The following is a 53124-nucleotide window of genomic DNA, read 5'->3' as shown; positions in this document are numbered from 1 at the left end:
CAGCCGGTCCACCGAGCGGAACACCTGCCAGCCGTCGGCGAGGGTCACGATCGTGAGGAGCAGCTCGGCGGCGGCCGCGTCGTCGAGGGCGGGAAGGGTCCTGCGCAGCTGAGCGACCTTGCGCCGGTGCGCCTCGGAGCGCGCCTCGAACGCGACCGGGGTCTCGCGCTCGAGGCCCTCCCACGCGAGCAGGCGCGAGAGCTGAGGATGCGCGGCGTGGTAGTCGAAGACGGCCTCGACGTATCGCAGCACCGCCTCGGCGCCCTCGCCCTCGATCGGGACGGCGTGGATGACCGCGAGCAGCTCGCTCTCGAGCGCCGCGCCGAAGAGCGCCTCCTTGTCGCCGAAGTGCGCGTAGATGCGCTCCTTGTTCACCCCGGCGGCACGTGCGATCCGGTCCACGCGCGCCCCGGCGAGACCGTGCGCGCTGAACTCGTCGACGGCCGCCTCGAGCAGGCGTCGCCGCGTCTCCTCCGGGGTGTAGGCCATCCGCCCATCCTATTCCCAACCGAACAGTTGCCTTCGGCGTCGGAACGTGGTTCACTGTTCCCAACCAGTCAGTTGGAAAGTGAGATGCCATGCCCGCGCCCACCCCGCCTTCCGTCCACGTCCGCGCCGTCATCACGTGGCTCGCGATCTTCCCGCTCGTCACGATCGGCCTCTACGCCATCGCGCCGTTCAGCGAGACCTGGCCGCCCGTCCTCCGCTCGCTCGCACTCACGGTCGTCGTCGTGCCGCTCGCGGTGTACCTCGTCGTCCCGCAGCTGATGCGCGCCTGGATGACACTCAGCGCGCGCCGCGCTGCGACGGCGGACCCAGCCGCCCAAGCCGCACCGGCCGCACCGGCCACCGCTCCCGCGACGTCCCCCGAGGTCGTCAGCCGCGGATGAGCCGGAGCGTCGCGCGCTCGAGCGCGACCTGCCGTGCGTCGGCGTCGGCATGGCGCCGACGCACGGCCGCCGCGATCGTGCGCCCCTCGTCGAACGCCGAGACGACGCGCGGATCGACGTACGAGGTCCGCGCCATCGTCGGGGTGTTGCCGAGGAACTCGGCGACATCGCGCATGGTCGCGGTCACCGCGCGGCGGCGCTTCGTCGCGCTCGCGCCCTCGTCGAGGTCGAGCCCGCGCTCGGCGAGGCGCGCGGCCGCGAGCACCGTCGCGTGCCATGTGCGGAAGTCCTTCGCGGTCGCGTCGGCCCCCGTCGAGGCGCGCACGTAGTCGTTGACGACCGCGGGCGTGAGGCGCCGCCATCCGCCCGCCTCCCGGTATGCCAGGAGCGCGGGCTCGCCGTCGCGTCGCCGCCTCATGCTCTCGATCGCCGCGACGACGGGGGCATCCGCGATCTCGATGCGGTGCGCGACGCCCGACTTGCCCATGAAGCGGAAGACGAGGGCGTCGCCGGTCCGCCGCACATGCGCGCGCTCGAGGGTCGTGAGCCCGAAGCTGCCGTGCCGGTCGGCGTACACGTCGTCGCCGATGCGGAAGCAGCCGAGGTCGAGCAGCCGCACGGCGGTCGCGCACGCGCGCTCGAGCGGCATGCCGTCGAGCCCGAGCTCGCCGAGGATGGCCGGGCGCGCACGGCCCAGCGCGACGCCGAAGTCGAGCACGCGGTCGAACTTCTGGGCATCGCGGCGCGCACGCCACTGCGGGTGGTACAGGTACTGCCGGCGCCCCGCGTCGTCGGTGCCGACGGCCTGCAGGTGCCCGTTGGGGTGGGGCGTGATCCAGACGTCGCGCCATGCGGGCGGGATGGCCAGCGCGCGGATGCGGGCGACCTCCTCCGCGGGCAGCCGCTCGCCGTCGGCATCGAGGTAGACGAATCCGCGGCCGGAGCGGCGCCGCGTCCAGCCCCGCTCCTGGGGAGAGGTGCGTCGGAGCCGGGGCATGCGGTCGAGTCTGCCCGACGGCATCCGCCGCCCGTCAGGCCTTGACAGTGCCTCCGGAGAGGGTCGCGGATGTTGGGCTTTCCAACGTCGTAGCCCTACGCTCGACACTCGACGCCCTTTCTGCCTCCCGGGAGCCACGATGAAGTTCTTCCCTGCCCGCGCGGTGCGCGTGACCGCCGGCCCGTTCGCCGACGCGCTGCGCGTCGACCTCGACTACGTGCTCTCGCTCGACGCCGACCGGCTGCTCGCGCCCTTCCTGCGCGAGGCGGGCCTCGAGCCGCGTGACCGCTCGTACGGCAACTGGGAGGATGCGGGGCTCGACGGGCACACCGCGGGGCACTGGATCTCGGCCCTCGCCCACCTGCACGCGGCGACGGGCCATCCCGAGGCCCTTCGCCGACTCCGCTACGCCGTGGGCGAGCTCGCACGTGCGCAGGAGGCGCGCGGCACGGGGTGGGTCGGCGGCGTGCCCGGCGGCGAGCAGCTCTTCGCGGGGCTCCGCGACGGCGGCGTGGCGGCGGCCCGGGCGCTCGCATCGAGCGGGCACTGGGTGCCCTGGTACAACCTCCACAAGACGTTCCAGGGGCTCATCGACGCACACGTCGTCGGCGGCGACGAGCGCGCGCTCGACATCGCCGTCCGTCTGGCGGACTGGTGGCTCGACATCGCCGACGGCATCGACGACGCGGCCTTCGAGGCCATGCTCGACACCGAGTTCGGCGGCATGAACGAGGCCTTCGCGGAGCTCGCGGCGCTCACCGGACGCGACGACCTCGCGACGATGGCCCGTCGCTTCGCGCACCGCGCCATCCTCGACCCCCTCCGCGAGGGGCGAGACGATCTGACCGGGCGCCACGCGAACACGCAGATCCCGAAGGCCGTGGGCTACGCGGTCGCCGGCGAGCGCGCGGCGGCCGCCGCGTTCTGGCGCACGGTCGTCGAGCGGCGCACGGTCGCGATCGGCGGCAACAGCGTGCGCGAGCACTTCCACGCGCCAGACGACTTCGCGCCGATGATCGAGGACCGCGAGGGTCCAGAGACCTGCAACACCTACAACATGCTGAAGCTCACGCGCGCCCTCGCCGAGGCCGAGCTCGATCCCGCCCACCTCGACTTCGCCGAGCGCGCGCTCTTCAACCACGTGCTCTCGGCGCAGCATCCCGAGCGCGGCGGGTTCGTCTACTTCACGCCGATGCGCCCCCGCCACTACCGCGTCTACTCGCAGCCCGACCAGTGCTTCTGGTGCTGCGTCGGCACGGGCATGGAGATGCAGGCCCGGTACGGCGAGTGGATCTTCGGACAGGAGGGCGACGCGCTCGCCGTCAACCTCTTCGCACCCGCCGACCTCGACGCATCCGAGTTCGGCGTCCGGCTGCGCATGACGACGGACTTCCCCGCCGACGAGCAGGTGCGGATCGCGGTGGAGGCGGACGGCGCGCGCGCGTTCGCACTGCGCCTGCGCGTGCCGGGCTGGAGCGACGGACTCCGCGACCTCCGCGTGAACGGCGACGACGCGGAGGCGACCGCGGAGGACGGCGCCGTGCGGATCACGCGGACCTGGGCGGACGGCGACGAGATCGTCTTCCGCGTGCCCCTCGCCCTGCGTGCGGAGCGCCTGCCCGACGGGTCGCCGTGGCAGGCCTACCTCGCGGGGCCCGTCGTCCTCGCCGCGCGCGCGGGGGAGGACGGGCTCGACGGGCTCGTCGCCGACGACAGCCGGATGGGCCACATCGCGTCGGGCCCGCTGCTCCCGTTCGCCGACCTGCCGCTCGTCGCGGAGGGCGCCGACGCGGTCGCCCAGGTCGGCCCGCTGCGCTTCCGGCTCGAGACGGACGACCCGGCGGGCGCCGTCGACCTCGAGCCGTTCGCGGGCATCCACGACAGCCGGTACACCGTCTACTGGCCGGTCGCCGAGGGCCCCGGCCGCAGGGACGAGCTCCTCGCCCAGGACGGCCGTCTCGCGATCGACGCGGCGACCGTCGACGCCGTGGCGTTCGGCGAGCAGCAGCCCGAGTCCGACCACGCCTTCTCGGGCGACGGCTCGACCGTCGGCGTCGAGGGCGACGCGCACTGGCGCGAGCTCGGAACCGGCCTCTCGATCGAGCTCCGCGACCCCGCGTGGCAGTCGCGTCGCCTGCGCCTCGAGCTGCGGCCATCCGCCGAGGCGACGGCCATCGCGGTGCGCGTCGGCGAGCAGCTCGCCGTCGAGGAGCGCCTCGCGCCCGGCGCGACCTCGCTCGAGGTCGTCATGGCGCCGCCGTCGCCCGGCACGCGGATCACTCTCTCGCCCGTCGACGGTGCTCCCGCCCCGGGCGTGGTCTCAGCGCGCCTCCTGCGCTGAGCACGGGTCCTACTCGGCCAGCGCCGCGCTCCAGACGGGGGCGGCGGGGTGCCGCGCCGCGAGCGCGTCGACGAGGGCCGACCGGAACGCGCGCACCGCGGGATGCCCCGCGCGACCCGAGCGGACGGCGGTGTAGAGCACGCGGTGCGGCTCGCCGGGCAGGCTCACGAGCTGTGTGCCGGCGAGGTGCGGCTCGCCGAGCAGCGCGGGAAGGAACCCGACGGCCTGCCCCATCCGGACGACGTGCGCGTGCAGAAGCGGGTCCGTGCTCTCGAAGCGCACGACGGGCTCGAAGCCGGCGCCGCGGCACTGCGCCCTGCCCCAGGCGCCGGTCGGGGTGTCGGCCGGATCGAGCACCCATGGCGCGTCTCGGAGCTCCGCGAGGCGACGCGGCCTCCGCGAGAGCCGTCCTTCCGCCGGCAGGGCGAGGCCGAGCGGGTCGACGAGGAGCTCGGCGCGGTCGACGCCGTCGCGGACGACCTCGGGGATGCCGGGGTACTCCTCGCCGATGATGACGTCGAACTCGTGCGAGAGCAGCGCGTCGTAGGCCGGGCCGTGGTCGCGCTGGGCGATGGCGACATCGAGTTCGGGATGGCGCTCGGCGAGCAGCTCGAGCGCCGCCGGCGCGAGCGCGAGCACGATGCTCTGGAACGAGGCCACGCGCAGCCGCCCCCGCAGCGTGCTCTGCGCGGCGGCCAGCTCGGCCTCGGCCTCCTCGAGCCGCGCGAAGACGGCATCCGCATGCGCCACGAGGGCGAGCGCATCGCCGGTCAGCCGCACACCGCGCCCGACGCGCTCGAGCAGCTGCACGCCCGTCTCCCGCTCGAGCTGAGCGAGCTGCTGCGACACCGCCGACGGCGTGTACGCGAGCGCCCGCGCCGTCTCGGCGATCGTTCCGCGGCGACTGAGCTCGCTGAGGAGGCGGAGGCGCGCGACATTCAACACATCAGCTCACCTTACGCTTCGTGCTAAGAAACGGTTGCTGGATTGACCAGCGGCCTCCGGCGAGACTGGAGGCATGCTCACCCGGATCCGCCCTCGGGGGATGGCCGCCTCGGTCGCCCTCGTCATCGGCTCGTGCACGTCGCTGCAGTTCGGCGCGGCGCTCGCCGTGCAGCTCTTCCCCGAGCTGGGGACGTGGGGCGTGACGGCGCTGCGCCTCTCGATCGCGGCGCTCGTCCTGTGCGCGGCGGTGCGCCCGCGCGTGCGCACCTGGACCCGCGAGCAATGGGGATGGGTGGCCGCGTACGGCCTCTCCCTCGCGGCCATGAACGGCTCCTTCTACGCCTCCCTCGAGCGGATCCCCCTGGGCACCGCGGTCGCGATCGAGTTCCTCGGTCCGCTCGTGCTCGCGGCCGTGCTCACGCGACGCGCCCTCGATTTCGCGTGGGTCGGCGTCGCCCTCGTCGGCATGGCCCTCCTGGGCGTCGACAGCGCCATCGGCATCCCCCTGGATGGACCAGGCGTGGTGTTCGCGCTCGTGGCCGCCGCGTTCTGGGCCCTCTACATCCGCACGAGCGCGCGCGTCGGCCAGCTCGTCCCGGGGATGGGCGGGCTCGCGGTCGCGCTCGTGATCGCCTCGACCGCGCTGCTGCCCTTCGGCGTGCCGGCGGCGGTCGAGGTCGTCGCGGAGCCGCACCTCCTCGTGCTCGCCGTCGGGACGGCGCTCCTCGCCTCGGTCATCCCGTACGCGCTCGAGCTCATGGCGCTGCGGCGGCTTCCGCAGCGCGTGTTCGGAGTGCTCCTGAGCCTCGAGCCCGTCATCGCGACGGCGGCCGGATGGCTGCTCCTCGCTCAGGCGATGAGCCCGCTGCGGATCGCCGCGATCGCGCTCGTCGTCGCCGCGAGCGTCGGCACCGCCCTCGCGGCGCGGGCGAGCGAGGACGTGCCCGGATCCGCCCTCACCGGGGCGATCCCGGTCATCCGCGACTGACCGCGGCCTCCGCCGTCGTGACGCGACGCGACGGCCAGGCGGCGAGCAGGCGCTCCCGCTCCTCCGCTGTGATCGGCACGACCGAGCCGTGCCGGAAGCGCGGTGGAACCGCGTGCGCGCTCGGCGTCCACGTGCCATCCGCGAGGTCTGCGCTCTCGAAGACGCGGTAGCCCGTGCCGCCGCCGTAGGGCGGCCAGTCGATGAAGAGCAGCCACGAGCGCTCGTCGAGCGATCGGACGATGATCGGCCCCTCGCCGTGCGAGATGACGTCGCTGCCGATCCCCTCGGCGAGCAGCTCCCACGCCGAGCCGATGCGCCCCTCGGTCGGGCGCAGCACGTCGTCGCCGCGCTCGGCGAACACGTGCATGGTGCCGGGCTCCTCGTCCTTCGTGAAGCGGTACCAGTGTGCGCCGTCGCGCGCGAGGGTCGAGTCGATCGTCCCGTACCCGGGCCCCCGGCGCACGTCGATCCACACGCGCGGCTCCGAGAAGGTCGCGAAGTCGGCCGTCTGCGCGATCATCATCCGGTTGTAGCTGTCGGCGGCCCGGCGCTCGCCGCCCTCGGGGTAGAGGTTCGAGGCCCAGTAGACGAGGTAGGCGCCGTGCTCCGCGCTCCAGACGGCCTCCGGGGCCCACACGTTGCCGGCCTCGGGGCCCATCACCGCGACCGCACGCGGGCCTGTCCAGGTCACGAGGTCATCCGACTCCCAGACGAGGATGTCGGTGCTGCCGTTCTCCTGCCCCGCACCGAAGCCGCCGGCCCCGTGCACCTTGAGGTCGGTCGCGAGGATCACGAACCCGCCGTCCTCCTTGCGGAGCAGGAACGGGTCGCGCACGCCCTGCGTGCCGAGCTCCGACGTGAGCACGGGCGCGCCGTCCGCCAGCAGGTCCCAGTCGCTCAGAGAGGCGCCGTCGCTCACCGCGAAGTGGACCTGCTCGGCCGCGTCGTCGTCTTCGCCCGTGAAGTGGACGAAGAGGTACGAGGAGAATTTACAACGTTGCACAAGTGCACGATACCAAGGGACGGCCACCGTCGCGACCCCGGACTCGGCCCTACGCGCCGAGGAAGCTCGCGGGGTCGAACTCGTCGATCGGGATGACGCGAAGGCGCGGGAGCTGCGCGTCGAACACCGCGGCGTCGTACTCGAGGTCGAATCGCTGCAGGCCGGGCAGGGTCGCATACCCCGCATTGCGGAACTCGTTGAACGCGACGATCCCGACGCGCCGATCGCCGCCGATGAGCGCAGCGACGTCGTCGAGGAAGTCCCCGTCGTGGCTCACGAGCATCACGTCGTCGTCGCGGTCAGCCAGGGCCCGCAGGGTGCGCTGGATCGCGATGTCGACGACCTTCTCGTCGGGGGCCCCTGCGAGGAGCACGACCTCGTAGTCCATCGCCTTGAGCGCCTGGACGAAGCTCTGCGGGATGACGGACGAGGCGTTGATGAAGAACACGCCGCGTGCGCGCTGGTTCCACTGCCGCGCCGCGAACGAGACGAGCCGGTCCCACCGAGGCCGCTCATCCGGCTGCGGCCGTCGCCCGATGATCGACGTCCCCAGCGTCGCGTCGATGTTCTCGCCGTCGACGAGCACCCAGGTCACGTCTTCACCGCTCACGCGCATGCGCGCCTCCCCATCCGGCGCCGTCGAGGTGGCGGGGCCTCGTCCGATCCTACGAGGGCGCGGGGCGGCTCAGCCGCAGAGGGTCGTGAGCGCGCCCTTGGCCTGCTCGACGGCCTCGACCGTCTCGGGCGCCGTGAGATCGCTCACCTGCGACAGCTGCTCGGCGTTCGCGCGGATGAGCTCCCCCGGCTGGCCGCCCACGTCATCCGCGAGCCTCTCGAGGGTCGCGACGAGGTCGTCGCGCGCGACGTCGGCCTGCTCAGCGGTCACGTCGCCCTGCTCGAGGATCGCCTGGTACTGCGCGTAGGCGGCATCGGCGGTCGTGCAGATCTCGTCGACCGGGACGCCGAGGGCGTCGCCGGCGATGTCGGCGGCCTGTGCGCAGCCGGCGAGCAGGCCCACGGCGAGGAGCGGGAGGATGGCGAGTCGGCGCATGCGACGACGGTAGCCGCTCGACCTTGGACGCCCATGCATGCCGCATCTGCGGCAGAATCGACCCAGACCATCCGCATCTGCGAATCGAGAAGCGCATGCCCGACATCCGCGTCCGCGACGCCGCCCACCTGCTCGGCGTGAGCGACGACACCGTCCGACGCTGGATCGCCGCGGGCGCGCTCGCGGCGCACCGCGACGCCGCGGGTCGCCGGGTCATCGACGGAGCCGAGCTCGCCGCATTCGCGCGGTCGCATGCCGACGCCCCCGATGATCCGCTCTCCGGGGGCCGCTCCGCCCGCAACCGCTTCACGGGACTCGTCACGGCCGTCACGAGCGACACCGTCATGAGCCAGGTCGAGCTGCAGTGCGGGCCGCACCGCGTCGTGTCGCTCATGAGCACGGAGGCGGTGCGCGAGCTCGGCCTCGAGCCGGGATCGATCGCGGTGGCCGTCGTCAAGGCCACGACCGTCCTCGTGGAGACGCCGTGAGACGGCGGGCGCGCGCAGCCGTCGCGGGTGCGGTCGCGCTCGCGCTGTCCGGCTGCGCTGCGCCGCCGACCGTGGGTCAGGAGCTTCACGTGTTCGCCGCGGCGTCGCTCACCGAGGTCTTCACCGAGATCGCGGCCGCGTTCGAGGAGGCGCATCCTGGCGTCTCGGTCAGCCTGAGCTTCGACGGGTCGGCGGGTCTCGCGACGCAGATCGCCGAGGGAGCGCCCGCCGCGGTCTTCGCCTCGGCCGACGCGGCGACCATGGAATCCGTCGCGCAGCACGCCGCCGACGAGCCGGCGGTGTTCGCGCGGAACGCCCTCGAGATCGCCGTGCCCGCGGGCAATCCGGCCGACATCCGGGGATTCGCGGATCTCGCGCGCGACGACGTGGTCGTCGTGGTGTGCGCGGTCGTCGTCCCGTGCGGGCGCGCGACGGCCGAGGTCGAGCGGGCGCTCGACGTCGCGGTCGACCCTGCGAGCGAGGAGAACGCCGTGACGGATGTGCTCGGCAAGGTGACCTCGGGCGAGGCGGATGCGGGCGTCGTCTACGCCACCGACGTCCGCCGTGCGGGCGACGCGGTCGAGGGTGTGCCGGTCGACGCGCCCGATGCCGCCGTGAACGACTACCCCATCGCGGCGCTCGACGGCGCACCCGACCCGGCGCTCGCTCGCGCGTTCGTCGACTTCGTCCTCGACGACCCCGCGCAGCACATCCTCGCCGACGCGGGCTTCCTCCCGGCGGACTAGCGGATGGTCGAGCACGAGGAGAGAGCTGCGGCGGCCCGCGCCCCGCGACCGCCCGAGGTCGCCGCGGCGCGGCCATCCGCTGGGTCGTCGCGGCCATCCGCTCGGGCGGGGCGGGCATCCGCTCGGGCGGGGCGGGCATCCGCTCGGGCGTCGCGGCCGATCGCCACCGACCTGCCGCGCTGGCTGTGGATTCCGGCCGCGCTGGGGCTCGCGCTCATCCTCGTGCCCCTCGCCGCCCTCGTGCTGCGCGCGGAGTGGGGCGACTTCTGGCACCTGCTGACCGGGGCGGCCGCGCGCGACGCCCTCGCGCTGAGCCTGCGGACGGCCCTCGTCTCGACCGCGCTGTGCCTGCTCATCGGCGTGCCGATGGCGGCCGTGTTCGCGCGGGGGCGCTTCCCCGGGCTGAAGGCGCTGCGCGCGCTCGCACTCGTGCCGCTCGTGCTGCCGCCGGTCGTCGGAGGCATCGCGCTGCTGTACGCGTTCGGGCGCCGCGGGCTCGTCGGGCAGGCGCTCACGCCGTTCGGGATCCAGATCCCGTTCACCGAGATGGCGGTCGTCATGGCCCAGACCTTCGTCGCCCTGCCGTTCCTCGTGATGAGCGTGGAGGGGGCGCTGCGCTCCGCCGGCACGCGCTACGCCGCGGTCGCGGCGACGCTGGGGGCATCGCCGGGGCAGGTGCTGTGGCGCGTGACGCTCCCGCTCATCGCGCCGGGCATCCTCTCGGGGGCCATCCTCTCCTTCTCCCGTGCGCTCGGGGAGTTCGGCGCGACCCTCGCCTTCGCCGGGAGCCTGCAGGGCGTCACCCGCACGCTTCCCCTCGAGGTGTATCTCGTCCGGGAGAGCGACAGCGCCTCGGCCGTGGCGCTGTCGCTCGTGCTCATCGTGCTCGCCATCTGCGGCGTCGTGCTGGCGTACCGTCCGCGGAGGGGGCAGCCGTGACCGACGAGGATTCCAGCGGGTTCGCCCCGAAACACGGCGAACCGACACCGAGTCGCCCCGAAACGCGGCACCCCCCGCACAGCCTCGCCCCGAAACACGGCGAACCGACGCCGGGCCGCCCCGAAACGCGGCAGAGCCCGGATGACGCCGCTCGCTTCCTCGAGGTGCACGCACGGGTAACGGGCCGCGGGGTCGCCGTCGACCTCGACGTCGCGCGCGGGGAGACCGTCGCGATCGTGGGGCCGAACGGCGCGGGCAAGTCGACCGCGCTCGAGCTCGTCGCGGGGCTCATCCGCCCCGACGCGGGCGCCGTCGTGCTCGAAGGGGCGCCCCTGGCGGACGGAAGCCGCTGGGTTCCGCCGCATCGACGCGGCATCGCCCTCATGACGCAGCAGACCCTGCTCTTCCCGCACCTCACCGTTCGGGACAACGTCGCGTTCGGTCCGCGCGCGTCGGGCCTGTCGCGGTCCGCCGCGCGCGACGCCGCGGAGCGCTGGCTTCTCGAGACCGGCGTGCGGCACCTCGCCGAGCGCCGCGCATCCGACCTCTCCGGAGGCCAGGCGCAGCGGGTCGCCCTGGCCCGGGCCCTCGCGGCCGAGCCGGCCGTCCTCCTGCTCGACGAGCCCACGACCGCGCTCGACGCGACGGCCCGGCCCGAGCTGCGGGCGGTCCTCGCGCGCGTCCTCGCCGGGCGCACGGCCATCCTCGTCAGTCACGACCCCGACGACGTCGCGGCCCTCGCGCACCGCACCATCCGGATGGCCGAGGGCCGCGTCGTCGGCTGACGTGCGCCGGCGCGCGCCGGTCAGGCACCACGTGGCCTGCGCGTCGACCCGCACCCGCACACACCGGCCGCCACCTGCCGGTCCGACGTCGACCCCGCCACCCTGAAAGCAGGAGGATCACGCTTTCCCAGGACGGTTCTGCCGTATCCGTCCTGGGAAAGCGTGATCCTCCTGGCGACGGGCCGCCCGGCAGGGCCGCCGGGCAGCACGACGGCCCGCCCGGCAGGCCCGACAGGCCGCACGACCGGCCGCCCCTACGGGACGATGTGGCCCGCCGCGCGGGTGAGCTCGTACCACTCGGCGCGCGTGAGCGGGATGTCGCTGCCCTGCGCGGCCGCCGCGACCCTGGCCGGCGTCGTCGTGCCGAGGACGACCTGGATGCCCGCGGGGTGGCGGGTGATCCACGCCGTCGCGATCGCGATCGGCTCGACGCCGTACTGCGCGGCGAGGCGGTCGATCACGGCGTTCAGCTCGGAGTGCGCCTCCGAGCCGAGGAACACGCCGGTGAAGAAGCCGGCCTGGAAGGGCGACCACGCCTGCAGCGTGATGCCGTTGATGCGGCTGTACTCGACGAGCCCTCCGCCGTCGAGCACCTGCGACTGCTCGACGCCGAGCATGTTGGCCGCGATGCCCTGCGTGATGATCGGCGCATGCGTGATCGAAAGCTGCACCTGGTTGGCGACGATGGGCTGGCGCACGGCCGTCTTGAGCAGGTCGATCTGACGCGGCGTGTGGTTCGAGACGCCGAACGCGCGCACCTTGCCCGCGGCCTCGAGCTCGTCGAACGCGCGGGCGACCTCGTCGGGCTCGACGAGCGCATCCGGGCGGTGCAGGAGGAGCACGTCGATGTAGTCGGTGTCGAGCGCGCGCAGCGACTCCTCGACCGACGTGACGATGTGCTCGTACGAGAAGTCGAAGTACGGCCCCTCGCGCACGATGCCGCACTTCGTCTGGATCGTGAGCTCGGCGCGCTCAGACGGCGTGAGGCGCATCGCCTCGGCGAAGCGGCGCTCGCACTGGTGCAGCTCGGTGCCGTAGATGTCCGCGTGGTCGAAGAAGTCGATGCCGGCCTCGCGGGCGGTGTCGACGAGCTCGCGGATCTGCGCGTCGGTCTTGTCGGAGATGCGCATGAGCCCCGCGATGACGTTGGGAGCCTGCTGGCCTCCGGGGCCGAGGGAGACGGTCTTCATGGGTGTCCTTCCGGTGCCGCCCGGCGACGGCGCCGCGGGCGCTCCTACGATAGGGAGCGGTGCGGCAGAAATCCAACAACTGGAGCAGATGCCTGCCAGAAGGAGAAGTGCTGATGGATCTGCGCCAGATGGAGTACCTCGTCACCCTCGCCGACGAGCAGCAGTTCACGCGCGCGGCCGCCGTCTGCGGCATCTCGCAGTCGGGCCTGTCGGCGGCCATCCGGGCGCTCGAAGCCGAGCTCGGCACGGACCTCTTCACGCGCTCGCCCCGCGGAGTGGAGACGACGCCGGCCGGCCGCGCGCTCCTGCCGCACGCGCGCTCGATGCTCGCGCAGGCGTCCGCAGCGCGCGGCGCCGTCGCGCGCGCCACGGAGGAGCTGAGCGGGAGGCTGCGCATCGGCGCCGAGCAGTGCCTCGGCCTCGTGGATGTCTCGGGCCTGCTCGAGCAGGTCCACCTGCGCCATCCCCTCGTCGAGCTCGAGTTCGCGCAGGCCGGGTCGCACGAGCTCGCCGCGCGGGTCCGCGAGGGCGACCTCGACCTCGGTCTCGTCGCGGCGACGGAGCACCTCGGCTCGCTTCACCGGGAGGAGCTCGGTCGCCTGCCGCTCGTCCTGCTGACGCCGCCCGGCCATCCGCTCTCGGGCGCGGAGCCCGTCTCGTGGGCCGACCTCGACGACGTCGATTTCGTGGACTTCCAGGGGTCGTGGGCCGTGCGCTCGCTCAACGACGCGGTCTGCGCCGCGCGCGGCGTCGCGCGGCGTGTGCGATGCGCGACCGGCGACGTCCACACGCTCATCGATCTCGTGCGCCGAGGCCTCGGAGTGGCGATCGTGCCCGCGCACGTCGGGGCGAAGCCCGAGGCCGCGGCACTCACGGTGCGGCCGATGCCCGCGGATGCGCCGCCGTGGGTCGTCTCGGCGATCGCGCGGCGTCCGTCTGAGCCGGCCACCGCCCTCGCGCTCGAGCTCGTGCGGACCCAGGCGGCACCCGCGCGGTGACGCGGTGAGGAGGGACGCCCGACGGCGCCCCTCCTCACGACCTCACGCCGCCTGGAGGGACTCCGCGAGCTCCCGGCCGGCGACGCGGGCGGCGTCCTCGGCCGCCGCCCGCAGGTCCGCCGCGACGTCGGCGAAGGCGTCGAGCGCGGGGTTCACGCCGACGAGCGTGAACGGCCGCTGGACGACCCGGAGGTCCAGGCCCCAGACATCCTCGAGCACGCGGCGCAGCCACGCCGTCGAGTGGTCCCAGCCCTCCTTGGGCGTCCCGGGCGCGTAGTTGCCGCCCAGCACGGTCACGAGCGTCGCGGGCTTGCCCTGCAGCGCCGTGCCCTGCGGGTCGATGCGCGGGTCGGTGTAGGCGACGTCGAACCAGGTCTTGAAGTGCTGCGAGACGCCGTAGTTGTAGAGCGGCACGGTGAAGAGCAGCGCGTCGGCGTCGATGAGCTCGTCGGCGAAGGCGCGGGCGAGCGCCTGCGCTGCGCGCTGCTCCTCGGTGCGATCGGCCTCGGGCGCGAAGCCCGCCGTCACGGCGTCCTGCCACACGGTGGCCGAGACGGGCTCGGCGGCGAGGTCGCGGCGCACGACGATGTCATCTGGGTGCGCCGCCGTCCACTCGGACTCGACGAGATCGCCGAGGGAGCGACTGGCGGAGGTCGCGGGGAGGATGCTCGCATCCAGGCGGAAGAGGGTCATGGGTGCTCCGATCAGGTTCGATGAGTCACTCTGAAAAGCAGAGTGACTATCGCGACAGTAGCACAGGTAGGATGGCTGCATGGCGGAGATCGAGCACGGCGGACCGGCGTGCGACGCCGCCGTCTCGCTCGCGTTCTCGGTGCTCGGCAAGCGCTGGAACGGCATGATCGTCGACACGCTCAGCAGCGGCCCCCTCTCCTTCGTGGCGCTGCGGCGCGGAGTGGCGGGCATCAGCGACGCCGTCCTCTCCGACCGGCTCGCCGAGCTCGCTGCGGTCGACCTCGTCTCGCGCGAGGTGCATGCCGGCCCTCCGGTTTCGGTCGTCTACACGCTGACACCGGCCGGCGAGGCGCTCATCCCGGTGCTCGAGCAGCTCGGCGAGTGGGCCTCGGCGCATCTGCGCGCCGCACCGTGACCCACCGCACCGGTAACACGAGCGGGCGCGCCCGACAAGGCCGCGACAGCCCGCCGTGCGCTCCGTAGCCTGGGCCCAGGCACACGGAAGGGAACACGATGGCCGAGAAGAAGCAGCAGTCCGCCCCGAAGAACCGCCGCCGCCCCGCCCGCTCGGGGGCCGAGCTGACGGATGAGCAGAACGCCGAGAAGGGGTTCACCGCGTCCGAGCAGCTCAGCGGGCACATGCAGTCCGTGCTCGTCGATCTCATCGAGCTGTCGCTGCAGGGCAAGCAGGCGCACTGGAACGTCGTCGGCACCAACTTCCGCGATACCCACCTCCAGCTCGACGAGATCATCGCCGCGGCGCGCGAGTTCGCCGACACGATCGCCGAGCGCATGCGCGCGCTGCACGCGCTCCCCGACGGCCGCAGCGACACCGTCGCAGAGACGACGTCGCTCCCGGAGTTCCCGCAGGGCGAGATCGCCACGACCGAGGTGATCAACCTCATCACGGAGCGCCTCGACGCCGTCTGCCAGACGTGCCGCGAGGTGCACGACGCGGTCGACGAGGAGGACCCGACGACCGCCGACATCCTCCACGCCGTGCTCGAGCGGCTCGAGCAGCTGTCCTGGATGGTCAGCGCCGAGAACCGCACGCCGCGCGCGAGCTGACGGATCAGTCGGCGGGCAGGGGCCTCCGGTCGCCGACGGGCTCGGTCGCGTTCGGGAACGCGATCGAGCCTGCGGCGACCCACCATTCGACGACCTCGAACGACAGCCGCCCCGCGATGACGGACGGATCGGCGGCGGACAGCCGCGCGGCCTCCTCCGGCGAGCGCGCGAAGACCGACATCCCGCGCAGGGTCTCGTCGCTCTGCGCGAGGAACGGGCCGTTCGCGACCGTCGCGCCGTCGCGTGCGAGCTGTGCCCGGTAGGCGAGGTGGCGGGCCTGCAGTGCGTCGAGTTCGTCCTCGGTCATCTCCGGCGCATCCGCGGGGCGCCGCAGGAGAACCACCGTGAAGACGTCGAACGCGTCAGGGATGTTCGGGTCCGACATCAGTCCGAGCCCTTGACCACGACGCGCTCGACGCGCGCCGTCCCGGCGTCGGCCTCGGGCCATCCGTCGACCGGCAGCTCGAGCACCGCGAGCGTCGCGGTGGGGTACGCGAGCGGGACGCGGTCGCGCTCTGCCGCGAGCGTCGCGACGAGATCGTGGACGCCCGGATTGTGCCCGACGAGCAGGAGCGAGCGCGCGTCGCCGCCCTGCTCGCGGATGACCTGGAGTAGCCGCCGCGCGGACGCCGCGTAGACGTCGTCGTCGAACTGCACGGGCGGCGCCTCCTGCCACGGAGACGCGACACCCGCCCACGTCTCGCGCGTGCGCTGGGCGATCGAGACCACCGCGCGGTCGGGGATGAGCCCGTGCTCCTGCATGTACGCGCCGACGTCGCGCGCCTGGGCTGCGCCGCGAGGCGTCAGCGGTCGGTCGACGTCGTCGACCCCCTCGGGCCAGTCGGACTTCGCGTGGCGCAGGAGCAGGAGGCGCAGCATGCTCGGCATGCTACGCGCGGTCGCCGCCCTCCTGCGCGTCCGCCGCCTCGCCCGGCTCGCCGAAGCCGGGGCGCACGGCGGCGTCCTCCGCGACGTCGATGCGGGTCACGCCGTCGCGGCGGGTGACCTCGATGCGCGGCTTCGCGTCCTCCTCGGTCGCGTCGGGCGCCGACGTGAGCTGGTCGCGGCGCTTCTCCTCATCGGTCATCTCGTCCTGTCCCATGGCGCCTCCTCCGATCGTGGCCTGCTCCGCCGACGCTAGGCGATGAGACCGCCCGCTGTCTCCCCCTTGCGCGGGTGCGACCGCCTCGCTCTCGAGCAGGCGCGGGAGCGTGTGAATACCACCCCGGCCGCGCGTCCACAAGCCTCCTCCGCCTGTCGGAGGTCGCGCATAGAGTCGTGAGGCGGTCAACGACGACCGCGTTGCCGGAGCACTCTCCGTGCGCCCCGGTGAGAGAAGGAGACACAGCGATGACCATCGCCGATCACGGCACGCACACGACCTGGAGCCGCGTCCAGAAGGGACTCCACGTCGCGAATCGAGACGGAATGTTCATGGGCTTCGTGGAGAAGGGGCCGGATGGCCGCTTCGTCGCCTTCGACGCTCATTCCGAGCGCGTCGGCGCGTTCTCCGAGCTCGCGGAGGCGATGGCCGCGGTCGACCGGGGGTGATCACGCGTCGGGGACGAAGCTCGGCGGCGTCGGTGAGATCGCGTCGCGCCGTTGCTGACGCGATTCCTCCGGATGCTGACCGGAATCGCCTCACGAGCCGCGCCATCCGCCCGCGAGAGTGGAGGCGAGACCGAGAGGACCCCATGTCGCCCGCGCAGATCGACGCGCTCATCGCGCCGCCCACGCCCGTCGCCGCACGTGCCCGCGAGGTGCTCGAGGCCTGGTCGCCGCCCGAGCTCGTGCGGCACTGCCTGCGCTCATGGGTGTGGGCATCGACGCTCGGCGACGCGCTGGCCCTGACCTACGACGCCGAGCTGCTGTACGTCGCGACGATGCTGCACGACCTCGGGCTCGTCGCGGAGTTCGACGCCGACGTCGTCCCGTTCGAGGCGGCGGGCGGAGCGGCAGGATGGGCCTTCGCCGCCGGCGCAGGATGGCCGCGCGCACGCAGGGAGCGCGTCCAGGAGATCATCGTGCGGCACATGTGGACGGCGGTCGATCCGGACGAGGACGCCGAATCGCACCTCCTCGAGGTCGCCACGAGCCTCGACGTCTCGGGCGTCGCCCCGGAGAAGTGGGATGCCGCGCTGCTCGTCGCGGTGGAGTCGCACCTGCCGCGAGGCGCCTTCTCGACGGACTTCGCGCAGCGCATCCACGATCAGGCCGAGCGGAAGCCGACCTCGTCGGCGCGCAGACTCGACGCGTCAGGTCGGATCGACGCCGGCGCTCGCGCGTGGGAGCGCCTGGTCGCGCCGAACGGCTCCGCGTAGCGGCGCGACCAGGTCGATCACTCGCCCGAGGGCTCCTCGTCGGAGGCCTCGGAGAAGTCGTCGCCTTCGTCCGGCTCCTCGGGCGCGCCGCCCGATGCCGTGTCGGCTTCGGCGTTCTCGTCGGGAACGCCTTGCGTGTTGTGCTGTCCGCCATCGCTCATGGGATTCCTCCGCGACATCTCCCCGGATCGCGTCCGGCTGCGCGCCACGGTACGCCGACCGCGACCCCGGGGCGAGGGGTTGACAGCCCGGAGCGCACGCGACGGAGAGGCGATGAGTACACCGATTCCTGTACTATCGCCCCATGCTCACCGCGACCCTGACGCATACCGCGGCACTCGCTCGCCTCGGGCACGCGCTGTCCGACCCGACGCGGGCGGGCGTCCTCCTCGCACTGCGCACCGCGTCCGCGCACCCGGGAGATCTCGCGGAATCGCTCGGCGTCTCGAAGCAGGCGATGTCGAACCACCTCGCCTGCCTGCGCGGCTGCGGGCTCGTCGAATCGACGCCGGATGGGCGCCGCAGCCTCTACCGTCTCGCCGATCCGCACCTCGCTCCCGCGCTCGACGAGCTCCTCCGCGTCGCGCTCGTCGTGGAACCGGACTGCTGCGCGAGCGAGGGGTGCACCTGCTGATGCCGGGTACGCCGGCCACGGGGGCCGCGCGGCGCGCCGTCCTGCACCGACGCATCCGAATGATCGTCGCCGCGACCATCGCCTACAACCTCGTCGAGGCCGTCATCGCGCTGATCGCCGGAGGCGCCGCGTCCTCGGCGGCGCTCATCGGCTTCGGGCTCGACTCGACGATCGAGGTGCTCTCCGCGGCGGCCGTCGCCTGGCAGTTCACGCGACGCGACCCGGACCGCTGGGAGAAGCCGACGCTGCGCGTGATCGCCATCGCGTTCTTCGCGCTCGCGATCTACGTCGCAGCGAGCGCGACGCTCGCGCTCGCGAACGGCGATGTCCCCGACCACAGTCCGGTGGGCATCGTCCTGACGGCCGCGAGCGCGGTGACGATGCCGCTCCTCTCCGCGGCCGAGCGCCGCGCTGGGCGGGAGCTCGGCTCGGCGACCGCGGTCGCGGACTCGCGCCAGACCCTCATCTGCGCCTGCCTGTCGGCGTCCGTGCTGGCGGGCCTGCTTCTGAACAGCCTCCTCGGATGGTGGTGGGCCGATGCGGCCGCCGGTCTCGTCATCGCGGCCTTCGCCATCCGGGAGGGCGTCGAGGCCTGGCGCGGAGACGCGTGCGCGACCGCGGTCGGGATGGTCCTCGAGCACGACGAACACGACGGGTGAGGGCCTGGCATCGCGCCTCGGAACCGAGTACGGTTTCCCCCGGAGTGCCGGGAAGCCTGGTCGGCGATCGATACCGTTCGTCCCGGAAGGCAGCGACATGCGAGCGCTCATCTCGACATACGGCACCCGCGGCGACGTCGAGCCGTACGTCGCACTCGCCAGGAGGCTCGTGGCCGAGGGCCATTCGGCCGTGCTCGCGGCGCCCGAGGCCTACCGTCCGACCGTCGAAGGCACTGGAGCGGAGTTCGCCCCCGTGTGCACGGCGATGCACGAGGTCATGCGGGAGGGGATGTCCGGGATCGGCGGCCCGCGCGAGGCGCTCGGCCTGGCACGGCGCATGTCGGCGGCGATGCGCACCTCGCTGAGCGAGCAGTGGACGGCCGCACAGGAGGCGGCGCCCACCGTGATGGTGTCGCATCCGAAGGCACTCGGCGGGCTTCACATCGCGGAGCGTCTCGGCGTCCCCTTCGTCGCCTCGCTGCCGCTTCCGTTTCTCACCCCGACGCGCGACTTCCCCATCCCGTTCCTGTCGCGCGGCCTTCCGCCCGCGCTCAACCGGGCGACCTACGCGTTCAACCGCTTCACCGGCATCGCGTACGGCGGGATGATCAACCGATTCCGCACCGAGGAGCTGGGCCTCGGTCGCATGAGCCGAACCAGCGACTATCTCCACGGGGCGGACGGCCGCCCCGTGCCCGTGCTCTATCCGTTCAGCCGGCACGTCGTCCCTGTCCCGCGCGACTACCCCGATTCGGCCCACGTCACGGGATGGTGGTTCGACCGCAATCGGGATGGGACCCCGCCGCCGGAGCTCGAGGAGTTCCTCGCAGCGGATGGCCCGGTCGTCTATATCGGGTTCGGGAGCATGGGCTTCGGGCGCCACGCGCCCGAACGAGGTCGCGCCGTGCTCGACGCCGTGCGCCGCGTGGGCGTCCGCGCGGTCGTCGCGACCGGATGGGGCGGCGTGGAGGTCGGCGCGTCGGAGGACATCATGGTGATCGAGGATGTGCCGCATGCGTGGCTCTTCCCCCGTGTGACGGCGGTCGTCCACCACGGCGGCTCCGGAACGACCGCGGCCGGCCTGCGCGCGGGGCGCCCCACGCTCGTCTGCCCGGTGCTCGGAGACCAGCCGTTCTGGGGCGCGCGCATCCACCAGCTCGGACTCGGCCCGCGGCCGCTTCCGCTGCGGAAGGTCACCGGAGAGGCGCTCGCGGCGCGCCTCGCGGAGCTCATCGGCTCGCCGGCGGTGGCGAGCCGCGCAGAGGCGATCGGCGAGCTCATCCGTGCAGAGGACGGAACCGGCGCCGCCATCCTCGCTCTCGAGGAGATCACCGCGGAGCGGGCCCTGAGATGAGAGCTCACACGAGCCGGTAGCCCGCACCGCGGACCGTCTCGATGCGGTCGGCCCCGAGCTTCTGGCGCAGGTAGCCGATGTAGACGTCGGCGACGTTCGACCCGGGATCGAAGTCGAAGCCCCACACACGGCTCAGCAGCTGCTCGCGGCTCAGCACCTGGCCGGCGTGCCGGATGAGCTCCTCCGCGAGGGCGTACTCGCGCGCCGAGAGGTCGACGGACGGCCCGCCGTCGATGACGGCGCGGCGGGTGCGGACATCGAGTGTGAGGTCTCGATGGCGCAAGGCGCCCGCCGCGGGAGCGACCTCCTCGTCGCGTCTCATACGGAGGCGGATGCGCGCGAGCAGCTCGTCGAAGCGGAACGGCTTGCCGATGTAGTCGTCGGCCCCGCCCTCGAGCCCTGCGACGGTGTCGCCGAGATCGGTGCGCGCGGTGAGCATGATGATCGGCATGCGCGAGCCCGAGCCGCGCAGGTTCTCGAGCACGTCGAAGCCGTTCATGCGCGGCATGTTCACGTCGAGGACGAGCAGGTCGAACTCGCCGGTCTGCGCGAGCTCGAGCGCCTCGACGCCGTCGGCGGCGACGCGGGTCGCGAAGCCGGCGGCGCGCAGGCCCTTCTCGATGAACCCCGCGATGCGCTGCTCGTCATCGGCGATGAGAATCGATGCCACGGTGGCTCCTTCCGTCCGAGTGCGGCGGCGTGTCCTCGTCGTCGGGCGCGAGCGGCACGAGGATCGCGAACAGCGCGCCGCCGCCCAGGGCGTCCGTCACGCGAGCTCGGCCGCCGTGGGCGCGCGCGATGACCTGCACGATGTTGAGGCCGAGGCCGCTCCCTGCCGCGCGCTCGCGTCCGCGTCCGCGCCGGAAGCGCTCGAACACGGCCTTCTTCTCGTCGTCCGGGACGCCAGGGCCGTAATCGCGCACCCACAGGGCGAGGCGACCTTCCTCGACATTGCTGCCGATCACGAAGCGCCCGCCGCCGTGGGTCACGGCGTTCTGTGCCAGCTGCAGCACGGCCTGGGTGATGCGGGCCGCGTCGAGCGGCGCGACGACATCCGCGATCGGTCCGGCGGCGACATCCGCGCCCTCGATCGCCTGGGCCTTGCGCACGATCTGCGCGACGAGATCCGCCGCGTCGGTCGGCTCGGGGGCGACGGGGGATGGCCCGTGGAGCGCCGCCGCGGACGACAGGTCCTGCACGAGTCGGCTCATCCGGTCGAGCTCGTCGACCGCGAGCTGCTGCGTCTCGCGCACGTCGTCGGGGTCGGCGGGGTCCATCAGCTCGACGTGCCCGCGCACGATCGTGAGCGGGGTCTTCAGCTCGTGGCCGACATCGCTGAGCAGCTGCCGCTGGGAGTCGAGCGCATCGTCGAGTCGATCCAGCATGGCGTTCATCGTCGCCGCGAGCTCCGACACGTCGTCGCGCCCCTCGATCGGCAGGCGCTCCGAGCGCGACTGGGCCGACACGCGCTCCGCCGTCTCGCGCATGCGCCGCAGCGGGCGCAGCAGACGACCGGCCGCGACCGTGCCGACCCCCGCGATGACGACGAGCACGATGCCGCCCGCGACGAAGAACACCCGAGCCGGGCCGTTGATCTCCGACAGCTCGGCCTCGACGTCGTAGGCCATGACGAAGAGCACGCTCTCGGCGTCGGGGGCGCCGGGCACCTCGACGGGCGTGGCGAGGAAGCGCCAGACGACGCCCTCCTCGGCGTACGTCCCGAGCACGGGCTCGCGCCCGGCGGTCGTCCGCACCGCGAACGGGATGAATCCGGGCGCGCTGCGGAGGTCGACGTCGAGCGGCACCCCGGGCACGAACGCCGCCTTGCCGTCCACGACGCCCGCGACCCCCGTGTTGTCGTCGGGGCTCATCCGCCGCACGATGTCCTCAGCGGCTTCGCGCGACGACTCCCAGGCCTGCGGCTCCTCCGGTGTCCCTGCCACGATGAAGCGGGCGGAGTCGAGGTTCGCGCGGAGGCGGTCGTCGATCTGAGCCATGATCGTCGCCTGCTCGACGATGTACACGGAGAGGCCGACCGCGGCCATCCCGAGCGCCGCGACGATGGTGATGACGGCGATGAGGCGCACGCGTACCGAGACGACGCGCCGCCGCCTCGGTCCGCCGTTCCCGTCCGCCACGGTCCCAGTATCGTCGCCGGGGCGCGCGCGACCGCTCGGATCCGGCGACCATAAGGGTTGTCTCATGTGCGGCTGTCGACCCGTTTAGGCGAGGCGCGCATCCTGGAGGGGAGAGGGAGGAGCCACGATGCGGAAGGCGATCGCGTACACCGTCATCGGCGGCATCGGCCTGCTCGCCCTCACCGGCGGCATCGTGGTCGCGTCGGAGGCGCTCGAGCAGCGCACGGATGGCGGACAGATCCTCGACGGCGGTGCGGTCACGGGCGACTACACGGGCGGGGCCGTCGGCCGCGACCTCCGCTCGGACCAGCGCGGAGCGACCCCGACGCCGACGCCCACGCCGACGCCGACGCCGACGACCGTTCCGCCCGAGCAGACCGCGCCGCCGGCCCAGACCGAGCCCGAGCACCTGCCGCCGGCTCCTCCCGTCGAGGTCGACGACGATCCCGACACCGACGTCGATGACGACACGGACGTGGACGACGACGACGACGACGCGGACGGCGTCGACGACGACTGAGCCAGCGGGCCCGCCGCAGGCTTTCACCGCGCTTCGCGGCGAAAGCTCGCCGCCCCCGCAGCCCCGGCCTCACCGCCCTGCCGTGACGGGGCTCCCGACTCGCCGCAGAAGGGCGCGCGCGACATCGTGCCATCCGTCGCGCTGTGCGTAGACACCGGCGAGCCGCAGCCGCGCCGCAGCGGAGTACGCCGGCACGCGCGCCCAGAGCGGGCCGTCGCCGACGCCGCGGCGGAGGGCCTGGCCGGCCGCGTCGGCCCGCGTGGTCGGCAGCAGCCCCTGCAGCACCCGCAGCTCGAGGTGCACGAGCAGGTTCGCGACATCGAGCGCGCGTTCGCCGATCGCGAGGGTGTCGACGTCGATGAAGCCGACGCGCGTGCGCCCCGCCGCGACGTCCTGCGCGGTGAACGAGCCGGATGGCACGAGCAGCTGCTTGTCGTGGAGGTCGCGATGGAGGACGCCGTCGACCTGTTCCGGCGGATCCGCCGCGAGCGCGGCCTCGACCGCGGCGAGCGCGTCGGCGACATCGTCGCCATCGAGCGCGCCGCCGGCGGATGCCAGGGCACGGCGGATGGCGCGCATCTCGTCCGCGACGCCGTGGCGCGGGAGCCCCGCGGGGTCGAGCGCATGCAGCTCGGCGAGTCCGGCTCCGACGCGCGTCCACACGGCGACGAGCGCGTCGTCGGAGACGGACGGGTCGCCCCCGGCGTCGAGGAGGGTCCGCTCGCCGACGCTCGCGAGACGGAGGACACCGGCCGCGTCGTCGCGCGCGATCACCCGGGGCGACCGGAGCGTGCGCAGGCCCGAGACGCGCTCGGCGCGCTCCGCCACCTCGGCGAACCGTGCGGGCCGGACGAGCTTCACGAAGTCGCCGTCCGCTCGGCGGAGGACCGCGCGCCGCCCCGGCCGATGCGCGATGACGCGCGCCGACGCGAACGGTTCGACCGCCGCGGCCCCGGGAAGCGCCGCGTCCGCGCGCAGCGCCGCGAGCCCGACGAGGCGCTCGCTCTCGGCGACGAGGTGCGCGACCTCGGCGTCCCAGTCGGCGATCCTCGCCCGGAACGGCTCCACGGCGCGCCGCAGCAGACCGGCGGCCGAGTGGGCGAGCAGGGCCGCCTCGTCGACGGCGCCGCCCGCCTCCCGATATCCCGCGACGAGCGCGGCGCCCGCGCGGCACGCGCTCTCGCCCCGGGCGATCGCATCGGCGGCCCACGAGCCCAGGTCGGACAGCGGGTCGCCCTCCCCCGCCCGATCGAGGTCGATCAGCCACGGGCGGCCGTCGGGGCCCACGATGACCTGGTCGATCGAGCAGTCGCCGTGCACGAGGGTGCGGACGCGCCGCTCCTCGAGCAGCGATCGGATGGCGGCGGCCGCGCGGACCGCGCGGTCCTCGAGGGCGGGCAGCGCGGCCGCGACCCCCGACGCCGCGGCGTCGAGTGCGCGCGCGAGCGCGCGCTCGATCCCCGGCGGACGCGCGCCATCCGCCGCCACGCCCTCTCGGGCCGATGTCGTGTGCAGCCGCGCGAGCATTCCGCCCACGCGACGCTCCGCCTCCGGATCCGCGATCTCCGGCAGCGGCGTTCCGGCGAGCAGGTGGGTCTCGACGAGCCCGACGGCCGCGTCGGCGCGGACGAGCGCGGCGGTCGGCACGAACGTCTCGACGCGATGCTGCGCCCGGATGGCCGACGCCACGCGATCGGGCGCGTGCACCTTGACGATGACGCGGCAGCCTGCGCAGCGCGCGACCCAGCGACGGCCGGGCTTGTAGACGAGCACCTCGGCGTCCGGGTGGCGCTCGAGCGCGACGCGGATGCCCGGGAGCGCGCGGTCGGCGGCCGCGTCGACCACCGCGATCCCCCGCTCGGCATCGAGCAGGAGGAGGCCGTCGCCCGCGTGCGCGGCCATCCGCTCGAGCTTCCGGTGGACGCCGACGGGATACGCGACCGCCTGCGCCCGGATCGACCGGCTCGGGGTCTCGATGCGCACGCCCGCGACCGCCGAGGTGCCCGGCTTGAAGCGCAGGTACGTGGTCTCGACGCGCTGAACGGCGACCCCCGCGGCCTCGAGAGCGCGGTGCAGCGTGGCCGCATCGAGCACGAGGGGAAGCCCCGGCAGCGCGGTCTCGCGCGCGGCGAGCGCCGCATCGGCGGGCGCGAGGTGCGGGATCGGGTCACGCACGGGCGGCCTCGTTGAGGATCGCCAGCCGCGACCCCGCGCGGGCCAGCAGCTCGTCCGGACGCCCTTGCTCGACGATCCTGCCGCGCTCGAGCACGACGATGCGATCGCACGCGAGGGCGTCCTCGAGCGCGTGCGTGATGACGAGCGTCGTCCGCCCCGCGCTCAGCCGATCGAGCGCGGCCCGCACGGCGGCGCCGCTCGCGGCGTCCAGCCCCGTCGCGGCCTCGTCGAGGATGACGATGCGCGCGTCGCGGAGCACGGCTCGCGCGATCGCGATGCGCTGGCGCTGACCGCCCGAGAGTGTGTCGCCGCGCTCGCCGACGAGCGTGTCGAGGCCCTCGGGCATCCGCGCCGCGAACTCGTCGACGCCCGCCGCTCGTGCGGCCCGCTCGACCTGCGCATCGGTCGCGTCGGGGCGGCCCATCCGGATGTTCTCGCGGATCGAGCCCGTGAACAGCACCGACTCCTGCAGGACGATCGCGATGCCGCTGCGCAGGGAGGCGAGCGTGTAGGCGCGCAGGTCGCGGCCATCGATCATGACCGACCCGCGGACGGGGTCCTGGAGGCGCAGCAGCAGCGACGCGAGGGTCGACTTGCCCGACCCCGAGTGCCCGACGATCGCGACTCGCTCGCCGGCGGCGATGTCGAGGTCGACCTCGTGCAGGGCGGGCTCGCCGTCGCCGTACGAGGCGGACACGCGGTGGAAGGTCACCGCACCCGCCACGCTTCCCATGCGGTGGGCACCGGGCAGGTCGGCCAGGTCGCTGCGCGTCCCGATGAGATCGAGGATGCGCTCGCCCGAGGCCGCGGCCTTCGCGATGCGGCCGGTGTACTTCGCGAGGTCGCGCATGGGCTTGAACGCGCCCTTGAGGTACTGCACGAACACGACGAGCTCACCCGGGGTGAGGTGGCCCTCGAGCACGCTCCAGCCGCCGACGAGCAGGACGGCGGCGGTCGCGACGCCCACGAGCAGATCGGTCGCGCGCTCGAGCCCGGCCGACAGCCGGGTCGCGCGGACGCCCTCGGAGAGCTCCCGCTCGTTCGACCGCGCGAAGTCGCGCTCGAGCGTGCCCTCGAGCGTGTAGGCCTGCACGACCTTGATGGCTCCGAACGACTCTCCCGCCGTGCCCGCGATCTCGCCCTCGCGGCGCCGCTGCACGCGCGCGGCGTCGGTGATCCGGCGCGACGCGCGGCGCGAGTGCAGGAGGAAGACGGGGAGGGCGGCGGCGACGACGAGACCCAGGCGCCAGTCGAGGACGAGCATGACCGCGAGCATCGCGACGAGCGTGACGACGTTGCCCACGAGCGGCATCGCGGCGGTGACGGCGACATCGCGGAGCTTGCCGATGTCGGAGACGAGCCGGTTGATGAGGTCGCCCGAGCGGGTTCCGGTGTGGAAGCGCAGGGGCAGGCGCAGCGCATGCGCGAAGACGTCTGCGCGCACGGCGTTCATGGCCCGCGTGCCGGCGAGGGCGAAGCACACCGTCATGAGGTACGACGCGAGCGCGCGCAGGCCGGCCGCCGCGACGACGGCGAGTGCGCACACGAGGAGCAGGGTGAAGATGCCCGGCTCCTGCGCCGCACCCGGCGCGATCACGGCGTCGATCACGACCTTGAGCGGCCACGGCTCGAGCAGCCGGAAGGCCACCTCCGCGAGCATGGCGACGAACCCGCCCGCGACGAGCCCGGCCTGCGGGCGGAGGTACGGCCGGAGGAAGCGGCCGAGGCGCCGCCCGCGCCCCGCCTCGGCGTCGCCGCGCCGACGGCTCACGCCGCCGCCTCCTCGTCCGGTTCGAGAGGGAGGCCGGCCGCGCCGAGGGTCCGGCGCACGACGTGCCGCCACGTCCGGGTCTGCGCCACGTCGTCTCGCGCGGCGTCGGCGAGAGAGCGGCGAAGCCCCGGGTCGGCGGCGAGGCGGTCGAGGGCCGCCGCGAGCGCCTCGGGATCGGAGGGCGGCACGAGCAGCCCCGTGCGGCCATCCGCGACGAGCTCGGGGAGCTGGCCGACCCGCGATGCGACCACGACCGCGCCCGAGGCGAGGTACTCGAGCACCTTGAGCGGAGAGAAGTACGGGTCTCCGTGCGCGGGGTACGGCGCGACGGCAGCGTCGAGGGCGGCGAGCTGCTCGGGCACGTCGGCGGGATCGACGGCCCCCGTGAACACCGTGCGGTCGGCGATGCCGCGCTCGACCGCCCGCCGCTCGAGGGCGGCGCGCTCCGGCCCGTCGCCGACGATCACGAGGTGCGCATCCGGGCGCCTCCGCGTGAGCAGGGCGAAGGCGTCGACGAGATGCTCCGTGCCGTGCCACGGCTTGAGAGTGCCGACGAAGCCGACCGTGAACGGCCGGCCAGCGGGTCGCGGAGCGGTCGCGAAGCGGTCGGCGTCGACGCCGTTGGGCTCGACGACGATCCGGGCGGCGGGCGCCTGCGTGCGCGCCCACGCCGCGACCGGCTCCGAGACGCACGTGACGAGCGAGGCATCGGAGATCACGGCGCGCGCGACCGCGTCGGCGGTGTCGGCGTGCGCGAGGGAGCGGTGCCGCGCCTGCTCGATCGGAAGGGGCGCGTTGACCTCCAGGATCGAGGGGATGGCGGCCTCGCGCGCGAACGACGTGCCCGCGATCGCGAAGAGCGCGTACCGCTCGTACACGAGGTCGAACGGCCGATCGGCGTGCGCGGCGAGGAGAGCGCGACGGGTGCCCTCCTCCGCGGCCATGAGCATCCGCTCGCGCTGGCGCACGTCGGATTCCCCCGTGACGGGAGCGGGGTGCACGCGGAGGCGTCCGTCGTCGTGCGCGCGGGCGAGGGCGCCGCGAGGCTCGCCGCCCGTCCGCCGGCAGTGGAGGTCGACCTCGTGGCCGGCGGCGAGGAGCACGCGCAGCACCTCCTGCACGTGGACGGACGCGCCCTTCGCGCCGAACACGGGGATGCCGGGGTCGCCGCAGACGTAGGCGATGCGCATCAGGCCACCTCCTGCAGCGAGCGGGCGCGGGCGATCTCGTCGAGCTCGCGCGCCTGGCGCCGCACGTCGAACGTGCTCTCGACGAGCGCCCTGGCCCGCCGTGCGAGGGTCTCGGCGAGCGCGGGGTCGTCGAGCACGCGCGCGATCGCCGCCGCGAGCGCCGCGGGAGCGTGCTGCGGCACGACGAGGCCGGTCTCGCCGTGCCGCACCGCCTCCGTGATGCCCGTGACGTCGGTCGAGATGCAGGGCGTGCCGAGGGCCATCGCCTCGAGGAGCACGGTCGGCAGGCCGTCGGCGTTGCCGTCCGACCCGACGACGCACGGCGCCGCGAACACGCTCGCGCGCGCGACCTCGGCCCGCACCTCGCCCTGCGGCAGAGGGCCCGTGAACGTGACGAGGTCGTCGAGGCCGAGCGCGCCGACGAGCGCGCGCAGCTCTCCCTCGCGCTCGCCGGCCCCGACGATGCGGCACGGCACGGCGCGCCCGCCCTCGCGGAGAAGGTGCACGGCGGCGATGAGGTCGGCGAAGCCCTTCTTCTCGACGAGCCGCCCCACGGCGACGATGGAGGGCGAGGCGGGTCGGCCCGGCGCGTACGGGAAGCGGTCGAGGTCGAGGCCGTTGTAGACGCGGTGGATGGGCGTGCGAGCCGCCGCGGGGTAGCGCTCGCGCAGGTGCCGCAGGTTGAAGTCCGACACGGTCACGACATGCGACGCGTCGGCGATCTTCCGATCGACGTCCTGCGGGTCGACGCTCTCGTGGAAGAGGTCCTTCGCATGCGCCGTGAACGCATACGGCACCCCGGTCAGGTGGGAGGCCAGGCGTGCGACGGTCGTCGCGAGGCTCGCGAAGTGCGCGTGCAGCGCCGTGATGCCCTCGCGCTCGACCGCGATCGCGAGCCGGATGGCCTGGGCCGCGTCCGCGACGTCGGCCGCGAGCAGCTCCTCGAGCACGTGCGGCACGCGCGGGAGCACGCCGTGCGCCTCGCCCAGGAGCTCCCACAGCTCGGACACGCGCGTCGGCCGGGGGATCTGCTCGACCGGTGCCGCGACGCGCGCGAGAGTGTCGTGGAAGCGGACGTCGACGGTGGGGCGCAGCGAGAAGATGCGCACGTCGGCGCCGCGCTCCTCTCGCGCGATGATCTCCGACACGATGAAGGTCTCCGAGAAGCGCGGGTACATCTTCACGACGTAGCCGATCCGCTCGGCGGTGCGCTCATGCGACATGGCGGCTCTCCTCGGTGCGCATGCCGACGAGGTCGGCGAACAGGCGGGGCAGACGGCTGAGGCCGTCGAGGTCGATGGGCGGCGCCGGTCGCGGCGCGCGGCGGATGGCGCGCGCGGTCCACCCGGAGATCGCGTCGGGCGAGAGGTCGTCCGGGAGCACGACGTCGAGGGCGCCGCGCCGCGCGAGCGCCTCGGCGCGCACGAGCTGCTCGAGGCGCGGCTCGACGCGCGGCACGACGAGCAGCGGCGCTCTCGCGGCCAGCGCCTCGCACACCGTGTTGTAGCCGCCCATCCCGACGACGGCGGCAGCGCGCGCGATGAGGCCCGCGGCGTCCGGCGCGGAGCGCACCACGCGCAGATCGTCGCGCTCGGCCGCGATCGCGCGCAGCGCGTGCACCGCCGGGTCGGGCATGTGCGGGCCGGCGATGACGACACCGCGATGTCCCTCCGGCAGGCGCGAGCGGGCGAAGGCGTGCGCGACGTGCGCGCCATCCTGCCCCGCGCCGACCATCGCGAGCACGAACGGCTCGTCGGCGCGCGTGCGCATCCGCGGTGCCGGGCGCCCGTGCGCGAGGTAGCCCGTGTACCGCACGCGCGCGGGGGTCTCGAGCCCCGCGAGGGGGTCGTGCACGTCGCGGTCGCCGTAGACCCACACCTCGTCGTACCAGGCCGCGAGCGCCGCTGCCCCCTCGGCCTCGCGCCACTCGCGCGCCGCGGTGTGCGCGTCGTCGAGCACGTCGCGGATGCCGAGGACGACGCGCGCGCCGTGCGCGCGGACGGCGTCGAGGGCGGGCTCGAGCTCGCCGCGGAAGCCGCGCGGATGCTTGTCGACGATGAGCACGTCGGGGCGGAACGAGGCGAGGGCGGCGTGCAGCACCGCGGTCCGCATCTCGGAGAGCTGCGCCGGGTCGACCGAGAGGTGCCGCGCGCCGTACCTCCCCGCGCCGTCCTTGGCGAGCGCGGGCAGCGACACGATGTCGCATCCGGACGGCCGTCCGGCGTGCGCGGCGTCGGGAGCGCTCGTGAGGAGCAGGAGGTCGGGCGCCTCGTCCATCGCGCTCAGCGCATGCGCGATGGCGAGGTTGCGGCGGATGTGGCCCAGGCCCTGTGCGTCGTGCGAATAGAGCGCGACGCGCAGGCGGCCCTGGCCATCCGTCGTGTCGCGGATCGGGGTGCGGCGTCTCGTCTCGTCTCTCACGGACTCCACGATGGCGCTGCGCCATGAGGCGCCTGTGATGGGAACGTGAGGAGAGTCTTAGACGCCCGTCAGGCCTCCGCGGCGCGGTGCGCGCGAGCGGGGATCTGGGTGGCGAGCTTGCCGCCGCTCACATCGATGAGCGTGCCCGTGACGTAGCGCGCCGCCGGGCTCGCGAGGAATGCGACGACGTCGGCCACCTCGTCGGCCGTCCCCCAGCGGCGGAGGGTGAGCGTGTCGAGCAGCTCGTCCTGCTGCGCGGCGGGCATGTCGGCGAAGCCGTTCATCGCGGTCGGGACCATGCCCGGTGCGTAGGCGTTGACGGTGATGTCCCACGGGCCGAGCTCGCCGGCGAGCACGCGGGTGAGCTGGACGACGGCCGACTTCGTCGCGGCGTAGGCGCCGCCGCCGATCGCCGGCACGATGGCCGCGAAGGACGCGGCGTTCACGATGCGCCCGGCGCCTGCGCGCTTCATCGTCGGGATCACCGCCTGGCACATCCGGAGGAGGCCCACGACGTTCACGTCGAAGCAGGCGCGGACGGCGTCGAGATCGGCGGTCTCGAGCGGGCCGGTGAGGTTGACGCCCGCGTTGTTGACGAGGACGTCGATGCGCGCGGTCGCCGCGAGCACGCGCTCGACGGCGGCGGCCACGTCGGCGTCGGAGGTGATGTCGCACGCGATGCCGGTGATGCCCTCGCCGACCTCGGCGACATCGCGGTCGAGTGCGAACACCGTGTCGCCCTCGCGGGCGAGGCGCTGGGCGATGACGGCGCCGATCCCGCGGCCCGCTCCGGTCACGATGACGGTCCTGCTCTCGGACATCCGATCTCCCTCATGTCATACTTCATTGCATGGTGACGGGTTCAGATCATACTTCAAAGCGCCGCGTGCTCGTCACGGGCGCCGGTTCAGGCACTGGACGCGCCGTCGCGGAGGCGCTCGCGGCGACGCACGACCTCGTGCTGCTCGGACGCCGTGCCGACCGCCTCGCGGAGGCCGCGGACGCCGCGCGCGCCGCCGGCGCCGCGGTGACGGCGCGCGCCTTCGACGTCACGGCGGATGACCCGCGCGCCCTGCTCGACGAGATCGGGCCGGTCGACGACCTCGTGCTGTCGGCGGGCCTCAACGCGCCCCGCCGCGCGTGGGCCGATCAGCGCATGGACGAGTTCGAGGCCATCGTCGCGACCAACCTCACGGCGCCCGCCCGGATGATCGACGCGGCCCTGCCTGCCCTGCGGGCGGCGTCGGGCACGATCGTGATCGTCTCGTCGATCGCGGCCTGGAAGACCTCGCCGGGGGCAGGCGTGGCGTATCGCGCGAGCAAGCGCGGCCTCCGCGCGCTCTCGGACTCGCTCAACGAGCAGGAGGCCGCGCACGGGGTGCGCGCGTCGATCGTGTGCCCGGGCGACATCGACACGGAGTTCCTGCACCAGCGGCCGAATCCGCCGCGCGGAGCCGCCCTCGAGGTCATGCTGTCGCCCGCCGACGTGGCCCGGGCCATCCGGTTCATCCTCGACAGCCCGCCGCACGTGCGGATCGACGAGCTCGTGATCAGCCCGCTCGGCACGGTCGCCCGATGACCTCGCTCGTCGCGGGCGTCGTCGACGCCCTCGGCGCGGACATCTGCGCCGGGCGACTCGCGCCCGGGACCGCGCTCACCCTCGAGGCCGTGCAGGAGCGCACGGGCGTCTCGCGGCCGGCGGCGCGCGAGGCGATGAGCGCGCTCGCGACGCTCGGGCTCGTCGCCCCTCGGCGCCGGATCGGCTTCGAGGTCGCCGACCCGGAGCGGTGGCAGCGGCTCGCGCCGGAGGTCATGCGGTGGCGTCTCGCCGGGCCGGCGCGCGATGCTGTGACCGCCGAGCTGACCGCACTGCGCGCTCTCATCGAGCCAGCCGCCGCGCGCGCGGCCGCCTCGGCGGCCTCGGCGTCGGACCGCGTCGAGATCGCCGCGCGGGCCGGGGCGCTCTGGTCGGCCGCGGCAGGAGCCGACCGCGAGGCGTTCGTCGCCGAGGACCGTGCCCTCCACACGGCCGTGCTCGCGGCATCCGGCAACAGCCTCTTCCGGGCGCTCGGCGGCCTCCTCGCCGAGTCGCTTCCCCCGCGCGCGCCCGACGCCGCGCACATCTCGCTCGAGGCGGCCCGCCGCCATCTCGAGCTCGCCGAGGCGATCACGGCCAGGGATGGCGAGCGCGCGGCGACCGCGGCGCACGCGATCGCGGCGGCCGACGGCCCGTGATCCTCCTCCGCGCATCGGTCAGGAATCGAGAAGCCGCGGGCCGAGGCCATCCCTAGCCTGGGTTCATCAGGGACGAACCCGACCGAGAGGAGAGCAGGGATGACCGCATCGGATGGCCTCAGCAAGGAGGAGCGCGACGCCGTCAAGCAGCGCGCGAAGGAGCTGCGCGAGCAGGAGAAAGCGGGCAAGAGCCGCGCGGCGGGCGAGAAGGCCGTGCGCGACGCCATCGCGAAGCTCGAGGACGACGACAGGGCGCTCGCGGAGGGCTTCTTCCGGGTGGTGTCGGACGTCGCGCCTCACCTCGTGCCGAAGACCTACTACGGCATGCCGGGCTTCGCGAACGCCGAGGGCAAGATCGTCGTCTTCCTGCAGCCGGCCGCGAAGTTCAAGGCGCGGTACGCCACGATCGGCTTCGAGGACCGTGCCGCTCTCGACGACGGCGACATGTGGGCGACCGCGTTCGCGGTGCGCGCCTGGACGCCGGAGGTCGAGCAGCGGGTCTCCGAGCTCGTGCGCCGCGCGACGAGCTGACATCCGTGGCGAGGGAGGGCGGCGTACCGCCCTCCCTCTGCTCACGCGGGCTGGGCTTCGCGCGGCGCCGCCGTGTCCTCGAGCTCCTCGACGCTGCGGTGAGCGCCCTCGCGGAGAAGCAGCGTGCAGACCCCGAGCACGAGGCACGTGAAGATGCAGTACACCGCGACGCCGGTGGGGTTGCCGTCGAAGACGACGAGCAGGCCGCTCGCGCGAGGGCGCTCGTGCCGGCCATCCTCAAGGAGGGTCCCGTCGACGCGATCGTCGCGCTCACCGGCCGACATGCGGCCGGTGCGGCGGCCGGATTGCGGGAAGCCGGCCTGCGGATTCCCGCCGACACGATGGTCGTCGCGGCATCCGACTCGGCGCAGACGCGGTTCGGACGCCCCGCGATCTCGGCCCTCGAGCATCCGCACCGCGAGATCGGCAACGCGCTCGTCGAGATGCTGCACGACATCATCTCCGGGCGCCCGCCGGAAGCGCCGAGGGCGCTCCAGACGATCTACCGCCGCCGCGCGTCCACGGCGCGCGACGTGGTGTGAGGGTTCACCGTCTCCGTCGTTGAGCGGAGCAAGGTTCACCCCCTCGGTCGTTGAGCGGAGCGAGGTTCTCTTCTCGGTCGTTGAGCGGAGCGAGCGCCAGCGAGCGCAGTCGAAACGCCGCAAGCCGATCCCGGGAGCCGCCGAGCCGAGACGGCCGCGCGCACGCAAACACGCACGAACGGAGCATGTCTCAGCCGCGATGGCCTTAGGTAAGCATTCCACTTACCTGCACGGATCAATGTCGGTGCTTCACGGTAAGGTACTCACGCGGATTGGCTCGCATTCGCGGGATTGCGTAGGCGAGAAATCTTCGAAGAATCTTCGAGAAATGTCTTGCACCTGGTCGTAGTTGTGTTCTATCATGGGGTATGGCCTTCCCATGGGCGCCCGATGAGGGGCAGGATGATCCGGCCGGCGCGGTGTGCGCTGCGGTCGGGTTGCTGGACGGGCTGTTCACACGGGTGGGGGAGGTGGCGTCGGGCGATCTGGCGGGGTTCACCGCGCGGGTGGAGCAGCTGGGGCGGGTCGTGGACGCGCTGCGGGTGCGGGCGGCAGGAGAGGTCGCGTGGCGGTCCCGGCGGGGCCTGGAGCGGCCCCTCGCGGGAGAGCTGGGCTGCCGGGACGGGAGGGAGCTGCTCGAGCGGCTCACCGGGATCCCCGGGCCGGCGGTGTCCGCGCGGGTGCGGCTGGATGAAGCCACCCGGGACCGGGAGAGCCCCACCGGGCTCCCCGTCCCGCCGGCGCACCCGGCGGTGGCCGCGGCGGTGGAAGCGGGCCTGCTCGGGGCGGAGCCGGCGGCGCTGATCGTGAAGGCCGTCGCCACCGCCCGCCGCGGCGCGCCCGCCTCCGAGGCCGACAAGCTCGAGGTGATGGAGCGTCACCTCGTCGGGATCGCCACCGGCGCGATCGCGACCGACCTGGACGAGGCCGCACCCCCGGCGCAGATGACCTCCGCCTACCCGGACGGCACGGTCGCGGCCGTGCCGTGGAGCGTCGTGAAAGCGCACGCGGACGCGTGGGTGGACGTCCTCACCGCGGACGGGCTCCCGCCCGACCCCGAACGCCCCATCCGCAACCGCACCCTCACCCTCACCCCCCTGCCCGACGGGGCCTTCCGCGTCAACGGCACCCTCGTCCCCGAAGCCGGCGCCCTCCTGCAGAACCTCCTCTCCGCCCACACCAACCCCGCCCGCCACGTCACCTTCACCGAAACCACAAGCCACGACGACGCGGGCGACGGGCCGGACGGCACAGGCAACGCGTCGAACGCCAGCGCAACGGGCACGAGCGGCGCGGAAGACGCGGCGAGCCCTGCCGGTGCCGGCGACTCGAGCATCGCGGCCGACGGCGACGCCGACGCCGACGGCGGCGCGGACGCGGATGGCGAGGGCGGGTTCTTCGACGGGATCGACACCGAGACCCGCAACGACACAGACCCGTGGGGACCGGACGAGATCATCCACGACCCCCGCACCCCCGGGCAGAAACGCCACGACGCGTTCTTCGCGATGATCCAGGCCGCCTCACGCGCCGCCGAGACCCCCACCCTCGGCGGCGCCGCCCCCACCGTCATGATCCACATCACCGCCCACGACCTCACCACCACAGACACAGACCCCAGCGGCGACGGCGACGGCGACGGCGTGCATGACACCGCGGCCCACGGCACGGGGTCCGCGTTCACCCGCCCGCGGCACGGCATCGCGCACCTCGACGGCGTCGACGCGCCCGTCCCCGCGACCGTGGCCCGCCGGATCGGATGCACCGGCGACATCCTCCGCGCCCTCTTCAGCCCCGAAGGACGCATCCTCGAGCTGCGCAGCATCCAACGCTGCTTCACCCCCACCCAGCGCAAAGCGATCATCGCGCGCGACGGAGGCTGCATCATCCCCGGCTGCACCATCCCCGCCGCCTGGTGCGAGATCCACCACGTCCAAGACCACGCCCAAGGCGGACCCACCGAAACCGACAACGGCGTCCTCCTCTGCTGGTGGCACCACCACCACCTCGACACCTCCGGCTGGAACATCCACATGCACCACGGCGTGCCCTACATCGCCGCCCCCAACTGGATCGACCGACACCACCGCCACCGACCAGCACCCACCTCCCGCACCAGACTCCACGCCAAACTCACCCAACACCTCAGATGCTGACAACCGCGGGATCCGCAGTGAACCGCGCACCATGACCGCTGCTCGACCGCGCGGCCATCTACTCGCAGAGCCACAGAGGCAGACGCACCATGAAGAGCTCCGACAGTCGCGTCACCATTCGGCTGCCCGGATCGACCGTCTGGGCCGCGGACAGGTACGCCATCGCGAGCGGTCGCTGTCCGCGCGCCCAGTGCAACCAGGCGAGCACGCAGAAGATCGGCACAACGAACAGAGCTGGCGCCAATGCTGCGGTCAGGCGCAGCACCTGGATGCCTCGGCTCACGCGAGCGATGTCGATGGCGCGCCGAACCTCACCGCGAAGCAGCCTTGCGGTTGGCGCGAACGTCGGCGGCGGCTGGGGCAGGACGACGTCGCCGTCAGCGTCGAGTCCCACTCGCTCGAGGCACGTCGTCAGCTCGGCGAAGCGCGGAACGTTCGCGTCCGCCATCGCCACGCCGAAGGCGACCTGCAGAGCAACCGCGAACGTGACGCCCGGAACGAGAGTGAGAAACAGCAGCTGCCCGTGCTGCTCTGGGCTGATCTCGGGGCCATCCTCATCGAGCATCGTCTCGACGAGCGCCACGAGAGCTGCGAAGACGCGCTCATTCGTCGACACGTCGAGCCGATCCTCCCGGATGTGCTTCTGCGCCACCGTGAGACAGAGGGTCGGAAGATCGTCGAACAGACCAGCGATCTCCTCGAGCACGATGTCGCGCTCCTCCTCGTCGACGTACGGAAGATGGAGGGGAGGTCGGTCGGGCAGGAACCCGGAGGTGCTGAGCGCGCTCATCCCCTCATCGTGAAGCGGCGAACGACCCCGTCACCGCGCCGAGGGACGGTCCGAGGACGACGCGCGGGCGGACGAGACCCTGTGCACGCGGCGAGAGGATGGTCTCATGAGCTACGAGGTCGACGAGACGGTCTTCGAGTACACGGCCCGCCGAATTCGACTCGCCGCGAACGCGCAGTTCGATGCGCTCGTCGACGCGTTCGAGGCCGCGGTGCCTTCCCTGTCCGAGGCGGATGCCCGCGCGCAGCTCTCCGGCGACTGGGCGGCATTCATCCGCGGCCTGCAGTGGGAGTCGCCGAGCGGCTTCGTGCGTCTTGCGACCTCTCGCCCGAGCGATCTCCTGCAGCACGCGGGAAGCACGACGCGGAGCGTCGTCTGGACGATCGCGCACCACGGCATCGCCGCGCGACTGCACCGCCTCGACCCCGGCGCGATCCTCTCCGCCCACGTGCGCGTCGAGGCGCACACGACCGCGCAGCCCGGCACCATCCTGACCTTCGATGTGCCGAGCGCGCGCCTGCGCTCCTTCGAGATCAACAAGGTGACGCAGGGCGGAGCCGAGCTCGACCGCGCCCTCGGCGACCTCATCGAGGATCTCGGCTTGCCGCGCCCGGCGGCCCTGCGGCGCTGACCGCTACCCGGCCACTCGCGTGGTCGACGCGCGCGGCATGAGCGTCGGGAGGACCTTCCGGATCGTCGCCTCGCCGGGCGGGGCGAAGAGCAGATCGATGGCTCCGGCCGCGATCTGGTCGAACGGGACGTGCACGGTCGTGAGCGGCACCGGGAGGCGCGACGCCAGCGGGATGTCGTTGTAGCCGACGAGCGAGAGATCGTCGCCGACGACGCGTCCCGCGAGGTGGGCGGCCCTCATGACGCCGATCGCGAGGTTGTCGTTCGCGGCGAACACGGCGCTCGGCCGGGAGCTCGTGAACACCGCACGGCCCGCCTCGACGCCCTCGTCGATTCCGTAGCCGGCGTACACGACCCGCTCGGCGTCGAGCGCGAGTCCCGCTTCCGCGAGAGCCCGCCGCGCCCCCTCCACGCGGCCGTTCGCGCTCGATGCGAAGCGCGGGCCGGTCACGATGGCGATGTCGCGATGACCGAGATCGACGAGGTGGCGCACCGCGAGATACCCGCCCATGTCGTCGTCACCCAGTGACGACGGGCTCACTCCGTCGGTCCGCAGCGCGAGGGAATGGCGGATGCCCCGGGCTCGCAGCGCTGCCGGCAGTTCGTCATCCAGGCGCGCCGTCGCGAGCACGAGACCGTCGACCCCGCGTTCGAGCAGGATCTCGGTCGAGCTGCGCTCGCTCTCGGGATCGTCGCCGCAGGTCGCCACGACGGCGAAGTAGCCGCGAGCTCTCGCGGCGCGCTCGAGCGCCTCGAACATCAGCGCCATCACCGTGTCCGTGAGACGAGGGACGAGAACGCCGATGGTCCCGGTCTGGCCGCGCCGCAGCCCCGAGGCGTAGGCATTGCGTCGGTATCCGAGTTCGTCAGCCACTTGGCGGACGCGCACCGCAGTGGCCGACTGCGAGCGCGGAGCGCGCTCGTCGAGCACGCGACTGACCGTGGACACGCTCACCCCCGCGGCCTCCGCGACGTCGCGGAGCGTCACGCTTCCGCGATCCGCCATCGTGTCCACTCGCTCTCCTTCGTCCGCCCCGAGCCTAACCGTCGTCGCGTCGCGTTCCGGAGCTCGGGGTTGACATCCGTTCCTGCCCTCACCATACTTGCAAACGTTCCTGCAAACGTTCCCGCGAACGATTGCACCGTGACTCGAAGAAGAGAAAGCGAGAGAGCCATGACGCTCGACCTCCGAGGCCTCAGCCCCGCCCCCGTCACCCCGTTCACCGAGGACGGCGACATCGACTTCGCCGCCATCCAGCGGCTCGGCTCCTGGCTCGGCTCGATCGACGGCGTGAAGAGCCTCGTCGTGCTCGGCCACGCCGGCGAAGGCACCTTCCTCACGATCGACGAGCAGCTCGACGTCATCCGCGCCTTCCGCGACTCCGTCGACGGCGCGATCCCGATCGTCGCCGGCATCACAGGCGAGGGCAACAAGGTCGCCGCCCTCGAGGCGAAGCGGGCCGTGGAGGCCGGAGCCTCGGCCGGACTCGTCTACCCGTCGCACGGATGGCTGCGCTTCGGATACCAGAAGGGCGCGCCCCAGACCCGCTACCGCGACATCTACGAGACGAGCGGCCTTCCGCTCATCCTCTTCCAGTACCCGGACAACACCAAGGCCACGTATGACCTCGACACCCAGCTCGAGATCGCCGGCCAGGAGGGCGTCTTCGCAACCAAGAACGGCGTCCGCAACATGAAGCGCTGGTACACCGAGATCCCGGCACTGCGCGCCGCGCACCCCGATCTGCAGATCCTCTCCTGCCACGACGAGTACCTGCTCCCCACCATGTTCGATGTCGACGGCCTCCTCGTCGGGTACGGAAACGTCGCGCCGGAGCTCCTCGTCGAGCTCATCGAGGCCGGCAAGGCGCAGGACTACGCGCGTGCCCACGCGATCCACGAGCGCCTCCTGCCGGTGACCAAGAACGTCTACCACCGCGGGTCGCACATGGAGGGCACCGTCGCCCTCAAGTGGGGCCTCGTGAACCGCGGGATCCTCGATCACGCCACGGTCCGGACGCCGCTACTTCCGCTCGCCGACGGCGCGGACGCCGAGATCGCCGCCGCGTTCGCCTCCGCAGGGCTCGGCAAGGTCGCCGTCCCCGCGTGAGGCCGGGAGCGGCGACCAGCCGGTCGCCGCTCCTCCCCCGGTGCCAGCGTGCACCCGCGCCACCCGACGGCGCACCAGTCAACGAAGACTCCGCGGCACGAACCGCACCCTCCGATGAAGGAGAACGACTCATGGCCGATCGCACCAGAGCCCGACACAGCGCACCGACCCCCGGAACCGGGTACGGTCGCATCTCGACAGAGACCATGAAGAGCATCGTCGACGCCCACCGCACCCGCCGCACGTTCTGGCAGCAGCTCGCGCTGATCGGTCCGGCGTTCGTCGCTGGCGCGTGGCAGTTCGGCCCAGGCAATCTGACCACCGCGGTCCAGGCAGGCAGCGGCTATCAGTACGGGCTGATCTGGGTGATCGTCGTCTCGACGATCCTCATGATCTTCCTGACCGACATGAGCGTGCGGCTCGGCATCCGCTCTCCCCTCTCGCTGATCTCCTCGATCAAGGAGCACCTGGGCGCCTGGGTCGGCGTGCTCGCGGGCATCGGGGTCTTCCTCATCACGCTGTGCTTCTCGGTCGGCAACGCCGTCGGCTCAGGGCTCGGGCTGTCGATGCTGTTCGGCGGGAGCCCGGTGATGTGGACGGTCATCTGCACCGTCGCCGTCGCGGCCCTTCTTCTCCTGCGGAACGTCTACCGCGTCATCGAGAAGGTGCTCGTCGCCATCGTCGCCCTGATGGCGATCGCCTTCGTCGCATCCGCCTTCATCTCGAACCCGGATTGGGCAGCGGCAGGCGCCGGACTCCTGCCGGCCGTGCCGGACGGCTCGTGGTTGCTCATCATCGCGCTGGTCGGCACGAACTTCTCGATCAACGCGGCCTTCTACACGTCCTACGGCACGAAGGAGCGCGGCCGCACGGAAGGCGACTACCGCGACGTCACCGTCGTCGACACCATCCCCGGCATCATCGCACCGGGCGTCATGACGGCTCTGGTGATCGTCGTCGCCGCGGCCGTGCTCGGGAGGACGGGCGAGACGGCGCCGACGATCGTCGCACTCGCCGGAGTCTTCGAGCCGCTCGCCGGACCCGTGGGGTCGACGGTCTTCGCTCTCGGATTCTTCGGAGCGGCGTTCTCCTCGATGATCGCCAACGCGACCGCCGGCGGAACGATGCTCTCTGACGCGATCGGGCGCGGCGCTTCCTCGAGCTCGCGGTCCGCGAAGATCATCAGCGGGAGCATCCTCGCCTTCGGAGTGCTGGTCGCCGTGATCTTCCCGTCCTCGCCGATCCAGCTCATCGTCATCGCGCAGGCGCTCACGATGTTCGTCGCTCCCGTGCTGGCCGCCCTGATCGTGATCATGGCCAACCGGACGGCCCTCATGGGCGCCCTGCGCAACACGTGGTGGCAGAACGTCTTCGGCGTCCTGGGACTCGTCGCGGTCGCCGCGCTCTCGGTGCGGCTGTTCCTCACCCTGACCTGACGCTCAGACGCGGACGGGCGGGCTGACCGCCGCCCCGGGATAGCCTGGGCGGCGATGTTCAACAGCCCGCTCTCCGCGTCGCCGTACGAGGTGCTCGGCGTCCTCCGCTCGGCCGACGACGAGGAGCTCCGCCGGGCGTATCGCCTACAGCTGCGGCGCACCCATCCCGATACGGGCGGCGACGCCGCCGCGTTCATCCAGGTGCAGCGCGCGTGGGAGCTCGTCGGCACACCCGAGGCCCGCGCCGCGTACGACCGCGATGACGGCGCCCAGCTGCAGTGGGCCGGACGCCGCGCGACGGGCCGACGGGACACGCGACCCCGGACACGCTCGCACGGAGCCGCGGGAGCCTGGCGGCGCAGGCGCTACCTCGCGATGGTGGCCGAGTGGGCCGGAGAGGTCGCCGACCCGTACGCGCCCGCCTTCGTGCGCTCGGCGCCGTGGGAGCTGCGGCGGATGCTCGCCGACGCCCTCGCCGAGGAGGACACCGCGGCGATGATCGATGAGCTCGGCATGGGCTTCACGGCCTGGCACGACGTCGCGACGACGGCGGACGCGGACGACAAGCTCGACCATGTCGTCCTCAGCCCGACCGGCCTCTACGGCCTGACGAGCGAGGACTTCGGTCGCCCGGTCGCGTTCCGCGGCGGCGAGGTCATCGGCGAGGCGACCCCCGTCGCCGACCTGCTCGCGCGCATCCGCTCGGTCTCGCGCGCAGCGCGCGTCCGCTTCGGCGGCGCCGTGTTCGTCCTCCCCGACGACGACCTCGCCGACCCGGTCGTCGTGCTCGGCTCCGTGAAGGGACTGCCTGTCGCCGCCGTCCGCCGCAGCGCGCTGCGTGCGGTCCTCCGCGCCGGCATCCCCGGCGCGCAGATCGTCGGGGGCAACGTGCTCTTCGACGTCCGCACGCGCCTCGAGAGCGCCATCCGGTTCGTCTGACCTCGGACCGCGGCGCCTCGCCCGCGCATGCTCGAGCACGGATGGGCCGGCGCGCGCTCAGTAGGATGGCGCTGTGTCCGGCGGATCGCGTTCGCGGAGGCTCCTCATCGAGCTCGACGTCGACCGCGCGCGGGCGCTGGACGCGCTCGCGGAGCTGTACCACGCGACGCCGGAGCGGATGATCGTCTCGTGGGCCGAGTACCACATCGACCGTCTGAGCGCGGGCCAGACGCCCGACAGCATCCCCTCCGGATGGCGGCCGGACGCCGGCACCTGACATGACCGACGAGGAGCGGTCGGCCGCTGATTCGCGGGAGGCGCGGCGACGGATCCGGGCGGCGAAGCGGTGGATGGGGATCGACATCACGGTGGATGACGCCGGCCGCGTCCGCATCGCGGACACGGCCGCCGAGCGCGAGGGCGCATTCGAGGACTATGACCGCATGATCGCCATGGAGGCGCGCGGACACGTCCTGTCCGACGGGCGCACGTGGAACCAGCGGTGGGTGAACACGTTCCGCAACATCCGCTCCCGCAGCGAGAACCCCGAGCCGCGCGTGGCGTACATCATCCGCCGCCGCAGAGAGGCGGGCTTGCCCGACCTGACCGAGGACGACGTCAGACCCTCGGCCGAGCCGGGCTGACCTCGGGCCGGGCGCGTCGCCTCAGTCGCCTCCGCCGAACTCGCTCACGGGCGCCATGTCGGCGAAGCGCGAGTAGTGGCCCTGGAACGCGACCTCGATGTTGGCGGTCGGTCCGTTGCGGTGCTTCGCGACGATGATCTCGGCGCCGCCCGGGTTGTCGTTCTTGTCGTACACCGACGGGCGGTGCAGCAGCATGACCATGTCGGCGTCCTGCTCGATCGAACCCGACTCGCGCAGGTCGCTCACCTGAGGCCGCTTGTCCTGGCGCTGCTCGGGCCCTCGGTTCAGCTGCGACAGCGCGATGACCGGCACCTGGATCTCCTTCGCGAGCAGCTTGAGCGCACGCGAGAACTCCGACACCTCCTGCTGACGCGACTCGACCTTCTTGCCGCTCGTCATGAGCTGGAGGTAGTCGATGATGACCATCTTGAGCCCGGCACGCTGCTTGAGCCGCCGGCACTTCGCGCGGATCTCGACGAGCGTCATGTTCGGGCTGTCGTCGATGTACAGCGGCGCGTCGTTGATGCGTCCGCGCGTCGCGGCGACAGTCGTCCAGTCGCGCGAGTCGAGCGTGCCCTTTCGCATCGACTGCAGAGGGATGGCGCCTTCCGCGCTGAGCAGGCGCATCGCGATCTCGCTGCGCCCCATCTCGAGCGAGAAGAAGATCGTCGGCATGTCGTTCTTGATCGCCGCCGCGCGCGCGAAGTCGAGCGCGAGCGTCGACTTTCCCATCGCGGGTCGCGCCGCGATGATGATCATCTGCCCGCCGTGGAGGCCGTTGGTGAGCTGATCGAGCTCGCTGAACCCGGTCGGGATGCCGGTCATCTGGCCGTCGCGACCTCGTGCGGCCTCGATTTCGTCGACGGCCGCGTCGACCGCGACCGTGAGGGGCACGTAGTCCTCGGTCTGCTCGGTGCCCGTGACGTTGTAGATCTCGGCCTGAGCCGCGTTGACGAGCTCGACGGCCTCGCCCTGGCCCTGATAGCCCATCTGCGCGATCTTCGTGCCCGCGTCGACGAGTCGGCGCAGCAGGGCGCGCTCCGACACGATGCCCGCGTAGTAGCCCGCGTTCGCCGCCGTCGGCACGATCGACGTCAGCGAGTGCAGGTAGTCGGCCCCGCCCGCGCGCTGGAGGTCGCCCGTCTTGATGAGCTCGTCGGTCACCGCGACGACGTCGGTCGGCTCGCCGTGCGAGTAGAGCGAGAGGATGGCCTCGAAGATCACCTCGTGCTTCGGCACGTAGAAGTCGGGGCCGCGCAGCGTCTCGATGACATCGGCCACCGCGTCCTTCGACAGGAGCATGCCGCCCAGCGTGCTCTGCTCCGCGATGACGTCGTGGGGCGGGGTCCTGTCGCGTTCCCGAGGCCCCCCGAGACGGTCCTCCCCGATTTCAGCGATCGACACGCGCCCTCCTCTTCCGTTCCCCCGCGGGGGTGATCTGCTTCATGACACCAGCGACCACCGACACCGCCCCGACGAGGCTATGGGCAGCCACCCGCACCTTCAACGCGGCCTGTGGATAACTCTGTGGAGGGCCTGCGCAAAACGCCGTGGAGGGTGTGGAATCGTCCTGTGGAGAGAAAAGACTCGCCCGGGAGATCTCTCCACCGAAACGCCGCCTGACCTGGTCATCCTGTTTCACACACCCTGTGGATGGATGTGTGATTAAAGGAGCACTTGAAGGTTTGTGGTAGGCCGTTCGCACTGTGTACAACCACGCCTCCGAGAGTCCGATATGACGGCCAGGAGACCCATCGCGAACACGACGAAGCGGCGCGGAGCCGATGGCTCCGCGCCGCTTCCGGCGTTCGCGAGAACTTACTTCTTGAGCGCGACGACCTGCAGCGAGATGACCGCGGTCACCTCGTCGTGCAGACGCACGAGCGCCTCGTGGTCGCCGACGGCCTTGATGGGCGACGGCACCGTGATGGTGCGCTTGTCCAGCTGGCCGAGACCGGCCTCCGCCACCGCGTTCGCGATGTCGGCCGGCTTGACCGAGCCGAACAGACGGCCCTCGGCGCCGGCCTTGACCGACAGGCGCACGCGGGCGTTCTCGAGGGTGTTCTTCAGGGCGACGGCGTCGTCGTGCGTCGCGATGGCACGAGCCTCGCGGGCCGCGCGGATGTCCGCGACCTGCTTCTCGCCACCGCGGCTCCACGCCACCGCGAAGCCCTGGGGGATGAGGTAGTTACGGGCGTAGCCGTCCTTGACCTCGACCACGTCTCCGGCGCTGCCCAGGCCGTCGACCTCGTTCGTGAGAATCAGCTTCGACATGGGTGCTCCTTAGCGGCCAGCGCCTGCGTAGGGCAGGAGCGCCATCTCGCGCGCGTTCTTGATCGCGCGGGCGATCAGACGCTGCTCCTGCACCGAGACACCGGTGATACGACGGGCGCGGATCTTGCCGCGCTCCGAGATGAACTTGCGAAGGGTCGCGACGTCCTTGTAGTCAATGACGCCGACCCGGATCGACTTCGCGGGAGCGGCGTTCTTCGCGCCCTTCCGCGGCTTGCGGCGGTCGCCGCTCGACTTTCCAGCCATGTTGGGTCCTTTGAAAGTGTGAGTTCTGAATCAGAACGGGGTGTCGTCCGAGAACGACCCCGGGGTGCTCCATGCATCGGCGCCGGACTGGCCGGGTGTCGCCCAGGGCTCCTCCGAGACCTGCTGCTGCGGGCGCTGCTGCTGGCCGTAGCCGCCGCCAGCGCTGCCGCCGCCGTAGTTCCCGCCGACGGCGTTGTTCCCGCCGCCGTAGTTGCCGCCGCCGCTCGATGCGGCGCGGGTCACCTGTGCCGTCGCGTAGCGCAGCGAGGGGCCGATCTCGTCGACCTCGAGCTCGATGGAGGTGCGGCGTTCGCCCTCCTTCGTCTCGTAGGAGCGCTGACGCAGACGGCCCTGCGCGATGACGCGCATGCCCTTCGTCAGCGATCCGGCGACGTGCTCGGCGAACTCGCGCCACACGCTGGCACGGAGGAACAGGGCTTCGCCGTCCTTCCACTCGCCGGACGCGCGATCGAAGTTGCGCGGCGTCGAGGCGATCGTGAAGTTCGCCACGGGCAGGCCGTTCTGCGTGTAGCGCAGCTCGGGGTCAGCCGTGAGGTTCCCCACGACGGTGATGACGGTTTCGCCAGCCATGGTGCGTTAGGCCTTCGCCGCCGTCTTGCGAGCCGCCTTCTCCTCGGCGCGCTTCGCCTCGGCAGCCACCAGGGCGATGGCCTCCTCGGCGCGCAGCACCTTGGTGCGCATGATCAGCTCGTTGAGCTTGAGCTGGCGGTCGAGCTCGACCGTCGCCTCGCTCGTCGCGGTGAAGTTGACGACGGCGTAGATGCCCTCGTTCTTCTTCTGGATCTCGTATGCCAGACGGCGCTTGCCCCAGATGTCGACGTTCTCGATCGATCCACCGCGCTCGGTGATGACCGACAGGAACTTGTCGAGGTGTGCGGGGACCTGGCGCTCGTCGACCTCAGGCTGGATGATCACCATGAGTTCGTACTGGTGCGTCACTTACCCACCTCCTTCGGACTTGAACGGATGCCGGGCATTTCCCGGCACCAGGAGGGTGTGTTGCACGTTGTGCGGACGTGATCGCAGACAGGGCTGCCGTCGCACAACCTTCATAGCGTACCCGATCCGAGGGCGAAGACCCAAGCCCCCTTCCTGCGCCGACGCGTTCCCCGGGCACTTCCTCCCGCGAGCTCCCGCCTCTTCACCCCGGGGAAGGAGCTCGATACACCGCTGGATGCCACGGCATCCGTTGACGCCGCGCGCGCCCCGTCGCTAGACCGGAGGCAGAACGCCCGTCCGGGATCGTCTCGCTCGGGCCGACGAAGGGGGAGGTACAGACCATGGACTGGTCCGGAATCACCGCAGGGATCGGCGACATGCTCGCCGGTGTCGGGAGCTTCATCCTGCAGCTCATCGTTTTCCTCGTCATCCTGCTGATCGGATGGCTCATCGCGAAGAGCATCGCCAAGGCGCTCGAGTACCTCTTCAAGAGGATCGGATTCCAGCGGCTGCTCGACAAGGCCGGCATCACGAAGCTGCTCGCGCCGACGGGCATCGACCCGCTGACGCTCGTCGTCAAGCTCGTGTACTACTTCGTGCTCCTCATCGCGCTGCTGCTCGCGCTGGGCGCGTTCGGCCCTGACAACCCCGTGTCCGGGATCGTCACCGAGATCATCAGCTGGCTGCCTCGCGTGCTCGTCGCGGTCGTGATCGTCATCGTCGTCGCCGCGATCGCGAACTTCGTCGGCGACCTCATGCGACCCGCGCTCGCGAGGTTCCGCTTCGGGTCGATCCTCACGAAGATCGTCGTCATCTCGATCATCGCCATGGGCGTCATCGCCGCGCTCAACCAGATCGGCATCGCCGTCACGGTGACCATGCCCATCCTCGTCGCCGTGCTCGCCGCCATCGTCGGCATCGCGATCGTCGGCATCGGCGGCGGGCTCATCGGCCCGATGCGCTCGCGCTGGGAGAAGTGGCTCGGCGCCGTCGAGGGCGAGCTGGGCAAGGCCGACACGGCGGCCGCGACATCGGTGCCCGGCCCGCCGAGCACCACGCCGCCGACCCGTCGCGAGGCGACGACCCTTCCGCCCGAGCCGGGCACGCAGCTGCCGCCGCAGCCGCCCGCCGTCTGAGCGGACCCGCCGGCGCGCTCGGTCGCGTCGGCACGGATGCCGCGGCTCGATCATCGGGGGACGATCGGGCCGCGGCATCCGCATGCGAGCGAGACACCCGGCGCACGCACCGCGAGCAGCGGCCGTTCCGGCGCGCGCACCGCGGGCGCCTCGGCGATCCCGGCGGATGTCCGCGAGCGGCTACGCGCGGAGGCGACGGCGCAGCGCGGCGACGATCTCGGGAGTGCCGCCCGCCGCGAGGAACCACGCCTCGGCGCCGCCTCGCGAGGCGAGGTCGTCGAGGAACCCCTCCATCGCCGCCGCCGGCGCCGACAGGATCTCCTTCGGGATGTCGAGCGCGAGCTGCACGCCGACGGTCCGCGCCGCGACCGTGCGCCGTGCGCGGGCGTGCACGTGCGGCATGTTCTCGGCCGTGCGGACGTAGTCCGCGACGATCTCGTCGCCCGGCACGCCGACGAGGGCGAGAGCGAGCGCGACCGTGACGCCCGTCCGGTCCTTCCCTGCCGTGCAGTGGACGAGGACGGGGCCATCCGCCTGGGCGATCTCCTCGATCGCGCGCACGAGCAGCGCCGCGGCCTCGCCCTCGAGCATCGAGGCGTACATCCCGCCGAGTCCCGCGCGCAGGAACGCCGCGACGTCCTCCTCGTCGGCGTCCATGGTGGCGCGGCCGCCCAGGAGCGGCAGGTCCACGACTCGGCACACGCCGAGCAGCGGATGGTCCTCGCTCTTCTCGGCGTCGTCGCGGAGGTCGACGACGACGGCGGGCGGCCACTCCCCCACCTCGGGGGCGTCGTCGCCCGAGTGCGGGGCGTCGCTGCGCAGAAGCACGCCCGGCCGCACGCGCGCGGTCGACGATGCGACGTCGCGGAGGTTCACCAGGCCTCGGGGGATCTCGCGGATGCTCATTCGTCCTCCTCGTGGGCGGCGTCGGCGGCCGGAGGGTCTGCGGCCATCCCCCGCCAGGCTACGCGGACGGCCTTCTCGCAGCGCGCGACGGCGGCGGGATCGTCGAAGTTCACACCCCGCACGACGAACTGATAGTAGAAGACGCCGTTGATGAGGTCGATGCACGCGTCGATGTCGAGATCGTCGCGCAGCTCGCCCCGGCGGACGCCCTCGGCGAGCAGCGCGGCGACGCCGCCGCGCCGTCGCGCGACGTGCGAGCGCCAGTACGCCTGCGCGAGCTTGCGGTCCGTCATCGCGAGCCGCAGCCGCAGCCGAAAGCGCTCCTCCGTGTAGCCCGGCCCCGCCGATCCGGTCGTGTACGCCGCGAGGAGCGCCGCGAGCAGGTCATCACCCAGCGGGATGCGCGGCGCCTCGCGCCCGACGTCGAGGGCCGCCGCGAGCAGATCGGTCATGCTCGGCCACCGCCGGTAGAGCGCGGCGCGGCTGACGCCGCTCAGCTCGACGACCCTGCTGACGGTCACCTCCTCGCCGCGCTCGAGCAGCTCGACCGCGGCGGCGAGGATCCGTGCGTCGTGTCCCTCGGCACGCGGGCGACCGGGCCGTCGAGCCGACGTCGCGCCGCCCTCCGCGATCCCGCTCCGCTCGACACGACGAGCGGATGGCGCGGCGCCGGCCCGCACGGAGGCTGCGGTCGCGCTCATGCGGCGAGCGCGCGCTCGCGCAGGCGGCCGATGAGCGCGTCGGTGAGGCCGGCGGAGCGGAGCGGAGCGAGCGGATCCCCGTGGCGCGTCGCGAGCGCGCCGAGCAGGCCCCGCATGGGCGCCGGCGAGAACTCGGCGCGAGCGGCCGCGCGGGCCGCGTCATCGAGATCGAATCCGTATCGCGCCATGAGCGGCTGCATGACCGGCGCGATCCGCCGCATGATCGCTGCGGTGTTCTCGCCCGTGCGGGCGTAGTCCGCGACGATGTCGTCCGGCTCGGCGCCGAGCGTCAGCAGGATCGCCGCCGCGAGCACCCCCGTGCGGTCCTGCCCGGCGGCGCAGTGGAACGCGACCGTTCCGGGGGTGTGCGCGATGATCGCGAGCGCCGTGACGATCTGCGCGGCGGCGCCCTCGAACATCCGCACGTACATGCCCGCGAACGACGACTGGTCGAGCTCGATGTCGTCGATGCCGTCGCCGATCGACGCGAGGAACGGCACGTGGTGGTAGTTCACGTCGGCGAGCGCTCCGAACGGCCCGCGGCCCGTGAGCGCCACCTCGTCGGAGGAGCGCAGGTCGACCACCGCCCGCAGGCCGGCGGCGACGAGGCGGGCGGCGTCCTCCTCGGTGACGATCGAGAGGTCGTCGGCGCGGATCGCGAAGCCCTCGCGCACCGCTCCCCCGGCGACGGGGATGCCGCCGAGGTCGCGGAGGTTGACGGGCGCGGAGAGCGCGATGGCCGGGGCGTCGACGACGGTCATGTGATCTTCCTTCGGATGACGGCGCTTGCCTGGTCGATGACCGTGACGAGCACGATGATGCAGATGACGATCGCGGAGAGGTGGCCGTAGTCGTACATCTTCATGGCGGTGGTGAGCTCGAGGCCGATGCCGCCCGCCCCGACCATGCCGAGGATCGTGGCGCCGCGGACGTTGCCCTCGAACAGGAGCAGCGTGTAGGAGACGAGGAGCGGGGCCGCCTGCGGCAGGACGCCGTACTGCACGACCTGGCGCGGCGAGGCTCCGACCGCCTGCATCGCGGTGACCGGTCCGCGGTCGACCGACTCCATGGCCTCCGCGAACACCTTGCCGATCGACCCGATCGAGCCGATCGTCATCGCGAGGATGCCGGCGAAGGGCCCGAGGCCGACGGCCGAGACGAACATGAGCGCGAACACGAGGTCGGGCAGCGACCGGATGACGTTCATGACCCAGCGCGTGGGGTAGTACAGCCAGCGCGGGGCGATGTTCGACGCGGCGCCGAACGCGACGAGGAGCGACAGCACGGCGCCGAGCAGGGTCCCGACGATCGCCATCTGCAGGGTCTCCACGAGGAGCTCCGCGATCGTGCCGAACTTGTCCCAGGTCGGCGGGAAGAGGCGAGAGAGGAAGGCGCCCATGTTGACGGCGCCTTCGCCGAGCTTGCCGACGTCGAAGCCCGCGCCCGTGAACGACCACACGAGAAGGAGGGCCGCGACGGGCAGCCCGAGCAGGAACCGCGCGCGCGGCACGCGGAAGGCCCGCGCCATCCGCTCCCGGTCCCGCGGGTCCAGCTGCGGACTCCGCGGAGCGCGGTCGCGGCCGGCCCCCGCGGAGCCCGAGGCCCGCGCCGTGCGCTCAGGCGATGCCGTCGACATCCTGCTCCTCCTCGTCGTGCGCGTAGATGGGCTCGAGCGCGGTCGCGTCGAGCTGGGCGGTCGGCGCCGACACGAGCATCTCGCCGTGCCGGAGTCCGACGATGCGGTCGGAGTGCGCGAGCGCGAGCGGCATGACGTGCAGGCTCACGAGCACGGGGATGCCGTCCTCGCGGGCGATCTCGTGCAGCAGCTCAAGCACCTGGTGCGACATGCGCGGGTCGAGGGATGCCACCGGCTCGTCGGCGAGGATGACCTTGGGCGCCTGCATGAGGGCGCGCGCGATCGCGACCCTCTGCTGCTGGCCGCCCGAGAGCGATCGCGCCTCGTCCTGCGCCTTGTGCGCGATGCCGACGCGGTCGAGCAGCTCGAGCGCGCGGCGCCGGTGCGCGCTCGAGAAGCCGCCCACGAGGTTGAGCGGCCCTGCGTCGTGAAGCGCGCCGGTCAGGACGTTCGTGAGCACGCTGAGCCGGCCGACGAGGTTGAACTGCTGGAACACCTGGCCGACGGACGCGCGCACCTGCCGCAGCTGCCCGCGGCGCAGGTTCGCCATGTCGTACCCGCCGACGCGCACCGCGCCATCCGTGATGGGCGCGAAGCCCGTCAGGCTCTTCATGAGCGTCGACTTGCCCGAGCCCGACGAGCCGAGCAGCGCGACCATCTCGCCGGGGAAGAGGTCGAGGTCGACGCCGTCGAGAACCAGCGGGCCGTCTCCGTACGCGACCTTCAGCCCGCGCACCGAGACGAGCGGCAGCCGCTGGCGCAGCTCGGCCGTGGTCGGCTCGACGGCCGTGTCCGCGGGGCTCATCCGAGGTCCGAGATGTCGACGTCGGCGATCGCGGCGATGTCCACGAACGGCTCGAAGAGCTCGTCCTCCGGCTCGAGGATCGGCTCGGTGCCCTGCATCGCCTCGAACATCGCGCCGAGGGCCTCGGCGTTCTCCTCGACGAAGACCTTCGGAAGCGCCTCGAGCAGGAGCTCCCGCTTGTCGTCGGCGATGCCCTGGTCGGCGAGCACGGTCACCGCGACGGGCATCGAGTCGCTCTCGCCGATCGAGCGCGTCTCGCCCTCGGCGAACGGGAACATGTCGGTCCCCGTCATCGTGGGGAAGATCGTCGACGTGCACGCCACGTCGACCTGGCCCTCCTTGAGGGCGATGAAGCTCATGTCGTGGCCGCCCGAGAACATCGCCGTGTAGTCGGCGTCCTTCTCGAGGCCGGCGGCGTCGAGCATCGCGACGGGCATGAAGTACCCCGAGCTCGATGCGGGGTCGGCGAACGCGACGACCGTCTCGGGCGTGATGTCCTCGAGCGACTGGAGGGGCGAGTCGTCGAGCACGAGGCACGTCGACACGGGCTCGTCGCTGCCCGGCCACGCGAGGAGCGCATCGACCTCGCCCGTGTTGACGGCGAGCGCCGACGGGAAGCCGCTCATGAACCCGATGTCGACGTGGTGGTTGCGGATCGCCTCGACGACGGCCGTGTAGTCGGGCACGTCGACGATCTCGACCGCGCGGCCGGTCTCCTCCTCGACGAGACCGGCGAACGCCTCGATGGGGTTCTCGGCGGTCGGGTCGTCGCCGAGGGGCGTCGTGGCGAACGTGATGGGCGCGTCGGACGCGGCGGCCGCGGCATCGTCGGATGACGAGCTCGAGCACGCGGAGAGGGCGACGGCTCCGAGGGCGAGGAGGCCGAGGGCGGGGAGAGCGCGGGCGCGCATGGCGGGTGTCCTTTCGGGAGGAGATATCGCGACGGGCGATATCGAAAGGCAACCCGGTCGAGGTGACACCGAATTACGAGACCGCCGTACCCGGAAGGGAATCCGAGGTGAACATCCCGTGACGGCGCGCCCGCCCCCTCACACCCCGTCGCGCTCGCTCGCGAGTCGCTGCGAGATCCACACGGGGATGAACGACAGCACGATGATGACCGTCGCGACCACGTTGACCACGCTCGCCTCGTTCGGCCGGGCCATCTGGTTCATGATCCACAGGGGCAGGGTGTCGACGCCGGCGGGCGCCGTGAAGATCGTCACGACGACCTCGTCGAAGCTGAGCGCGAACGCGAGGATGCCGCCCGCGGCGAACGCGCTGCGGAACTGCGGGAACGTCACCATGCGGAACGTCTGCCACGGCGTCGCGCCGAGGTCGGCGGAGGCCTCCTCGACGTTGGGGCTCAGCCTCCGCAGTCGCGCGAGCACGTTGTTGAACACCATGACGATGCAGAAGGTGCCGTGCGCGATGATCATGCCGAAGTAGCCGACGTGGATGCCGATCGGCTCGAGCAGCTGGTTGTAGGTGTTGTTGAGCGCGACACCCGTGACGACGCCGGGAAGCGCGATCGGCAGCACGACGAGCAGGTTCACGGTCTGCTTGCCGAAGAAGGCGTGGCGCTGCAGCGCGAAGGCGACGAGGGTCCCCAGCACGAGGGCGATCGCGGTCGCGCCGAGCCCGACCGCGACCGAGTTGCCCACGGCGGCGCGCACCGGCTCGCTCGCGAGCGCGGCTCCCCACCACTGCAGCGAGAAGCCGCGGATGGGCCAGCTCGCGATGCGCGCCTCGTTGAACGAGTTGAGCACGACGAGCAGGAGCGGCACGTACATGAACGCGAGGACGGCCGCGACGATGGCGCCGAGCGCGATCCGCGCGCCGAGGGAGAGTCTGAGCATGACGGCCTCACATCCGCTGCAGCGCGCCGGTGCGCTGCACGCTGATCAGGTAGATGACGACGAAGGCGATCGGCACGACCGAGAAGGCCGCCGCGATCGGGGGGTTGAGGTTGATGTTCGAGGCGATGACGCTGCCGATCATCTGCGTGGACCCGCCGACGAACTTGGCCGCGATGTAGTCGCCGAGGCTCAGCGAGAACGTGAAGATCGAGCCGGCGATGATCGCGGGCTTCACGAGCGGGATCACGACCGTGCGGATGGTGCG

The 53124-nt window shown here is 72.5% G+C and carries 63 protein-coding genes (2 of these 63 running past the window's edge); 28 read left to right on the top strand and 35 right to left on the bottom strand.

What is annotated here, in order from left to right:
* Positions 1 to 489 carry the 5' portion of a TetR/AcrR family transcriptional regulator gene (locus tag GC092_RS01320; RefSeq protein ID WP_324013636.1) on the bottom strand. Its footprint begins 102 nt before the window's first position, so the window shows 489 of its 591 coding nt (coding positions 1-489); its start codon is at positions 487 to 489; its stop codon lies off the left edge, out of view.
* 89 nt (positions 490 to 578) lie between these two features.
* Here GC092_RS01320 and GC092_RS01315 point away from each other — a divergent pair, with 89 nt between their 5' ends.
* Positions 579 to 890: a putative antibiotic biosynthesis monooxygenase gene (locus GC092_RS01315; protein WP_324013634.1), complete on the top strand. Its 312-nt coding sequence runs from the start codon at positions 579 to 581 to the stop codon at positions 888 to 890.
* On the opposite strand, the gene GC092_RS01310 is transcribed toward GC092_RS01315, so the two are convergent.
* On the bottom strand, positions 877 to 1887 hold the full coding sequence (locus GC092_RS01310; protein WP_324013633.1) for a DNA topoisomerase IB: 1011 nt from the start codon (positions 1885 to 1887) through the stop codon (positions 877 to 879). The genes GC092_RS01315 and GC092_RS01310 overlap by 14 nt on opposite strands.
* Positions 1888 to 2026: 139 nt before the next feature.
* Here GC092_RS01310 and GC092_RS01305 point away from each other — a divergent pair, with 139 nt between their 5' ends.
* Complete coding sequence (locus tag GC092_RS01305; protein WP_324013631.1) at positions 2027 to 4228, top strand: beta-L-arabinofuranosidase domain-containing protein; 2202 nt, start codon at positions 2027 to 2029, stop codon at positions 4226 to 4228.
* Between the two features lie 9 nt (positions 4229 to 4237).
* Here GC092_RS01305 and GC092_RS01300 read toward each other — a convergent pair whose 3' ends face one another.
* On the bottom strand, positions 4238 to 5173 hold the full coding sequence (locus GC092_RS01300; RefSeq protein ID WP_324013630.1) for a LysR family transcriptional regulator: 936 nt from the start codon (positions 5171 to 5173) through the stop codon (positions 4238 to 4240).
* 73 nt (positions 5174 to 5246) lie between these two features.
* Here GC092_RS01300 and GC092_RS01295 point away from each other — a divergent pair, with 73 nt between their 5' ends.
* Positions 5247 to 6161, top strand: coding sequence for an EamA family transporter (locus GC092_RS01295; RefSeq protein WP_324013629.1), 915 nt, complete (start codon positions 5247 to 5249; stop codon positions 6159 to 6161).
* Here the strand turns inward: GC092_RS01295 and GC092_RS01290 are convergent.
* From GC092_RS01290 to GC092_RS01280, 3 genes are all read right to left on the bottom strand, one after another.
* Positions 6148 to 7164 (bottom strand): glycoside hydrolase family 43 protein, encoded by a 1017-nt coding sequence (locus tag GC092_RS01290; RefSeq protein WP_324013627.1) that lies wholly within the window; start codon positions 7162 to 7164, stop codon positions 6148 to 6150. The genes GC092_RS01295 and GC092_RS01290 overlap by 14 nt on opposite strands.
* 49 nt (positions 7165 to 7213) lie before the next feature.
* Positions 7214 to 7780 carry an NYN domain-containing protein gene (locus GC092_RS01285; RefSeq protein WP_416383284.1) on the bottom strand — a complete coding sequence of 189 codons (567 nt, stop codon included), beginning with the start codon at positions 7778 to 7780 and terminating at the stop codon, positions 7214 to 7216.
* Between the two features lie 69 nt (positions 7781 to 7849).
* Positions 7850 to 8215, bottom strand: coding sequence for a hypothetical protein (locus GC092_RS01280; RefSeq protein WP_324013621.1), 366 nt, complete (start codon positions 8213 to 8215; stop codon positions 7850 to 7852).
* Positions 8216 to 8310: 95 nt separating this feature from the next.
* Between GC092_RS01280 and GC092_RS01275 the strand changes: the two genes are divergently transcribed.
* The 4 genes from GC092_RS01275 (at position 8311) to GC092_RS01260 (ending at position 11173) form a co-directional block, all read left to right on the top strand.
* Positions 8311 to 8703, top strand: coding sequence for a TOBE domain-containing protein (locus GC092_RS01275; protein ID WP_324013620.1), 393 nt, complete (start codon positions 8311 to 8313; stop codon positions 8701 to 8703).
* Positions 8700 to 9449 carry a molybdate ABC transporter substrate-binding protein gene (gene modA, locus GC092_RS01270; RefSeq protein WP_324013618.1) on the top strand — a complete coding sequence of 250 codons (750 nt, stop codon included), beginning with the start codon at positions 8700 to 8702 and terminating at the stop codon, positions 9447 to 9449. The genes GC092_RS01275 and modA overlap by 4 nt, the downstream gene beginning before the upstream one ends.
* Positions 9450 to 9452: 3 nt before the next feature.
* Positions 9453 to 10388 (top strand): ABC transporter permease, encoded by a 936-nt coding sequence (locus GC092_RS01265; protein ID WP_324013616.1) that lies wholly within the window; start codon positions 9453 to 9455, stop codon positions 10386 to 10388.
* A gap of 164 nt (positions 10389 to 10552) precedes the next feature.
* Entirely contained in the window at positions 10553 to 11173 is a 621-nt protein-coding gene (locus tag GC092_RS01260) for an ATP-binding cassette domain-containing protein (RefSeq protein WP_324013615.1), read from the top strand.
* Positions 11174 to 11427: 254 nt separating this feature from the next.
* Here the strand turns inward: GC092_RS01260 and GC092_RS01255 are convergent, their stop codons facing one another.
* Positions 11428 to 12363, bottom strand: a complete 936-nt coding sequence (locus GC092_RS01255; RefSeq protein WP_324013614.1) for an aldo/keto reductase — start codon at positions 12361 to 12363, stop codon at positions 11428 to 11430.
* A gap of 113 nt (positions 12364 to 12476) precedes the next feature.
* On the opposite strand from GC092_RS01255, the gene GC092_RS01250 reads away from it, so the two are divergent.
* Entirely contained in the window at positions 12477 to 13361 is an 885-nt protein-coding gene (locus GC092_RS01250; protein WP_324013612.1) for a LysR family transcriptional regulator, read from the top strand.
* Positions 13362 to 13403: 42 nt separating this feature from the next.
* Here GC092_RS01250 and GC092_RS01245 read toward each other — a convergent pair whose 3' ends face one another.
* Entirely contained in the window at positions 13404 to 14054 is a 651-nt protein-coding gene (locus tag GC092_RS01245) for an FMN-dependent NADH-azoreductase (RefSeq protein ID WP_324013611.1), read from the bottom strand.
* Positions 14055 to 14133: 79 nt separating this feature from the next.
* Between GC092_RS01245 and GC092_RS01240 the strand changes: the two genes are divergently transcribed.
* Both GC092_RS01240 and GC092_RS01235 read left to right on the top strand, forming a co-directional pair.
* Entirely contained in the window at positions 14134 to 14469 is a 336-nt protein-coding gene (locus GC092_RS01240) for a winged helix-turn-helix transcriptional regulator (protein WP_282978894.1), read from the top strand.
* A gap of 98 nt (positions 14470 to 14567) precedes the next feature.
* A complete protein-coding gene (locus GC092_RS01235; protein ID WP_324013608.1) occupies positions 14568 to 15122 on the top strand; it encodes a Dps family protein in 555 nt (184 codons plus the stop codon).
* 4 nt (positions 15123 to 15126) lie between these two features.
* Here the strand turns inward: GC092_RS01235 and GC092_RS01230 are convergent, their stop codons facing one another.
* From GC092_RS01230 to GC092_RS01220, 3 genes are read right to left on the bottom strand one after another with little or no spacing between them, the layout of a single operon-like run.
* A complete protein-coding gene (locus GC092_RS01230; protein WP_324013606.1) occupies positions 15127 to 15507 on the bottom strand; it encodes a YciI family protein in 381 nt (126 codons plus the stop codon).
* Positions 15507 to 16001, bottom strand: coding sequence for a SixA phosphatase family protein (locus GC092_RS01225; protein ID WP_324013605.1), 495 nt, complete (start codon positions 15999 to 16001; stop codon positions 15507 to 15509). The genes GC092_RS01230 and GC092_RS01225 overlap by 1 nt, the downstream gene beginning before the upstream one ends.
* A gap of 10 nt (positions 16002 to 16011) precedes the next feature.
* Positions 16012 to 16224, bottom strand: a complete 213-nt coding sequence (locus tag GC092_RS01220; protein ID WP_324013602.1) for a multidrug transporter — start codon at positions 16222 to 16224, stop codon at positions 16012 to 16014.
* Between the two features lie 248 nt (positions 16225 to 16472).
* Between GC092_RS01220 and GC092_RS01215 the strand changes: the two genes are divergently transcribed.
* Positions 16473 to 16673 carry a hypothetical protein gene (locus GC092_RS01215; protein ID WP_282978900.1) on the top strand — a complete coding sequence of 67 codons (201 nt, stop codon included), beginning with the start codon at positions 16473 to 16475 and terminating at the stop codon, positions 16671 to 16673.
* Positions 16674 to 16816: 143 nt separating this feature from the next.
* Positions 16817 to 17443, top strand: coding sequence for an HD domain-containing protein (locus tag GC092_RS01210; RefSeq protein ID WP_324013600.1), 627 nt, complete (start codon positions 16817 to 16819; stop codon positions 17441 to 17443).
* Positions 17444 to 17460: 17 nt separating this feature from the next.
* On the opposite strand, the gene GC092_RS01205 is transcribed toward GC092_RS01210, so the two are convergent.
* A complete protein-coding gene (locus GC092_RS01205) occupies positions 17461 to 17604 on the bottom strand; it encodes a hypothetical protein (RefSeq protein WP_271173049.1) in 144 nt (47 codons plus the stop codon).
* 143 nt (positions 17605 to 17747) lie between these two features.
* On the opposite strand from GC092_RS01205, the gene GC092_RS01200 reads away from it, so the two are divergent.
* The 3 genes from GC092_RS01200 (at position 17748) to GC092_RS01190 (ending at position 20090) form a co-directional block, all read left to right on the top strand.
* Positions 17748 to 18077, top strand: a complete 330-nt coding sequence (locus GC092_RS01200) for an ArsR/SmtB family transcription factor (protein WP_324013598.1) — start codon at positions 17748 to 17750, stop codon at positions 18075 to 18077.
* On the top strand, positions 18077 to 18736 hold the full coding sequence (locus GC092_RS01195; protein ID WP_324013597.1) for a cation efflux transmembrane domain-containing protein: 660 nt from the start codon (positions 18077 to 18079) through the stop codon (positions 18734 to 18736). The genes GC092_RS01200 and GC092_RS01195 overlap by 1 nt, the downstream gene beginning before the upstream one ends.
* Before the next feature lie 97 nt (positions 18737 to 18833).
* Positions 18834 to 20090, top strand: a complete 1257-nt coding sequence (locus tag GC092_RS01190; protein WP_324013596.1) for a glycosyltransferase — start codon at positions 18834 to 18836, stop codon at positions 20088 to 20090.
* 4 nt (positions 20091 to 20094) lie between these two features.
* Here the strand turns inward: GC092_RS01190 and GC092_RS01185 are convergent, their stop codons facing one another.
* A complete protein-coding gene (locus tag GC092_RS01185; protein ID WP_271173050.1) occupies positions 20095 to 20760 on the bottom strand; it encodes a response regulator transcription factor in 666 nt (221 codons plus the stop codon).
* Positions 20735 to 22228: a sensor histidine kinase gene (locus tag GC092_RS01180; RefSeq protein ID WP_324013595.1), complete on the bottom strand. Its 1494-nt coding sequence runs from the start codon at positions 22226 to 22228 to the stop codon at positions 20735 to 20737. Before GC092_RS01180 ends, GC092_RS01185 begins: the two co-directional genes overlap by 26 nt.
* Positions 22229 to 22355: 127 nt before the next feature.
* Here GC092_RS01180 and GC092_RS01175 point away from each other — a divergent pair, with 127 nt between their 5' ends.
* Positions 22356 to 22748: a hypothetical protein gene (locus GC092_RS01175; protein WP_324013594.1), complete on the top strand. Its 393-nt coding sequence runs from the start codon at positions 22356 to 22358 to the stop codon at positions 22746 to 22748.
* Between the two features lie 69 nt (positions 22749 to 22817).
* Here the strand turns inward: GC092_RS01175 and GC092_RS01170 are convergent, their stop codons facing one another.
* From GC092_RS01170 to GC092_RS01145, 6 genes are all read right to left on the bottom strand, one after another.
* Positions 22818 to 24923 (bottom strand): phosphotransferase, encoded by a 2106-nt coding sequence (locus tag GC092_RS01170; RefSeq protein ID WP_324013592.1) that lies wholly within the window; start codon positions 24921 to 24923, stop codon positions 22818 to 22820.
* A complete protein-coding gene (locus tag GC092_RS01165; protein ID WP_324013590.1) occupies positions 24916 to 26694 on the bottom strand; it encodes an ABC transporter ATP-binding protein in 1779 nt (592 codons plus the stop codon). The genes GC092_RS01170 and GC092_RS01165 overlap by 8 nt, the downstream gene beginning before the upstream one ends.
* Complete coding sequence (locus GC092_RS01160; protein ID WP_324013589.1) at positions 26691 to 27884, bottom strand: glycosyltransferase family 4 protein; 1194 nt, start codon at positions 27882 to 27884, stop codon at positions 26691 to 26693. Before GC092_RS01160 ends, GC092_RS01165 begins: the two co-directional genes overlap by 4 nt.
* Positions 27884 to 29107 carry a glycosyltransferase family 4 protein gene (locus GC092_RS01155; protein ID WP_324013587.1) on the bottom strand — a complete coding sequence of 408 codons (1224 nt, stop codon included), beginning with the start codon at positions 29105 to 29107 and terminating at the stop codon, positions 27884 to 27886. Before GC092_RS01155 ends, GC092_RS01160 begins: the two co-directional genes overlap by 1 nt.
* Positions 29097 to 30305 (bottom strand): glycosyltransferase family protein, encoded by a 1209-nt coding sequence (locus GC092_RS01150; RefSeq protein ID WP_324013585.1) that lies wholly within the window; start codon positions 30303 to 30305, stop codon positions 29097 to 29099. Before GC092_RS01150 ends, GC092_RS01155 begins: the two co-directional genes overlap by 11 nt.
* A 68-nt stretch (positions 30306 to 30373) precedes the next feature.
* Positions 30374 to 31126, bottom strand: coding sequence for an SDR family NAD(P)-dependent oxidoreductase (locus tag GC092_RS01145; protein WP_324013584.1), 753 nt, complete (start codon positions 31124 to 31126; stop codon positions 30374 to 30376).
* Positions 31127 to 31155: 29 nt separating this feature from the next.
* Between GC092_RS01145 and GC092_RS01140 the strand changes: the two genes are divergently transcribed.
* From GC092_RS01140 to GC092_RS01120, 5 genes are all read left to right on the top strand, one after another.
* Entirely contained in the window at positions 31156 to 31884 is a 729-nt protein-coding gene (locus GC092_RS01140) for an SDR family oxidoreductase (protein ID WP_324013582.1), read from the top strand.
* The gene (locus tag GC092_RS01135; protein ID WP_324013580.1) at positions 31881 to 32540 is read left to right on the top strand and encodes a FadR/GntR family transcriptional regulator; all 660 of its coding nucleotides are present in this window, start codon (positions 31881 to 31883) and stop codon (positions 32538 to 32540) included. The genes GC092_RS01140 and GC092_RS01135 overlap by 4 nt, the downstream gene beginning before the upstream one ends.
* A gap of 99 nt (positions 32541 to 32639) precedes the next feature.
* A complete protein-coding gene (locus GC092_RS01130) occupies positions 32640 to 33071 on the top strand; it encodes an iron chaperone (protein WP_324013578.1) in 432 nt (143 codons plus the stop codon).
* Positions 32987 to 33613, top strand: a complete 627-nt coding sequence (locus GC092_RS01125) for a substrate-binding domain-containing protein (protein WP_324013577.1) — start codon at positions 32987 to 32989, stop codon at positions 33611 to 33613. Before GC092_RS01130 ends, GC092_RS01125 begins: the two co-directional genes overlap by 85 nt.
* A gap of 368 nt (positions 33614 to 33981) precedes the next feature.
* Positions 33982 to 35769 carry an HNH endonuclease signature motif containing protein gene (locus tag GC092_RS01120; protein ID WP_324013575.1) on the top strand — a complete coding sequence of 596 codons (1788 nt, stop codon included), beginning with the start codon at positions 33982 to 33984 and terminating at the stop codon, positions 35767 to 35769.
* A 58-nt stretch (positions 35770 to 35827) separates the two neighbouring features.
* Here the strand turns inward: GC092_RS01120 and GC092_RS01115 are convergent, their stop codons facing one another.
* Positions 35828 to 36475: a hypothetical protein gene (locus tag GC092_RS01115; RefSeq protein ID WP_324013573.1), complete on the bottom strand. Its 648-nt coding sequence runs from the start codon at positions 36473 to 36475 to the stop codon at positions 35828 to 35830.
* A 190-nt stretch (positions 36476 to 36665) separates the two neighbouring features.
* Between GC092_RS01115 and GC092_RS01110 the strand changes: the two genes are divergently transcribed.
* Positions 36666 to 37190 carry a hypothetical protein gene (locus GC092_RS01110; protein ID WP_324013571.1) on the top strand — a complete coding sequence of 175 codons (525 nt, stop codon included), beginning with the start codon at positions 36666 to 36668 and terminating at the stop codon, positions 37188 to 37190.
* A gap of 3 nt (positions 37191 to 37193) precedes the next feature.
* On the opposite strand, the gene GC092_RS01105 is transcribed toward GC092_RS01110, so the two are convergent.
* On the bottom strand, positions 37194 to 38195 hold the full coding sequence (locus tag GC092_RS01105) for a LacI family DNA-binding transcriptional regulator (protein WP_324014822.1): 1002 nt from the start codon (positions 38193 to 38195) through the stop codon (positions 37194 to 37196).
* Positions 38196 to 38363: 168 nt separating this feature from the next.
* Here GC092_RS01105 and GC092_RS01100 point away from each other — a divergent pair, with 168 nt between their 5' ends.
* The 5 genes from GC092_RS01100 (at position 38364) to GC092_RS01080 (ending at position 42318) form a co-directional block, all read left to right on the top strand.
* Entirely contained in the window at positions 38364 to 39299 is a 936-nt protein-coding gene (locus tag GC092_RS01100) for a dihydrodipicolinate synthase family protein (protein WP_324013569.1), read from the top strand.
* A gap of 206 nt (positions 39300 to 39505) precedes the next feature.
* On the top strand, positions 39506 to 40735 hold the full coding sequence (locus GC092_RS01095; RefSeq protein ID WP_324013568.1) for an Nramp family divalent metal transporter: 1230 nt from the start codon (positions 39506 to 39508) through the stop codon (positions 40733 to 40735).
* Positions 40736 to 40789: 54 nt separating this feature from the next.
* On the top strand, positions 40790 to 41674 hold the full coding sequence (locus GC092_RS01090; protein WP_324013567.1) for a DnaJ domain-containing protein: 885 nt from the start codon (positions 40790 to 40792) through the stop codon (positions 41672 to 41674).
* Between the two features lie 73 nt (positions 41675 to 41747).
* On the top strand, positions 41748 to 41951 hold the full coding sequence (locus tag GC092_RS01085; RefSeq protein WP_271174087.1) for a hypothetical protein: 204 nt from the start codon (positions 41748 to 41750) through the stop codon (positions 41949 to 41951).
* A gap of 73 nt (positions 41952 to 42024) precedes the next feature.
* On the top strand, positions 42025 to 42318 hold the full coding sequence (locus GC092_RS01080) for a hypothetical protein (RefSeq protein ID WP_324013565.1): 294 nt from the start codon (positions 42025 to 42027) through the stop codon (positions 42316 to 42318).
* A gap of 21 nt (positions 42319 to 42339) precedes the next feature.
* On the opposite strand, the gene dnaB is transcribed toward GC092_RS01080, so the two are convergent.
* From dnaB to rpsF, 5 genes are all read right to left on the bottom strand, one after another.
* Positions 42340 to 43722, bottom strand: a complete 1383-nt coding sequence (gene dnaB, locus GC092_RS01075; RefSeq protein WP_271174088.1) for a replicative DNA helicase — start codon at positions 43720 to 43722, stop codon at positions 42340 to 42342.
* Between the two features lie 414 nt (positions 43723 to 44136).
* Positions 44137 to 44592 carry a 50S ribosomal protein L9 gene (gene rplI, locus GC092_RS01070; protein WP_271174089.1) on the bottom strand — a complete coding sequence of 152 codons (456 nt, stop codon included), beginning with the start codon at positions 44590 to 44592 and terminating at the stop codon, positions 44137 to 44139.
* Positions 44593 to 44601: 9 nt separating this feature from the next.
* Entirely contained in the window at positions 44602 to 44856 is a 255-nt protein-coding gene (rpsR, locus tag GC092_RS01065) for a 30S ribosomal protein S18 (protein ID WP_029146075.1), read from the bottom strand.
* A gap of 30 nt (positions 44857 to 44886) precedes the next feature.
* A complete protein-coding gene (locus GC092_RS01060; protein ID WP_271174090.1) occupies positions 44887 to 45447 on the bottom strand; it encodes a single-stranded DNA-binding protein in 561 nt (186 codons plus the stop codon).
* 6 nt (positions 45448 to 45453) lie between these two features.
* Positions 45454 to 45816 (bottom strand): 30S ribosomal protein S6, encoded by a 363-nt coding sequence (rpsF, locus tag GC092_RS01055; RefSeq protein ID WP_271174091.1) that lies wholly within the window; start codon positions 45814 to 45816, stop codon positions 45454 to 45456.
* Positions 45817 to 46157: 341 nt separating this feature from the next.
* Between rpsF and GC092_RS01050 the strand changes: the two genes are divergently transcribed.
* Positions 46158 to 46952, top strand: coding sequence for a mechanosensitive ion channel family protein (locus GC092_RS01050; protein ID WP_324013561.1), 795 nt, complete (start codon positions 46158 to 46160; stop codon positions 46950 to 46952).
* A 180-nt stretch (positions 46953 to 47132) separates the two neighbouring features.
* On the opposite strand, the gene GC092_RS01045 is transcribed toward GC092_RS01050, so the two are convergent.
* The 8 genes from GC092_RS01045 to GC092_RS01010 form a co-directional block, all read right to left on the bottom strand.
* On the bottom strand, positions 47133 to 47858 hold the full coding sequence (locus GC092_RS01045) for a tyrosine-protein phosphatase (RefSeq protein ID WP_324013559.1): 726 nt from the start codon (positions 47856 to 47858) through the stop codon (positions 47133 to 47135).
* Positions 47855 to 48559, bottom strand: a complete 705-nt coding sequence (locus GC092_RS01040; protein ID WP_324013558.1) for a TetR/AcrR family transcriptional regulator — start codon at positions 48557 to 48559, stop codon at positions 47855 to 47857. The genes GC092_RS01045 and GC092_RS01040 overlap by 4 nt, the downstream gene beginning before the upstream one ends.
* Complete coding sequence (locus tag GC092_RS01035) at positions 48556 to 49320, bottom strand: tyrosine-protein phosphatase (protein WP_324013556.1); 765 nt, start codon at positions 49318 to 49320, stop codon at positions 48556 to 48558. Before GC092_RS01035 ends, GC092_RS01040 begins: the two co-directional genes overlap by 4 nt.
* The gene (gene phnE / locus GC092_RS01030; protein WP_324013555.1) at positions 49317 to 50195 is read right to left on the bottom strand and encodes a phosphonate ABC transporter, permease protein PhnE; all 879 of its coding nucleotides are present in this window, start codon (positions 50193 to 50195) and stop codon (positions 49317 to 49319) included. The genes GC092_RS01035 and phnE overlap by 4 nt, the downstream gene beginning before the upstream one ends.
* Positions 50176 to 51000 carry a phosphonate ABC transporter ATP-binding protein gene (gene phnC, locus GC092_RS01025; RefSeq protein ID WP_324013554.1) on the bottom strand — a complete coding sequence of 275 codons (825 nt, stop codon included), beginning with the start codon at positions 50998 to 51000 and terminating at the stop codon, positions 50176 to 50178. The genes phnE and phnC overlap by 20 nt, the downstream gene beginning before the upstream one ends.
* Positions 50997 to 51911 (bottom strand): phosphate/phosphite/phosphonate ABC transporter substrate-binding protein, encoded by a 915-nt coding sequence (phnD, locus tag GC092_RS01020; protein WP_324013553.1) that lies wholly within the window; start codon positions 51909 to 51911, stop codon positions 50997 to 50999. Before phnD ends, phnC begins: the two co-directional genes overlap by 4 nt.
* A 138-nt stretch (positions 51912 to 52049) precedes the next feature.
* Complete coding sequence (locus tag GC092_RS01015) at positions 52050 to 52859, bottom strand: ABC transporter permease (RefSeq protein ID WP_282979870.1); 810 nt, start codon at positions 52857 to 52859, stop codon at positions 52050 to 52052.
* A gap of 7 nt (positions 52860 to 52866) precedes the next feature.
* Positions 52867 to 53124 carry the end of an ABC transporter permease gene (locus GC092_RS01010; RefSeq protein ID WP_271174100.1) on the bottom strand. Its footprint extends 570 nt past the window's final position, so only the last 258 of its 828 coding nucleotides appear in the window; its start codon lies beyond the right edge, outside the window; the stop codon is at positions 52867 to 52869.

The organism is Microbacterium sp. JZ37, assembly GCF_035188445.1.
Classification (GTDB): Bacteria; Actinomycetota; Actinomycetes; order Actinomycetales; family Microbacteriaceae; genus Microbacterium; species Microbacterium barkeri.
This window is presented reverse-complemented; position numbering and strand designations above follow the sequence as displayed.

What these genes read in the sequence shown, in the direction of transcription:
- GC092_RS01315 (WP_324013634.1), top strand. Translation starts at nt 579, where the DNA reads ATGCCCGCGCCCACCCCGCCTTCCGTCCACGTCCGCGCCGTCATCACG.
- GC092_RS01310 (WP_324013633.1), bottom strand. Translation starts at nt 1,887, where the DNA reads ATGCCCCGGCTCCGACGCACCTCTCCCCAGGAGCGGGGCTGGACGCGG.
- GC092_RS01305 (WP_324013631.1), top strand. Translation starts at nt 2,027, where the DNA reads ATGAAGTTCTTCCCTGCCCGCGCGGTGCGCGTGACCGCCGGCCCGTTC.
- GC092_RS01295 (WP_324013629.1), top strand. Translation starts at nt 5,247, where the DNA reads ATGCTCACCCGGATCCGCCCTCGGGGGATGGCCGCCTCGGTCGCCCTC.
- GC092_RS01285 (WP_416383284.1), bottom strand. Translation starts at nt 7,780, where the DNA reads ATGCGCGTGAGCGGTGAAGACGTGACCTGGGTGCTCGTCGACGGCGAG.
- GC092_RS01280 (WP_324013621.1), bottom strand. Translation starts at nt 8,215, where the DNA reads ATGCGCCGACTCGCCATCCTCCCGCTCCTCGCCGTGGGCCTGCTCGCC.
- GC092_RS01275 (WP_324013620.1), top strand. Translation starts at nt 8,311, where the DNA reads ATGCCCGACATCCGCGTCCGCGACGCCGCCCACCTGCTCGGCGTGAGC.
- GC092_RS01265 (WP_324013616.1), top strand. Translation starts at nt 9,453, where the DNA reads ATGGTCGAGCACGAGGAGAGAGCTGCGGCGGCCCGCGCCCCGCGACCG.
- GC092_RS01255 (WP_324013614.1), bottom strand. Translation starts at nt 12,363, where the DNA reads ATGAAGACCGTCTCCCTCGGCCCCGGAGGCCAGCAGGCTCCCAACGTC.
- GC092_RS01250 (WP_324013612.1), top strand. Translation starts at nt 12,477, where the DNA reads ATGGATCTGCGCCAGATGGAGTACCTCGTCACCCTCGCCGACGAGCAG.
- GC092_RS01245 (WP_324013611.1), bottom strand. Translation starts at nt 14,054, where the DNA reads ATGACCCTCTTCCGCCTGGATGCGAGCATCCTCCCCGCGACCTCCGCC.
- GC092_RS01240 (WP_282978894.1), top strand. Translation starts at nt 14,134, where the DNA reads ATGGCGGAGATCGAGCACGGCGGACCGGCGTGCGACGCCGCCGTCTCG.
- GC092_RS01235 (WP_324013608.1), top strand. Translation starts at nt 14,568, where the DNA reads ATGGCCGAGAAGAAGCAGCAGTCCGCCCCGAAGAACCGCCGCCGCCCC.
- GC092_RS01230 (WP_324013606.1), bottom strand. Translation starts at nt 15,507, where the DNA reads ATGTCGGACCCGAACATCCCTGACGCGTTCGACGTCTTCACGGTGGTT.
- GC092_RS01225 (WP_324013605.1), bottom strand. Translation starts at nt 16,001, where the DNA reads ATGCTGCGCCTCCTGCTCCTGCGCCACGCGAAGTCCGACTGGCCCGAG.
- GC092_RS01220 (WP_324013602.1), bottom strand. Translation starts at nt 16,224, where the DNA reads ATGGGACAGGACGAGATGACCGATGAGGAGAAGCGCCGCGACCAGCTC.
- GC092_RS01215 (WP_282978900.1), top strand. Translation starts at nt 16,473, where the DNA reads ATGACCATCGCCGATCACGGCACGCACACGACCTGGAGCCGCGTCCAG.
- GC092_RS01210 (WP_324013600.1), top strand. Translation starts at nt 16,817, where the DNA reads ATGTCGCCCGCGCAGATCGACGCGCTCATCGCGCCGCCCACGCCCGTC.
- GC092_RS01205 (WP_271173049.1), bottom strand. Translation starts at nt 17,604, where the DNA reads ATGAGCGATGGCGGACAGCACAACACGCAAGGCGTTCCCGACGAGAAC.
- GC092_RS01200 (WP_324013598.1), top strand. Translation starts at nt 17,748, where the DNA reads ATGCTCACCGCGACCCTGACGCATACCGCGGCACTCGCTCGCCTCGGG.
- GC092_RS01195 (WP_324013597.1), top strand. Translation starts at nt 18,077, where the DNA reads ATGCCGGGTACGCCGGCCACGGGGGCCGCGCGGCGCGCCGTCCTGCAC.
- GC092_RS01190 (WP_324013596.1), top strand. Translation starts at nt 18,834, where the DNA reads ATGCGAGCGCTCATCTCGACATACGGCACCCGCGGCGACGTCGAGCCG.
- GC092_RS01175 (WP_324013594.1), top strand. Translation starts at nt 22,356, where the DNA reads ATGCGGAAGGCGATCGCGTACACCGTCATCGGCGGCATCGGCCTGCTC.
- GC092_RS01160 (WP_324013589.1), bottom strand. Translation starts at nt 27,884, where the DNA reads ATGCGCATCGCCTACGTCTGCGGCGACCCCGGCATCCCCGTGTTCGGC.
- GC092_RS01155 (WP_324013587.1), bottom strand. Translation starts at nt 29,107, where the DNA reads ATGTCGCATGAGCGCACCGCCGAGCGGATCGGCTACGTCGTGAAGATG.
- GC092_RS01145 (WP_324013584.1), bottom strand. Translation starts at nt 31,126, where the DNA reads ATGTCCGAGAGCAGGACCGTCATCGTGACCGGAGCGGGCCGCGGGATC.
- GC092_RS01140 (WP_324013582.1), top strand. Translation starts at nt 31,156, where the DNA reads ATGGTGACGGGTTCAGATCATACTTCAAAGCGCCGCGTGCTCGTCACG.
- GC092_RS01135 (WP_324013580.1), top strand. Translation starts at nt 31,881, where the DNA reads ATGACCTCGCTCGTCGCGGGCGTCGTCGACGCCCTCGGCGCGGACATC.
- GC092_RS01130 (WP_324013578.1), top strand. Translation starts at nt 32,640, where the DNA reads ATGACCGCATCGGATGGCCTCAGCAAGGAGGAGCGCGACGCCGTCAAG.
- GC092_RS01120 (WP_324013575.1), top strand. Translation starts at nt 33,982, where the DNA reads ATGGCCTTCCCATGGGCGCCCGATGAGGGGCAGGATGATCCGGCCGGC.
- GC092_RS01110 (WP_324013571.1), top strand. Translation starts at nt 36,666, where the DNA reads ATGAGCTACGAGGTCGACGAGACGGTCTTCGAGTACACGGCCCGCCGA.
- GC092_RS01105 (WP_324014822.1), bottom strand. Translation starts at nt 38,195, where the DNA reads ATGGCGGATCGCGGAAGCGTGACGCTCCGCGACGTCGCGGAGGCCGCG.
- GC092_RS01100 (WP_324013569.1), top strand. Translation starts at nt 38,364, where the DNA reads ATGACGCTCGACCTCCGAGGCCTCAGCCCCGCCCCCGTCACCCCGTTC.
- GC092_RS01095 (WP_324013568.1), top strand. Translation starts at nt 39,506, where the DNA reads ATGAAGAGCATCGTCGACGCCCACCGCACCCGCCGCACGTTCTGGCAG.
- GC092_RS01090 (WP_324013567.1), top strand. Translation starts at nt 40,790, where the DNA reads ATGTTCAACAGCCCGCTCTCCGCGTCGCCGTACGAGGTGCTCGGCGTC.
- GC092_RS01080 (WP_324013565.1), top strand. Translation starts at nt 42,025, where the DNA reads ATGGGGATCGACATCACGGTGGATGACGCCGGCCGCGTCCGCATCGCG.
- rplI (WP_271174089.1), bottom strand. Translation starts at nt 44,592, where the DNA reads ATGTCGAAGCTGATTCTCACGAACGAGGTCGACGGCCTGGGCAGCGCC.
- rpsR (WP_029146075.1), bottom strand. Translation starts at nt 44,856, where the DNA reads ATGGCTGGAAAGTCGAGCGGCGACCGCCGCAAGCCGCGGAAGGGCGCG.
- GC092_RS01060 (WP_271174090.1), bottom strand. Translation starts at nt 45,447, where the DNA reads ATGGCTGGCGAAACCGTCATCACCGTCGTGGGGAACCTCACGGCTGAC.
- GC092_RS01050 (WP_324013561.1), top strand. Translation starts at nt 46,158, where the DNA reads ATGGACTGGTCCGGAATCACCGCAGGGATCGGCGACATGCTCGCCGGT.
- GC092_RS01045 (WP_324013559.1), bottom strand. Translation starts at nt 47,858, where the DNA reads ATGAGCATCCGCGAGATCCCCCGAGGCCTGGTGAACCTCCGCGACGTC.
- GC092_RS01040 (WP_324013558.1), bottom strand. Translation starts at nt 48,559, where the DNA reads ATGAGCGCGACCGCAGCCTCCGTGCGGGCCGGCGCCGCGCCATCCGCT.
- GC092_RS01035 (WP_324013556.1), bottom strand. Translation starts at nt 49,320, where the DNA reads ATGACCGTCGTCGACGCCCCGGCCATCGCGCTCTCCGCGCCCGTCAAC.
- phnE (WP_324013555.1), bottom strand. Translation starts at nt 50,195, where the DNA reads ATGTCGACGGCATCGCCTGAGCGCACGGCGCGGGCCTCGGGCTCCGCG.
- phnC (WP_324013554.1), bottom strand. Translation starts at nt 51,000, where the DNA reads ATGAGCCCCGCGGACACGGCCGTCGAGCCGACCACGGCCGAGCTGCGC.
- phnD (WP_324013553.1), bottom strand. Translation starts at nt 51,911, where the DNA reads ATGCGCGCCCGCGCTCTCCCCGCCCTCGGCCTCCTCGCCCTCGGAGCC.
- GC092_RS01015 (WP_282979870.1), bottom strand. Translation starts at nt 52,859, where the DNA reads ATGCTCAGACTCTCCCTCGGCGCGCGGATCGCGCTCGGCGCCATCGTC.